The 56,791-nt window shown below is 53.4% G+C and carries 58 protein-coding genes and 1 tRNA gene (2 of these 59 only partly in view); 18 read left to right on the plus strand and 41 right to left on the minus strand.

Going from position 1 to position 56,791, the window contains the following annotated elements; genetic code table 11:
- The 4 genes from nuoC to lrhA all read right to left on the minus strand — a co-directional run.
- Positions 1–117 carry the 5' portion of an NADH-quinone oxidoreductase subunit C/D gene (gene nuoC, locus QNN88_RS04260; protein WP_414239099.1) on the minus strand. 1,686 nt of this gene lie to the left of the window's left edge, so 117 of the gene's 1,803 nt are visible here — the first part of the coding sequence; it begins with the start codon at positions 115–117; its stop codon lies off the left edge, out of view.
- 87 nt (positions 118–204) lie between these two features.
- Positions 205–867, minus strand: coding sequence for an NADH-quinone oxidoreductase subunit NuoB (nuoB, locus tag QNN88_RS04265; protein ID WP_003028075.1), 663 nt, complete (start codon positions 865–867; stop codon positions 205–207).
- A 15-nt stretch (positions 868–882) separates the two neighbouring features.
- On the minus strand, positions 883–1,326 hold the full coding sequence (gene nuoA, locus QNN88_RS04270; RefSeq protein WP_042317806.1) for an NADH-quinone oxidoreductase subunit NuoA: 444 nt from the start codon (positions 1,324–1,326) through the stop codon (positions 883–885).
- Positions 1,327–1,955: 629 nt separating this feature from the next.
- The gene (lrhA, locus tag QNN88_RS04275) at positions 1,956–2,894 is read right to left on the minus strand and encodes a transcriptional regulator LrhA (RefSeq protein WP_414239100.1); all 939 of its coding nucleotides are present in this window, start codon (positions 2,892–2,894) and stop codon (positions 1,956–1,958) included.
- Positions 2,895–3,821: 927 nt separating this feature from the next.
- Between lrhA and alaA the strand changes: the two genes are divergently transcribed.
- Complete coding sequence (gene alaA, locus QNN88_RS04280) at positions 3,822–5,039, plus strand: alanine transaminase AlaA (RefSeq protein WP_043000016.1); 1,218 nt, start codon at positions 3,822–3,824, stop codon at positions 5,037–5,039.
- A gap of 128 nt (positions 5,040–5,167) precedes the next feature.
- On the plus strand, positions 5,168–5,767 hold the full coding sequence (gene yfbR, locus QNN88_RS04285; RefSeq protein ID WP_414239101.1) for a 5'-deoxynucleotidase: 600 nt from the start codon (positions 5,168–5,170) through the stop codon (positions 5,765–5,767).
- Between the two features lie 43 nt (positions 5,768–5,810).
- Here yfbR and QNN88_RS04290 read toward each other — a convergent pair whose 3' ends face one another.
- The 4 genes from QNN88_RS04290 to yfbV form a co-directional block, all read right to left on the minus strand.
- Positions 5,811–7,643, minus strand: a complete 1,833-nt coding sequence (locus tag QNN88_RS04290) for an SLC13 family permease (protein ID WP_414239102.1) — start codon at positions 7,641–7,643, stop codon at positions 5,811–5,813.
- 76 nt (positions 7,644–7,719) lie between these two features.
- On the minus strand, positions 7,720–8,397 hold the full coding sequence (locus QNN88_RS04295; protein WP_414239103.1) for a sugar phosphatase: 678 nt from the start codon (positions 8,395–8,397) through the stop codon (positions 7,720–7,722).
- On the minus strand, positions 8,390–8,884 hold the full coding sequence (locus QNN88_RS04300; protein WP_336219413.1) for a YfbU family protein: 495 nt from the start codon (positions 8,882–8,884) through the stop codon (positions 8,390–8,392). The genes QNN88_RS04295 and QNN88_RS04300 overlap by 8 nt, the downstream gene beginning before the upstream one ends.
- Positions 8,885–8,967: 83 nt before the next feature.
- Positions 8,968–9,423: a terminus macrodomain insulation protein YfbV gene (gene yfbV / locus QNN88_RS04305; RefSeq protein WP_042317796.1), complete on the minus strand. Its 456-nt coding sequence runs from the start codon at positions 9,421–9,423 to the stop codon at positions 8,968–8,970.
- Positions 9,424–9,760: 337 nt separating this feature from the next.
- Between yfbV and ackA the strand changes: the two genes are divergently transcribed.
- From ackA to yfcC, 3 genes are all read left to right on the plus strand, one after another.
- Complete coding sequence (gene ackA / locus QNN88_RS04310) at positions 9,761–10,963, plus strand: acetate kinase (RefSeq protein WP_414239104.1); 1,203 nt, start codon at positions 9,761–9,763, stop codon at positions 10,961–10,963.
- A gap of 74 nt (positions 10,964–11,037) precedes the next feature.
- A complete protein-coding gene (gene pta / locus QNN88_RS04315) occupies positions 11,038–13,179 on the plus strand; it encodes a phosphate acetyltransferase (RefSeq protein WP_414239105.1) in 2,142 nt (713 codons plus the stop codon).
- A 186-nt stretch (positions 13,180–13,365) separates the two neighbouring features.
- Positions 13,366–14,886, plus strand: coding sequence for a putative basic amino acid antiporter YfcC (gene yfcC / locus QNN88_RS04320; protein ID WP_414239106.1), 1,521 nt, complete (start codon positions 13,366–13,368; stop codon positions 14,884–14,886).
- Positions 14,887–14,940: 54 nt separating this feature from the next.
- On the opposite strand, the gene yfcD is transcribed toward yfcC, so the two are convergent.
- Genes yfcD through yfcF form a run of 3 tightly spaced genes read right to left on the minus strand, consistent with a single transcriptional unit; the run spans position 14,941 to position 16,815 of the window.
- On the minus strand, positions 14,941–15,507 hold the full coding sequence (yfcD, locus tag QNN88_RS04325) for an NUDIX hydrolase YfcD (RefSeq protein WP_414239107.1): 567 nt from the start codon (positions 15,505–15,507) through the stop codon (positions 14,941–14,943).
- Between the two features lie 56 nt (positions 15,508–15,563).
- The gene (gene yfcE, locus QNN88_RS04330) at positions 15,564–16,115 is read right to left on the minus strand and encodes a phosphodiesterase (protein ID WP_414239108.1); all 552 of its coding nucleotides are present in this window, start codon (positions 16,113–16,115) and stop codon (positions 15,564–15,566) included.
- Positions 16,116–16,170: 55 nt separating this feature from the next.
- Positions 16,171–16,815, minus strand: a complete 645-nt coding sequence (gene yfcF, locus QNN88_RS04335) for a glutathione transferase (protein WP_414239109.1) — start codon at positions 16,813–16,815, stop codon at positions 16,171–16,173.
- 138 nt (positions 16,816–16,953) lie between these two features.
- Here yfcF and yfcG point away from each other — a divergent pair, with 138 nt between their 5' ends.
- The 4 genes from yfcG to QNN88_RS04355 all read left to right on the plus strand — a co-directional run bounded on the left by yfcG (position 16,954) and on the right by QNN88_RS04355 (position 19,504).
- A complete protein-coding gene (gene yfcG, locus QNN88_RS04340) occupies positions 16,954–17,601 on the plus strand; it encodes a GSH-dependent disulfide bond oxidoreductase (RefSeq protein WP_414239110.1) in 648 nt (215 codons plus the stop codon).
- Positions 17,602–17,654: 53 nt separating this feature from the next.
- Entirely contained in the window at positions 17,655–18,017 is a 363-nt protein-coding gene (folX, locus tag QNN88_RS04345) for a dihydroneopterin triphosphate 2'-epimerase (RefSeq protein WP_414239111.1), read from the plus strand.
- A 20-nt stretch (positions 18,018–18,037) separates the two neighbouring features.
- Positions 18,038–18,931, plus strand: a complete 894-nt coding sequence (locus QNN88_RS04350) for a TIGR01777 family oxidoreductase (RefSeq protein ID WP_414239112.1) — start codon at positions 18,038–18,040, stop codon at positions 18,929–18,931.
- A 69-nt stretch (positions 18,932–19,000) separates the two neighbouring features.
- Positions 19,001–19,504, plus strand: a complete 504-nt coding sequence (locus QNN88_RS04355) for a GNAT family N-acetyltransferase (RefSeq protein ID WP_414239113.1) — start codon at positions 19,001–19,003, stop codon at positions 19,502–19,504.
- Positions 19,505–19,533: 29 nt separating this feature from the next.
- Here QNN88_RS04355 and QNN88_RS04360 read toward each other — a convergent pair whose 3' ends face one another.
- From QNN88_RS04360 to pdxB, 16 genes are all read right to left on the minus strand, one after another.
- Positions 19,534–20,433, minus strand: coding sequence for an Rpn family recombination-promoting nuclease/putative transposase (locus QNN88_RS04360; RefSeq protein ID WP_414239114.1), 900 nt, complete (start codon positions 20,431–20,433; stop codon positions 19,534–19,536).
- A gap of 205 nt (positions 20,434–20,638) precedes the next feature.
- Positions 20,639–21,412, minus strand: a complete 774-nt coding sequence (hisP, locus tag QNN88_RS04365) for a histidine ABC transporter ATP-binding protein HisP (protein WP_414239115.1) — start codon at positions 21,410–21,412, stop codon at positions 20,639–20,641.
- Positions 21,413–21,425: 13 nt separating this feature from the next.
- A complete protein-coding gene (hisM, locus tag QNN88_RS04370; protein WP_414239116.1) occupies positions 21,426–22,133 on the minus strand; it encodes a histidine ABC transporter permease HisM in 708 nt (235 codons plus the stop codon).
- Positions 22,130–22,816: a histidine ABC transporter permease HisQ gene (locus QNN88_RS04375; protein ID WP_414239117.1), complete on the minus strand. Its 687-nt coding sequence runs from the start codon at positions 22,814–22,816 to the stop codon at positions 22,130–22,132. The genes hisM and QNN88_RS04375 overlap by 4 nt, the downstream gene beginning before the upstream one ends.
- A gap of 190 nt (positions 22,817–23,006) precedes the next feature.
- On the minus strand, positions 23,007–23,789 hold the full coding sequence (gene hisJ, locus QNN88_RS04380; RefSeq protein WP_046483076.1) for a histidine ABC transporter substrate-binding protein HisJ: 783 nt from the start codon (positions 23,787–23,789) through the stop codon (positions 23,007–23,009).
- Positions 23,790–24,037: 248 nt separating this feature from the next.
- Complete coding sequence (gene argT / locus QNN88_RS04385) at positions 24,038–24,820, minus strand: lysine/arginine/ornithine ABC transporter substrate-binding protein ArgT (protein WP_414239118.1); 783 nt, start codon at positions 24,818–24,820, stop codon at positions 24,038–24,040.
- Positions 24,821–25,108: 288 nt separating this feature from the next.
- Positions 25,109–25,678 (minus strand): UbiX family flavin prenyltransferase, encoded by a 570-nt coding sequence (locus QNN88_RS04390; RefSeq protein ID WP_414239119.1) that lies wholly within the window; start codon positions 25,676–25,678, stop codon positions 25,109–25,111.
- 93 nt (positions 25,679–25,771) lie between these two features.
- Positions 25,772–27,289: an amidophosphoribosyltransferase gene (gene purF / locus QNN88_RS04395; RefSeq protein WP_414239120.1), complete on the minus strand. Its 1,518-nt coding sequence runs from the start codon at positions 27,287–27,289 to the stop codon at positions 25,772–25,774.
- A gap of 33 nt (positions 27,290–27,322) precedes the next feature.
- A complete protein-coding gene (gene cvpA, locus QNN88_RS04400; RefSeq protein WP_414239121.1) occupies positions 27,323–27,811 on the minus strand; it encodes a colicin V production protein in 489 nt (162 codons plus the stop codon).
- A gap of 245 nt (positions 27,812–28,056) precedes the next feature.
- Positions 28,057–28,734: a cell division protein DedD gene (gene dedD / locus QNN88_RS04405; RefSeq protein WP_414239122.1), complete on the minus strand. Its 678-nt coding sequence runs from the start codon at positions 28,732–28,734 to the stop codon at positions 28,057–28,059.
- Complete coding sequence (gene folC, locus QNN88_RS04410) at positions 28,724–29,992, minus strand: bifunctional tetrahydrofolate synthase/dihydrofolate synthase (RefSeq protein WP_414239123.1); 1,269 nt, start codon at positions 29,990–29,992, stop codon at positions 28,724–28,726. Before folC ends, dedD begins: the two co-directional genes overlap by 11 nt.
- A gap of 69 nt (positions 29,993–30,061) precedes the next feature.
- Positions 30,062–30,976 (minus strand): acetyl-CoA carboxylase, carboxyltransferase subunit beta, encoded by a 915-nt coding sequence (accD, locus tag QNN88_RS04415; RefSeq protein ID WP_042317761.1) that lies wholly within the window; start codon positions 30,974–30,976, stop codon positions 30,062–30,064.
- A 153-nt stretch (positions 30,977–31,129) separates the two neighbouring features.
- Complete coding sequence (locus QNN88_RS04420; protein ID WP_102601249.1) at positions 31,130–31,789, minus strand: DedA family protein; 660 nt, start codon at positions 31,787–31,789, stop codon at positions 31,130–31,132.
- Between the two features lie 24 nt (positions 31,790–31,813).
- Positions 31,814–32,626: a tRNA pseudouridine(38-40) synthase TruA gene (truA, locus tag QNN88_RS04425; RefSeq protein ID WP_192477677.1), complete on the minus strand. Its 813-nt coding sequence runs from the start codon at positions 32,624–32,626 to the stop codon at positions 31,814–31,816.
- On the minus strand, positions 32,626–33,639 hold the full coding sequence (locus tag QNN88_RS04430; RefSeq protein ID WP_414239124.1) for an aspartate-semialdehyde dehydrogenase: 1,014 nt from the start codon (positions 33,637–33,639) through the stop codon (positions 32,626–32,628). Before QNN88_RS04430 ends, truA begins: the two co-directional genes overlap by 1 nt.
- Positions 33,640–33,705: 66 nt before the next feature.
- Positions 33,706–34,842 carry a 4-phosphoerythronate dehydrogenase PdxB gene (gene pdxB / locus QNN88_RS04435; protein ID WP_414239125.1) on the minus strand — a complete coding sequence of 379 codons (1,137 nt, stop codon included), beginning with the start codon at positions 34,840–34,842 and terminating at the stop codon, positions 33,706–33,708.
- Positions 34,843–34,945: 103 nt separating this feature from the next.
- Here pdxB and flk point away from each other — a divergent pair, with 103 nt between their 5' ends.
- Entirely contained in the window at positions 34,946–35,947 is a 1,002-nt protein-coding gene (gene flk, locus QNN88_RS04440) for a flagella biosynthesis regulator Flk (RefSeq protein WP_414239350.1), read from the plus strand.
- On the opposite strand, the gene QNN88_RS04445 is transcribed toward flk, so the two are convergent.
- Together QNN88_RS04445 and QNN88_RS04450 are read right to left on the minus strand one after the other, a co-directional pair.
- Positions 35,944–37,122, minus strand: a complete 1,179-nt coding sequence (locus tag QNN88_RS04445) for an MFS transporter (RefSeq protein WP_414239126.1) — start codon at positions 37,120–37,122, stop codon at positions 35,944–35,946. The genes flk and QNN88_RS04445 overlap by 4 nt on opposite strands.
- A gap of 176 nt (positions 37,123–37,298) precedes the next feature.
- On the minus strand, positions 37,299–37,670 hold the full coding sequence (locus tag QNN88_RS04450; RefSeq protein WP_414239351.1) for a hypothetical protein: 372 nt from the start codon (positions 37,668–37,670) through the stop codon (positions 37,299–37,301).
- Positions 37,671–37,841: 171 nt separating this feature from the next.
- Here QNN88_RS04450 and QNN88_RS04455 point away from each other — a divergent pair, with 171 nt between their 5' ends.
- Both QNN88_RS04455 and QNN88_RS04460 read left to right on the plus strand, forming a co-directional pair.
- A complete protein-coding gene (locus QNN88_RS04455) occupies positions 37,842–38,045 on the plus strand; it encodes a helix-turn-helix domain-containing protein (RefSeq protein WP_414239127.1) in 204 nt (67 codons plus the stop codon).
- Positions 38,046–38,272: 227 nt separating this feature from the next.
- Complete coding sequence (locus QNN88_RS04460; RefSeq protein ID WP_414239352.1) at positions 38,273–38,803, plus strand: YbjP/YqhG family protein; 531 nt, start codon at positions 38,273–38,275, stop codon at positions 38,801–38,803.
- 45 nt (positions 38,804–38,848) lie between these two features.
- Here the strand turns inward: QNN88_RS04460 and fabB are convergent, their stop codons facing one another.
- Positions 38,849–40,060, minus strand: coding sequence for a beta-ketoacyl-ACP synthase I (gene fabB / locus QNN88_RS04465; RefSeq protein ID WP_414239128.1), 1,212 nt, complete (start codon positions 40,058–40,060; stop codon positions 38,849–38,851).
- A 158-nt stretch (positions 40,061–40,218) separates the two neighbouring features.
- Between fabB and mnmC the strand changes: the two genes are divergently transcribed.
- On the plus strand, positions 40,219–42,231 hold the full coding sequence (gene mnmC, locus QNN88_RS04470; protein ID WP_414239129.1) for a bifunctional tRNA (5-methylaminomethyl-2-thiouridine)(34)-methyltransferase MnmD/FAD-dependent 5-carboxymethylaminomethyl-2-thiouridine(34) oxidoreductase MnmC: 2,013 nt from the start codon (positions 40,219–40,221) through the stop codon (positions 42,229–42,231).
- Between the two features lie 48 nt (positions 42,232–42,279).
- Here mnmC and QNN88_RS04475 read toward each other — a convergent pair whose 3' ends face one another.
- Genes QNN88_RS04475 through prmB form a run of 6 tightly spaced genes read right to left on the minus strand, consistent with a single transcriptional unit; the run spans position 42,280 to position 46,816 of the window.
- Positions 42,280–42,555 carry a YfcL family protein gene (locus QNN88_RS04475; protein ID WP_414239130.1) on the minus strand — a complete coding sequence of 92 codons (276 nt, stop codon included), beginning with the start codon at positions 42,553–42,555 and terminating at the stop codon, positions 42,280–42,282.
- A 31-nt stretch (positions 42,556–42,586) separates the two neighbouring features.
- The gene (locus tag QNN88_RS04480) at positions 42,587–43,135 is read right to left on the minus strand and encodes an elongation factor P hydroxylase (RefSeq protein ID WP_414239131.1); all 549 of its coding nucleotides are present in this window, start codon (positions 43,133–43,135) and stop codon (positions 42,587–42,589) included.
- Positions 43,135–43,944: a sulfite exporter TauE/SafE family protein gene (locus tag QNN88_RS04485; RefSeq protein ID WP_414239132.1), complete on the minus strand. Its 810-nt coding sequence runs from the start codon at positions 43,942–43,944 to the stop codon at positions 43,135–43,137. The genes QNN88_RS04480 and QNN88_RS04485 overlap by 1 nt, the downstream gene beginning before the upstream one ends.
- Positions 43,944–44,768 (minus strand): penicillin-insensitive murein endopeptidase, encoded by an 825-nt coding sequence (mepA, locus tag QNN88_RS04490; protein ID WP_414239133.1) that lies wholly within the window; start codon positions 44,766–44,768, stop codon positions 43,944–43,946. The genes QNN88_RS04485 and mepA overlap by 1 nt, the downstream gene beginning before the upstream one ends.
- A gap of 3 nt (positions 44,769–44,771) precedes the next feature.
- Entirely contained in the window at positions 44,772–45,857 is a 1,086-nt protein-coding gene (gene aroC, locus QNN88_RS04495; RefSeq protein WP_414239134.1) for a chorismate synthase, read from the minus strand.
- Between the two features lie 26 nt (positions 45,858–45,883).
- Complete coding sequence (prmB, locus tag QNN88_RS04500; protein ID WP_414239135.1) at positions 45,884–46,816, minus strand: 50S ribosomal protein L3 N(5)-glutamine methyltransferase; 933 nt, start codon at positions 46,814–46,816, stop codon at positions 45,884–45,886.
- 168 nt (positions 46,817–46,984) lie between these two features.
- Here prmB and smrB point away from each other — a divergent pair, with 168 nt between their 5' ends.
- Positions 46,985–47,536: an endonuclease SmrB gene (smrB, locus tag QNN88_RS04505; protein ID WP_042999963.1), complete on the plus strand. Its 552-nt coding sequence runs from the start codon at positions 46,985–46,987 to the stop codon at positions 47,534–47,536.
- Between the two features lie 221 nt (positions 47,537–47,757).
- Here smrB and sixA read toward each other — a convergent pair whose 3' ends face one another.
- The 4 genes from sixA to QNN88_RS04525 all read right to left on the minus strand — a co-directional run bounded on the left by sixA (position 47,758) and on the right by QNN88_RS04525 (position 52,369).
- The gene (sixA, locus tag QNN88_RS04510; RefSeq protein WP_130098109.1) at positions 47,758–48,243 is read right to left on the minus strand and encodes a phosphohistidine phosphatase SixA; all 486 of its coding nucleotides are present in this window, start codon (positions 48,241–48,243) and stop codon (positions 47,758–47,760) included.
- A gap of 191 nt (positions 48,244–48,434) precedes the next feature.
- Positions 48,435–50,594, minus strand: coding sequence for a fatty acid oxidation complex subunit alpha FadJ (gene fadJ / locus QNN88_RS04515; RefSeq protein ID WP_414239136.1), 2,160 nt, complete (start codon positions 50,592–50,594; stop codon positions 48,435–48,437).
- Positions 50,594–51,904, minus strand: a complete 1,311-nt coding sequence (gene fadI, locus QNN88_RS04520) for an acetyl-CoA C-acyltransferase FadI (RefSeq protein ID WP_414239137.1) — start codon at positions 51,902–51,904, stop codon at positions 50,594–50,596. The genes fadJ and fadI overlap by 1 nt, the downstream gene beginning before the upstream one ends.
- A 180-nt stretch (positions 51,905–52,084) precedes the next feature.
- Positions 52,085–52,369 carry a YfcZ/YiiS family protein gene (locus QNN88_RS04525; protein ID WP_042317736.1) on the minus strand — a complete coding sequence of 95 codons (285 nt, stop codon included), beginning with the start codon at positions 52,367–52,369 and terminating at the stop codon, positions 52,085–52,087.
- Between the two features lie 373 nt (positions 52,370–52,742).
- Here QNN88_RS04525 and fadL point away from each other — a divergent pair, with 373 nt between their 5' ends.
- Entirely contained in the window at positions 52,743–54,083 is a 1,341-nt protein-coding gene (gene fadL, locus QNN88_RS04530; protein WP_414239138.1) for a long-chain fatty acid transporter FadL, read from the plus strand.
- A gap of 65 nt (positions 54,084–54,148) precedes the next feature.
- Here fadL and mlaA read toward each other — a convergent pair whose 3' ends face one another.
- The gene (gene mlaA / locus QNN88_RS04535) at positions 54,149–54,904 is read right to left on the minus strand and encodes a phospholipid-binding lipoprotein MlaA (RefSeq protein ID WP_414239139.1); all 756 of its coding nucleotides are present in this window, start codon (positions 54,902–54,904) and stop codon (positions 54,149–54,151) included.
- Between the two features lie 291 nt (positions 54,905–55,195).
- Here mlaA and QNN88_RS04540 point away from each other — a divergent pair, with 291 nt between their 5' ends.
- The 3 genes from QNN88_RS04540 to QNN88_RS04550 form a co-directional block, all read left to right on the plus strand.
- A complete protein-coding gene (locus QNN88_RS04540; RefSeq protein ID WP_414239353.1) occupies positions 55,196–56,137 on the plus strand; it encodes a formate/nitrite transporter family protein in 942 nt (313 codons plus the stop codon).
- A gap of 76 nt (positions 56,138–56,213) precedes the next feature.
- Positions 56,214–56,288 (plus strand) — tRNA-Arg (locus tag QNN88_RS04545).
- A gap of 271 nt (positions 56,289–56,559) precedes the next feature.
- On the plus strand, positions 56,560–56,791 hold the 5' portion of the coding sequence (locus QNN88_RS04550; RefSeq protein WP_414239140.1) for a nucleoside deaminase. It continues 647 nt past the right edge of the window; only the first 232 of its 879 coding nucleotides appear in the window; its start codon is at positions 56,560–56,562; its stop codon lies beyond the right edge, outside the window.

Raw genomic sequence — 56,791 nt, forward strand, 5'->3', positions numbered from 1 at the left:
GGTAAAGGCATCCGGCCCAAAACGGTTGCGCAGTTCGCCGATGACCGGGTCATCAAGGTGATCCCGGGTTTGCCATGCGGCTTCTTGCGCGGTTAAGTCGGTCATATTGTTCACCATTGCAAATGGTCCGTGGTGACTGTCGACAGAGCTTCGCTGAATTATGTAGTGATGGGCGAAGAAAATGCTGCTGCCGACAGGCGCAAATTAAATCTCGTCTGGTGTACGCAGATTCGTTACTGCAATGCGTTCGCCGCGTTTACGCTCGCGCTCTGACTGCATGTTGGCGCGATAAACGCCCTGATCGCCAACCACCCAGGAGAGCGGACGGCGTTCTTTACCAATGGAATCCTGCAACAGCATTAACGCCTGCATGTATGCTTCCGGACGCGGCGGGCAACCCGGGATGTAAACATCCACAGGGATAAATTTATCAACGCCCTGCACGACCGAATAAATATCGTACATACCGCCCGAGTTGGCACAAGCGCCCATGGAAATGACCCATTTCGGCTCAAGCATCTGATCATAGAGACGCTGAATGACCGGCGCCATTTTGGTAAAGCAGGTCCCCGCTACCACCATCAGGTCGGCCTGACGCGGTGAAGCACGCAGGACTTCCGCGCCAAAACGCGCCACGTCATGCACGGCGGTGAACGAGGTCACCATCTCAACGTAGCAGCAGGAAAGGCCGAAGTTATAAGGCCAGATTGAGTTTTTGCGACCCCAGTTAACCATGTCATGCAGTTTGCCCATGAACACGTTCTTGTTAACTTCCTGTTCCAGGGGGTCAGTTACGATCTCCTGTTTTTGCAGGGGGTAACGGTCGTTCTCACCGTTAGGATCTATGCGGGTGAGCGTATAATCCATCTTAATGCCTCGCGGTTAGCGTTGACGATTAGCGATACTGTTCGTTTCCGGGTTCATACGCTCGCGGCGTGAACGCGCGGGCGTCCAGTCCAGCGCGCCGATACGCACCAGATAAACCAGACCTGCCAGTAACACAAAAATAAAAATTGCAGCTTCCACAAAGCCTACCCAACCGCTTTCGCGGATAGAGGTCGACCATGCGAACAGATACAGCGCTTCAACGTCGAAGATAACGAAGAACATGGCTACCAGATAAAACTTGGCAGACAGGCGTAAGCGGGCGGTGCCGACCGAGTCGATACCTGATTCAAACGGGGTGTTTTTTGACCTCGCGCGTGCGCGACCGCCTAAAAACCAACCGCCGATAAGCATCAGGCAGCACAGGCCAATGGCAACAATAAGAAAGATAGCGAATGCCCAGTGATGAGCGATGACTTCAGTGGATGTTGACATACTCATTGCTTACTCATCAAAAGTAGCGCCAAATTCTCTGCTCTTTTCGGCAGATGAACGCCACATCGATTCATGGGGAGGAATAAAAAAAACCTTACAACCGCTGCAAAAAACGTTTTAGACAGCCAATTGATGGGGTTTTTTACTCCTTTCTATAACCTTTTGTCAACTTTAACAAAAGTTTCCTCACATTAATTTACATGATAACAACACCCTTAACATTTAATGCGCTTTAGCACTGTGTCGATCGATTCACAGCCTAAAAGAGAGTGTTGTTGAATCGTGTCCGTTGTGAAGTAAGTAGAAAAAAACGCGCCTATTTTGACAGGAATTGATCCAAAAGCCTTCCCCTAAAAGGGAGTATTTTCTTGATCTGTGACACGCTTTTGTTAATTCACCCTAAAAAACAGCAACAATTTTGCTTGTTTTTTAACATGGTTTCACCGAAGCGCGAATTTTGCTTCTTTTTTACGCGATTTCCAGGCGTGTCGTCTACTCGCTGATTTATGAGGATTTTTACTCTTCCTCACCTGTCTGTTAAGGATATTAGTACAAAAAAAGAGCCACTGGATATTTTTCAATCACCAGCGGCTCTTTTTTACACATGCATTTTTTAACGGCTTTTCTGTGGCCCGCTACTCATAGTCTCCTTCGACCAGCACGGAATCATCTCCCCCTTCAGGGGTAATCGGACTGTACTGCCACGGATTCTGCCAGGTATTCATTGCCTGATAAATGACCTGCGCCAGATCGTTTTTCGACGCCGGGTCACGGCAGAGCAGGTATTCGGTATCCGGCAACGGCGGTAATCCATCAACCGTCCCCAGCACGCGCAGGTCCGGGCTCATCATTTCTACCGGGCGCGCCGTTACGCCAAGCCCCGCCTTAACGGCCGCACGCACCGCCGGCAGCGTTGAGGCGACATAGGCCAGACGCCAGGGAATGTTCGCGGCATTTAACGTAGCAAGAACCACATCGCGGAACGGGCTGGGATCATCCAGCAACACCAGCGGGACCGGTTCCCCCTTTTGCAGCACATACTCCGCAGCGCAGTACCAGTGTGTCGGCGAGGTACGCAGCGTCAGGCTCTCAAATGATCCGGGACGGTTGGTGGTGACGATGAGATCCACCTCTTGCGATTTCAGCATGTCGAGCATAAAAGCATTTCGCTTCACCCTGACATCCAGCGCTAGTTTCGGATAAACCGAACTAATGCGATTCAGAAGGAATGGCAGGATCGTATCGGCGGATTCATCAGAAGCCCCGATAGTTAATACTCCCTGAAGGTTGCTGAACATCAATGATGAGCAGGCCTCATCATTAAAACGCAGAATTTTTCGGGCATACCCCAGAAGCTGAATGCCGTGTTCAGTCAACAGTTTGTTACGACCGTGACGGGCGAAGAGTTCTTTACCCACGAGCTGCTCAAGGCGCTGCATCTGTTGGCTCACCGCAGACTGAGTACGACACACTGCTGCAGCCGCGGCTGCAAATGTATTCAGATCGGCAACAGCAACAAATGTTCTCAGCAGATCGAGGTCGAGGTTAATTATCGGACGATTTGCATTTATCATAATTTTTCACTTACTGGCGGCTCATACTGAGCTTGTTAATGCTGTGCATACAAAATCAAGCAATTCCCTTTGTAATGCGCTTCCTTAGCAGAGTCACCCGCTGGCAGCAGGTGAAAGTAAATAGGTATATCATGGGACTGGCGAAACACTACCCTCTTTCTTACGTAATAATACCTTATGTGATCTCACAGGTTATTTCGTTAAGAACGGGCTGACCTATTAAAGCGTATGCAGATTTCGCCATTGTCTGGACGTAAAAAGTGTAAATGTAAAAAATGCTACCGGGCATAAATCAACGAAAAATAAGCATACATGGCAATAAGTTAGCCACAAAACCCTACCCTGGGTATTAACAAATCATGCGACGACAGGCCATTTGATCACGTGTATCTTAACCTAAAACCTTTTTATTTATAAGCTTTAATACGAATAATCTGATGCAAAGTTTTGTTATGTTTATCAAATCAACTTGCTATTATTCGTGCCTTACGTAAAGCCTTTTTAATTATTAAATAATAATTAATGAGATTCGAGGTCATTCATAAATCCTGCTTAACATTAGATTTACACCGCCGGGGTTCCCGTACATCCCGATAACACGTCCAGTGATTAATCTTTCACTATTTACGAATTATTAAATGACGTTAGAATTCCCCCCGAAATTTCACGAGCGCAGAACCTTTTTTGGACAATAGAATCAGCCATCTACCGGCAACAAAATAGGTATATTATGCTAAAATAAAACGATAAATTTATTTTTATCCCTATAATCACAGTAAAAACCAGTCAATAACAGCAAAACATTCCCTCACCATTCTGCAAAATCTTCTTCTGCAAAGCCTTCAAAACGCACCGCCGGGGGAGTACATTGTTTCAAACTGACTTCCACGGCAGGAAGTGGTGATAACAGCATAAAGGTCAAGGTTCATGTCCCCCATTGAGAAATCCAGCAAATTAGATAATGTCTGTTATGACATTCGCGGTCCGGTGCTGAAAGAAGCGAAACGCCTTGAAGAAGAAGGCAATAAAGTTCTGAAGCTGAATATTGGTAACCCCGCCCCCTTTGGCTTTGACGCCCCCGATGAAATTCTGGTAGACGTCATCCGCAATCTGCCTACTGCGCAGGGTTATTCCGATTCGAAAGGCCTTTATTCCGCACGTAAAGCCATCATGCAACATTACCAGGCGCGTGGCATGCGTGATGTCACCGTCGAAGATATCTACATCGGTAATGGCGTTTCGGAGTTGATTGTGCAGGCGATGCAGGCATTGCTGAACAGCGGGGACGAAATGCTGGTGCCTGCACCGGATTATCCGCTCTGGACGGCGGCCGTCGCGCTCTCCGGCGGTAATGCAGTGCATTATCTGTGTGATGAATCGTCCGACTGGTTCCCGGACCTTGATGATATCCGCGCCAAAATCACGCCGCGCACCCGCGGGATCGTCATCATTAACCCGAACAACCCGACCGGTGCCGTCTATTCCAAAGAACTGCTGATGGAGATCGTCGAGATCGCGCGGCAGAATGACCTCATCATCTTTGCCGATGAGATCTACGATAAGATTCTTTATGACGACGCTGAGCACCATTCCATCGCCGCGATGGCGCCGGATCTCCTGACCGTTACCTTTAACGGCCTGTCCAAAACCTATCGTGTGGCCGGATTCCGTCAGGGCTGGATGGTGCTCAACGGGCCGAAAAAGCATGCAAAAGGTTATATCGAAGGGCTGGAGATGCTGGCATCAATGCGTCTTTGCGCCAACGTACCAGCACAGCATGCTATTCAGACGGCGCTGGGCGGTTACCAGAGTATCAGTGAATTCATTATGCCCGGCGGTCGTCTCTATGAGCAGCGCAACCGCGCCTGGGAATTGATCAACGATATTCCGGGTGTCTCCTGCGTGAAGCCGCGCGGTGCGCTGTATATGTTCCCGAAAATTGACGCGAAACGCTTCAATATTCATGACGACCAGAAAATGGTGCTCGATTTTCTGCTACAGGAAAAGGTCCTGCTGGTTCAGGGGACGGCCTTTAACTGGCCGTGGCCGGATCACGTACGTATCGTGACCCTGCCCCGCATCGATGACATCGAAATGTCGCTGAGCAAATTTGCGCGTTTCCTGTCGGGCTATCACCAGCTTTAACCCAAATGCATTGCAGGACAAAAACACCTATGGGTTTTGTCCTGCAACATGAAGTATGACGAGTATTTGCATCCGGCAGCCTTCTCTGCGCACAATGACCTCCAGGTTGTCATCATGAAAAGGTCACTATGAAGCAGAGCCATTTTTTTGCCCACCTCTCCCGCCTCAAACTCATTAACCGTTGGCCTTTAATGCGCAATGTGCGCACAGAAAACGTCTCTGAGCACAGTCTTCAGGTTGCGATGGTGGCCCACGCGCTTGCCGCGATCAAAAACCGCAAGTTTGCCGGTCAGGTGAATGCCGAGCGTATTGCGCTGCTGGCGATGTATCACGATGCATCAGAAGTGCTCACCGGAGATCTGCCCACGCCGGTGAAATATTTCAATTCACAAATCGCCCAGGAATATAAAGCTATTGAGAAAATCGCTCAGCAGAAACTGGTGGATATGGTGCCCGATGAGCTGCGGGATATTTTTGCGCCGCTGATTGATGAACACGCCTATAGCGAGGAAGAGAAATCAATCGTGAAACAAGCCGATGCGCTGTGCGCGTATCTGAAATGTCTGGAAGAGTTGTCGGCGGGGAATAACGAATTTCTGCTGGCAAAGGCACGACTGGAGAAAACGCTGGCGTCGCGCCGGAGCCCGGAGATGGATTACTTTATGGACGTCTTCGTCCCCAGTTTCCATTTATCTCTGGATGAGATCAGCCAGGATTCGCCGCTTTAATCGATTTGCCGGATGGACGTCAACGCCATCCGGCAATTTGGTATTAAAACGGGAACAACATCGGGATCATCACCACGCAGACCGCCATGACAATAATCGTGAACGGGACGCCAAGCTTGATAAAATCGCTAAAGCTGTAATTCCCCGGCCCTAATACCAGCGTATTAACCGGCGATGAAACCGGCGTCATAAAGGCTGCCGAGGCCGCCATCGCGATGACCATCGCAAACGGATAGGGAGAAACCCCCATCGACTTCGCTGCCGCCAGCGCAATCGGCGCCATTAACACTGCCGTCGCGGTATTCGAGATAAACAGACCAATGGTCGCGCACAGCGCAAACAGACAGCCCAGCATCATATACGGACCATAGCCGCCGCCCACGTCCATCAATCCTTTCACGACCAGATCCACACCACCGGTTTTTTGCAGCGCCAGCGCAAAAGGCATCATGCCGACGATCAAAATGATGCTGGGCCAGTGGATCGCTTTGTAAGCACTTTCGGCGTCAATGCAGCGAAATTTCCCCATCAGCAAACAGGCAATAATCGCGGCGACAGGATTAGGAATTTCGTCAGTCAGCATCAGCGCGACCATTAGCACCAGACAGAAAATCGCGTGTGGGGCCTGGCTGTGCGCCGGGGAAGCCTCGCTCACCTCTTCCGGCAGGTTCAGCGCGACAAAATCTCTCCCCTGTTTCGCCAGCATACCGATCAACTTCCAGTTACCGACGACCAGGATGATATCCCCCATCAGCAACGGTTCATCGGCAAGTGAGCCTTCGATCGCCACGCCGTCGCGTTTCAGGCCGACCACGTTCAGTCCGTAACGGGTACGAAAACCAATTTCCCGCACCGATTTGCCAATCAACTCTGATTCGGGGATCAGCGAGATTTCCGCCATTCCCACATCCAGCGCCTGGTCAGAGAAATATTCACCACGCAGCACCATCGGTTCCAGCAACTGCTCGCTACAAAATTCTCGGAGATCAACATCGGCGGCGGACATATCAATCAACAAAACGTCACGGGCGCGAAACTCAGACACCCCGTTTACGTTCACAATCACCCGCCGAAAACGCCGCCAGCGTTCGACGCCGATCACGTTGGCACCATAGCGCTCACGCAGTTTGAGATCGTCGAGGCGCTGACCAATCATCGGCGAACCCGGACGAATCGCCAGTCGACGCGCCCGCCCGGTCAGGCGATACTCTTTGATCAGATCGCGAAAGGTGCGGCGTTTCCAGCTATCTCGCTGCTGTTGCGGATCGTCGCCTTTAAGCATAAAACGCATAAACAACATATAGATAATACCCAGCACCAGCACGACGAGGCCGATAGGCGTCACGCTAAAGAAGCTGAAACCGGCATAGCCTTCACGCAGCAATTCACTGTTGACGACCAGGTTTGGCGGGGTGGCCACCAGCGTCATCATGCCGCTGATAAGCCCGGCGAAACTCAGCGGCATCATCAGGCGCGACGGTGACGTTTGCATACGCATCGAGACGCTGAGTACCACGGGGATAAAGATAGCGACGACACCGGTTGAACTCATAAACGCGCCCAGTCCGGCAACCGTCAACATCAGCAGGACCAGCATTTTGATTTCGCTACTGCCCGCCATTTTCACAAGCCAGGTGCCCATAACGGTCGCCACACCGGTTCGGACCAGCCCGTCGCCGATAATAAACAGCGCGGCAATCAACACCACGTTAGGGTCGCTGAAGCCCGAGAAGGCTTCGGTAATGCTCAATGTTCCGCTCAGAACAAAAGCAACGATGACTAACAGAGCTACCGCGTCCATACGCACTCTGCCTGTCGCAAACAAAATCACAGCAATCGCCAACAGCGAGAGAACCCAGATCAATTCACCGTTCACAACCTATCCTTGTCAGATGAGAAGATGGAATGATTCTGCCATAAAAAAGCCCCGACTTGCCGGGGCTAAATCATGTTCAGGTATTTCTTAATACGACCACATCACCGTTCGGTTGTTTGGTCACCGTAAGTTGCTCCAGACTGGTCAGGGCGAAATCGACCTCATCCAGACGTGGCGTCTCCGCCGGAGCATTCACCGCAATGACATGGCAGCCAGCGGCCAGTCCCGAGAGCACGCCCGCAGGGGCATCTTCCACTACCACACATTCTTGCGGCGCTAAGCCCAGCAACTGCGCGCCGAGCAGATAAGCATCCGGCTCCGGCTTGCCGCGTTTAACCCGCTCAGCGGTAACAAACACCTCCGGAGCGGGTAAACCGGCCACCTGATGACGTGCGCGTGCGACCGGCATTGACCCGGAGGTCACTATCGCCCACGGGATCCCGGTCTTGTTCAGATGGTTGAGCAGTGCCACCGCACCGGGCAGCGCAGTGATACCCGCCGTTTCTGTCGCTTCTATTTGTTCCAGACGCGTAAATTCAGCAACGATCTCCGCCTCAGGCTTGCCCGCCATAAAATGACGTAAAGAGGTGATCGCCTGCTTACCATGAACAAAACTTAATACTTCGTCATGCGTCAACCCAAACCGATCGGCCCAGTCGCACCATGCACGTTCTACTGCGGGTAAAGAGTCAACCAGCGTTCCATCCAGGTCAAACAGAAAGCCTTTGCACCGCACGTTCACCCCCTCAGGCATTGATGATTTGGTTAATTTCGTTGGCGCTCAAATGATACTGGCGCGGGCAGGCATGCCACACACTTAGCATCCGCTGATATTTTTCCCACATTGGGGTCTGCGCATTGAAGCCGTGCGTGCCGGCATCAAAATGGGTGTAGCGCCCTTCCACATTCACCATAAAGCGAACATAGCCGAGGTAGCGCGCTTCCGTTGCGGCATCAAAACCCAGGAAGGTCACACGACGCTCATCAATACTTTGCGCATCTTTCAGATTGGCCCAGGAGACGTGCAGCGCGTGATACATCTCCATAATGTCGATAACCGTACGGCAGGTTTCCTCTTTCAGCTCGCCAAATTCCCGATCCAGCTCACGCATTTGCAGGCCGTAACCGCGTTCAATAATCGTCTGCAGACGGCGATAACGCTCGGCGTTGGTCGGGTCGAGCATCGTCATCATTTTGTATTGGTTCGACAAAATAAGACGTTGAGCGTTAGTCATTTCCATTTGGGACTCCTGTATCACTCTACAACGGTGAAAAAAAAGAAGGCATCACTATGCCTTCTTTTATATGCGTAATCAGGGGTCAATTACAAATCATCAAGAAAAGTTTTATCGAGTTGTTTGAAGGCACGCTTAAGCGTGTCAGCAAGCGCCTGGTAATCCGGCTTCCCTTCAACCGGGGAGAGCGCTTGCCCGGCTTCCTGTAATTTGCCTCTGACTTCATAGAACCAGTTCAGGATAGAAGGCGGCAGCGGCGTGACGGAACGTTTCCCTAACCACCACAGCCCCTGCATCGGCAGGCTGAGCGCGAACAACGCGGTGGCGACGGCAGGCCCTAACTGGCCACCCAGCGCTATCTGCCAGCACAGGGTAAAGATAGCGATCGGTGGCATAAAGCGGATCGCGTAACGTGTCATCCGAATCACGCGGTTCTCAACAAAGACGGGTGCAAGGCGCTTTTCCATTGGCCACGTCTTTGAGTAATGTTGCCCCCGACGAAAAAGGCTAAAAAAATTTACGGAGCGATGATCCGGCGTCGACATGGCTTACCTCAACTTCACATATAAAAATTCAAATATTTGTGCAAAACAACAACTATGCGGGACAACGTTCAAAACATTTTGTCATTGATACCCACTATCGGGTATCCTGTAGCGGCCTGTAAAAGGCCTGTAGTCCAAAATCATTGAGTCGTCAAATTTACATATAGTATGCCATTGGCTGAAAAATACGCAAAATGGCATAGACTCAAAGGTATTTCTTCCATCATGTCAAAAAAGACAACAGGCATGATGTTAATCATAAATGTCAGCGTCACACTGCGCTACGCTTTATGGCTCCCTGACGTTTTTTAGCCACGTATCAATAATAGGTACTTCCATGTCGAGTAAGTTAGTACTGGTTCTGAACTGCGGTAGCTCCTCACTGAAATTTGCAATCATCGATGCAGTTAATGGTGAAGAGTACCTTTCTGGTTTAGCCGAATGTTTCCATCTCCCTGAAGCACGTATCAAATGGAAAATGGACGGCGGTAAACAAGAAGCGGCTTTAGGTGCAGGCGCCGCTCACAGTGAAGCGCTGAACTTTATCGTTAATACTATTCTGGCACAAAAACCAGAACTGTCTGCGCAGTTGACTGCAATCGGTCACCGTATCGTACACGGCGGCGAGAAGTATACCAGCTCCGTGGTTATCGATGACTCTGTTATTCAGGGCATCAAAGATTCTGCCTCTTTCGCACCGCTGCACAACCCGGCACACCTGATCGGGATCGCAGAAGCGCTGAAATCCTTCCCACAGTTGAAAGACAAAAACGTGGCTGTGTTCGACACCGCGTTCCACCAGACTATGCCGGAAGAGTCTTACCTCTATGCCCTGCCGTACAGCCTGTACAAAGAACACGGTGTTCGTCGTTATGGCGCGCACGGGACCAGCCACTTCTTCGTGACGCAGGAAGCGGCAAAAATGCTGAACAAACCGGTAGAAGAGCTGAACATCATCACTTGCCACCTGGGCAACGGGGGTTCTGTTTCTGCTATCCGTAACGGTAAATGTGTTGATACGTCTATGGGTCTGACCCCGCTGGAAGGTCTGGTGATGGGTACCCGTTCTGGTGACATCGACCCGGCGATCATTTTCCATCTGCACGACACGCTGGGCATGAGCGTTGATCAGATCAACAAAATGCTGACCAAAGAATCCGGCCTGCTGGGTCTGACTGAAGTCACCAGCGACTGCCGTTATGTTGAAGACAACTACGCCACCAAAGAAGACGCAAAACGTGCAATGGATGTCTACTGCCACCGTCTGGCGAAGTACATCGGTTCCTACACAGCGCTGATGGATGGTCGTCTGGACGCAGTTGTCTTCACCGGCGGTATCGGTGAGAACGCGGCCATGGTTCGCGAGCTGTCCCTGGGTAAACTGGGCGTACTGGGCTTTGAAGTTGATCACGAACGTAACCTGGCGGCGCGTTTCGGCAAATCCGGTTTCATCAACAAGGAAGGTACCCGTCCTGCGGTGGTGATCCCAACCAACGAAGAACTGGTTATCGCGCAAGACGCGAGCCGTCTGACTGCCTGATATCACACCGCCAGCTACGCTGGCGGTGCTGTTTTGTAACCCGCCCAACGGGCGGTAACGAAAGAGGATAAACCGTGTCCCGTATTATTATGCTGATCCCTACCGGAACCAGCGTCGGCCTGACCAGCGTCAGCCTCGGCGTCATCCGCGCTATGGAACGCAAAGGCGTTCGTCTGAGTGTCTTTAAACCCATCGCCCAGCCGCGCGCTGGTGGCGATGCGCCAGACCAGACCACTGCTATCGTGCGTGCCAACTCTTCTGTCACTGCGGCTGAACCGCTGAAGATGAGCCACGTTGAATCTCTGCTCTCCAGCAATCAGAAAGATGTGCTGATGGAAGAGATTATCGCGAACTACCACGCGAACACCAAAGACGCTGAAGTGGTGCTGGTTGAAGGCCTGGTCCCAACCCGTAAACACCAGTTCGCGCAGTCTCTGAACTACGAAATCGCGAAAACGCTGAATGCGGAAATCGTCTTCGTGATGTCTCAGGGCACCGATACGCCGGAACAACTGAACGAGCGTATTGAACTGACTCGCAGCAGCTTCGGCGGCGCGAAAAATACCAACATCACCGGCGTTATCGTTAACAAACTGAACGCTCCGGTTGATGATCAAGGCCGTACTCGCCCGGATCTGTCTGAAATTTTCGACGACTCTTCCAAAGCACAGATCGTAAAAGTCGACCCGGCTCAGCTTAGCGCCAGCAGCCCGCTGCCGGTTCTGGGCGCGGTGCCGTGGAGTTTTGATCTGATCGCGACCCGTGCTATCGACATGGCGCGTCACCTGAACGCCACTATTGTCAACGAAGGCGATATCAACACCCGTCGCGTGAAGTCCGTGACCTTCTGCGCACGTAGCATTCCGCACATGCTGGAACATTTCCGCGCCGGTTCCCTGCTGGTGACCTCCGCTGACCGTCCGGACGTGCTGGTTGCCGCCTGCCTGGCCGCGATGAACGGCGTAGAAATCGGCGCCCTGCTGCTGACCGGCGGCTATGAAATGGACGCGCGCATCTCTAAACTGTGCGAACGTGCTTTCGCAACCGGCCTGCCGGTGTTCATGGTGAATACCAACACCTGGCAGACCTCTCTGAGCCTGCAGAGCTTCAACCTGGAAGTACCGGTTGACGATCACGAGCGTATCGAGAAAGTTCAGGAATACGTGGCAAACTATATCAACGCTGACTGGATCGAGTCTCTGACCGCCACCTCTGAGCGCAGCCGTCGTCTGTCTCCTCCGGCATTCCGCTACCAGCTGACCGAGCTGGCGCGTAAAGCGGGCAAACGCGTTGTTCTGCCAGAAGGCGACGAACCGCGTACCGTTAAAGCGGCGGCTATCTGTGCAGAGCGCGGCATCGCGACCTGCGTGCTGCTGGGTAACCCGGACGAGATCACCCGCGTTGCGGCATCTCAGGGCGTTGAGCTGGGCGCTGGCATCGAAATCGTTGATCCGGAAGTGGTTCGCGAAAGCTACGTTGCCCGTCTGGTTGAACTGCGTAAGAGCAAAGGCATGACCGAAACCGTTGCCCGCGAACAGCTGGAAGACAACGTGGTTCTCGGTACTCTGATGCTGGAACAAGACGAAGTTGACGGTCTGGTGTCCGGTGCGGTTCACACCACCGCCAATACCATTCGTCCGCCGTTGCAGCTTATCAAAACTGCGCCGGGCAGTTCACTGGTGTCCTCCGTCTTCTTCATGCTGCTGCCGGAACAGGTTTACGTTTACGGCGACTGCGCGATTAACCCGGATCCGACAGCAGAACAGCTGGCTGAGATTGCTATCCAGTCTGCCGATTCGGCAATCGCCTTCGGTATCGAACCGCGCGTGGCGATGCTCTCTTACTCCACCGGTACCTCTGGTGCAGGTAGCGACGTAGAGAAAGTGCGTGAAGCAACCCGTCTGGCGCAGGAAAAACGTCCTGACCTGATGATCGACGGTCCGCTGCAGTACGATGCCGCCGTGATGGCTGACGTGGCAAAATCCAAAGCGCCGAACTCTCCGGTTGCGGGTCGCGCTACCGTGTTCATCTTCCCGGATCTGAACACCGGTAACACCACCTACAAAGCGGTACAGCGTTCTGCCGACCTGATCTCCATCGGGCCGATGCTGCAGGGTATGCGCAAGCCGGTGAACGACCTGTCCCGTGGCGCGCTGGTTGACGATATCGTCTACACCATCGCTCTGACCGCGATTCAGTCTTCACAGCAGCAGTAAAGTCTCTTCACTGGGCCCGGACGGGCCTGGTTTAAAGCCGGAAATCCCAATGATTTCCGGCTTTTTTATTGCCTCTATTCAGTAATGCAGGATCGGTTTTATTTGCTTAACTGCGCTGCATCAATGAATAACCATTCGCCTGTTTGCATACTTAGCCTCTTTGCTTTGCAACAGGGATAGTCCTTCATGTCTGCAGTAACCGAAACACAGCCAGCCAAAAAATGGGCCATGCCCGATACGCTGGTGATTATTTTCTTTGTCGCTATTTTAACCAGCTTTGCGACCTGGGTCGTCCCCGTCGGGATGTTCGACAGCCAGGAAGTGCAGTACCAGGTGGATGGTCAGACAAAAACCCGTAAAGTGGTCGACCCTCACTCTTTTCGCATTCTCACCAATGACGCGGGTGAAGCGCAGTATCATCCGGTTAAATTCTTCACTACCGGCGATGAAAGTCCGGGCCTGATGAACTTCCCGTTTGAAGGACTGACCTCCGGTTCTAAATTTGGTACCGCCGTCGGTATCATCATGTTTATGCTGGTGATTGGCGGCGCGTTTGGCATCGTTATGCGTACGGGAACCATTGATAACGGCATCCTGGCGCTGATCCGGCATACCAAAGGCAACGAGGTTCTGTTCATCCCGGTGCTGTTTATTCTCTTCTCGCTGGGCGGTGCGGTCTTCGGGATGGGAGAAGAGGCGGTCGCCTTTGCCATTATCATCGCGCCGCTGATGGTGCGACTGGGTTATGACAGCATTACCACTGTCCTTGTCACCTACATTGCAACGCAAATTGGCTTTGCCAGTTCGTGGATGAACCCTTTTTGCGTGGTGGTGGCGCAGGGCATTGCTGGCGTACCGGTTCTTTCCGGGTCCGGCCTGCGTATTGTGGTATGGGTTATTTCTACCCTGATTGGGCTGACCTTCACTCTGGCTTATGCCTCGCGGGTGAAAAAGAATCCGCTGTTATCCCGCGTGCATGAATCGGATCGTTTTTTTCGTGAACAACAGGATGAGGTCGTCGAACGTCGCTTTACGATCGGCGACTGGCTGGTGCTGCTGGTGCTGACCGGCGTGATGATCTGGGTGGTCTGGGGCGTTATCGTCAACGCGTGGTTCATTCCTGAAATAGCCAGCCAGTTCTTCACCATGGGCCTGGTGATTGGCATTATTGGCGTGGTTTTCCGGCTGAACGGCATGACGGTCAATATTATGGCGTCTTCGTTCACTGAAGGCGCACGCATGATGATTGCTCCCGCCCTGTTGGTGGGGTTTGCCAAAGGAATTTTATTGCTGGTCGGTAACGGTGAAGCGGGTGATGCCAGTGTACTGAATACACTGCTGCACAGCATTGCCAACGGCATCAGCGGTCTGGACAATGCCGTTGCTGCGTGGTTTATGCTGCTTTTCCAGGCCGTGTTTAACTTCTTTGTCACCTCCGGCTCAGGCCAGGCGGCACTGACCATGCCGCTGCTGGCACCGCTTGGCGATCTGGTCGGCGTTAACCGTCAGGTGACCGTGCTGGCCTTCCAGTTTGGCGATGGCTTCAGCCATATCATCTACCCGACCTCCGCGTCCTTAATGGCGACGTTAGGCGTCTGTCGGGTCGACTTCCGTAACTGGCTGAAAGTGGGCGCGACGCTGCTGGGCCTGCTGTTCATTATGTCCAGCGTGGTGGTGATTGGCGCACAAATAATGGGTTATCACTAAAAACCAAAAGGAGCCGCTTGCGGCTCCTTTTTACTGTTGAGTTCAGAAAGAACGTTACTCCGCCTCTTCCTGCTTCTCTTGCTGCGCCTCAGTTCGGGCGGCGTCGTTTTTAGCGTTACGGGTCATCCACAGCGCCAGCGCTTTTAGCGAGTCGGGCGTAAATTCGTCACAGCGGGCGGTAATTTCTTCTGGCGTCAGCCAGCACACTTCACTGACCTCTTCTTCCTGCAAGGCGAACGGGCCGTGTGAGACACAACTGAACAGCGCCCCCCAGACACGACAGTTCTTATCTTCAAAGTAGAACTGACCGTGTTCGGCAAACGGCACTCCGGCAATGCCTAACTCTTCTTCCGCTTCACGACGGGCAGACTCCAGCAGTTGTTCGTCGGCCTGCACAACGCCACCCGCAGTGGCATCTAACATTCCAGGTAAAAAGTCTTTTGTCTCGGTACGACGCTGCACCAGAATTTTGCCCATTCCGTCATGCACGACGATGTAGGTTGCGCGATGACGCAGGCACTGCGCTCGCATCTGTTCCCGGCTGGATTGTGCAATGACTTCGTTGTCTTCATTCACAATATCCACCCATTCCGTACTTGCCAAACGACGCTGTTCCACCATCAGGAAACCTTCTTTTTCTGGCGCTCTTACGGCGCATTTACATATGTGGGGGTAAATTACGAATTAATCGCGATCTGCGCAATGATACTTTGATCATTGAGTGCGATAACACTTAAAACATTATCGTCCAGCAGGCCATAACTTGCCTGGTAGCCACCTTTTGGAATACTCACTGAACCCGGGTTGAAGTGATAAATCTCGCCCCTTTTTTCTGCCACCGGCAGATGCGTATGCCCGTACACCAGGACGTCACTGGCACGCAGAACCGGCGGGTTATCTGGTCCAAAGAGATGGCCGTGAGTCAGAAATAGCCGCTGATTATCCAGTAGCACCTGCTGCCAGGGCGCAGTCACTGGAAACTGCAGCAACATCTGATCCACTTCGCTATCGCAGTTTCCCCGTACCGCAATAATCTGCGCCGCCAGCTCATTGAGCCTCTCTGCCACCTGAGCAGGCGCGTAGCCTTCGGGTAAGGCGTTTCGCGGCCCATGGTTAAGTACATCGCCCAGTATCACCAGCCACTGCGCACCGCTTTGGGAAAACAAGGTCAGCACGCGTTCTGTAGCAGGCAAGGACCCGTGAATGTCGGATGCAAACATCAGTTTCATCACATACTCCGTGTCAGCAAAAACCGCATTATGATACTGGATTATAGAGGTTTAATCAGCCTGAACGCTTCGCGGAAAGCGCAATATAACGCTGGACAGATGCGCGTTGCCACTGAAATGCTGCATATTCCGCCAGTCGCTCCGGGACCTCGTCGCCATTGAGAACCAGACGGTTAATCATCAGGGCTAAATCGGTATCGGCCAGACACCATTCTCCGAACAGATTCGGTAGGTCATGTGCCAGCAGATTCCCTGCTGTAGCGAACAGTTTTTCTGCACTGACTTTCCCCGCGTCACTGAGCGGCCCTTTTTTTACCCCACCAAAAACGACATCCGTTGGACGCTCTTCACGAATGGGCATTAAATCACTGCGCAACCAGGCCTGTATCTGCCGCGCACGGGCGCGTTTTTGTAGATCGTGAGGATAGATGCGCTCCCAGGTGGGCGGCGCAAAACGGTCTTCCAGATATTCGGCAATGGCGGAAGACTCGCTCAGCTCAAAGTCATCGATTTCCAGCAATGGCACCCGACGCGTCAGCGCATAGCCCTGCCAGCCTGGTTGTAGATGTTCGCCGCTGTCCAGGTCAATGGTTTTCAGGCTAAACGGCAGCCCCTTTTCCTGTAAAGCGACATACGCGGAGAGTACATAAGGTGAGAAATAATTCGCGTCTGACCAAAGCGTGATGTTGGGTTTACTCATAGCATCCTCGTCATTATTAGGCTTTTCTCCCAACATAGAGGGTCTTTCGCTCGCTGTCACCTGATGAAAACTCACACAGCACGACAGGCTTTCTATACTTGTGGTTGGCTTATCCGATAAACACGTTGTGGAGCTGAAATGATCGACCTCTATTACGCCCCGACCCCCAATGGGCACAAGATTACGATCTTCCTTGAGGAAGCTGCGCTGGACTACCGATTAATTAAGGTGGATATCAGTAAGGGTAACCAGTTTCGCCCCGATTTTCTGGTCATTTCGCCCAACAATAAAATTCCCGCTATTGTCGATCATGCCCCGGTCGATGGCGGCGCACCGCTTAGTCTGTTTGAATCGGGTGAAATTTTGCTGTATCTGGCGGAAAAAAGCGGCCTGTTGCTGAGCCGCGAATTACGTGAGCGGCATACCACGCTGCAATGGTTGTTCTGGCAGGTAGGAGGACTGGGGCCAATGCTTGGTCAGAACCACCATTTCAACCATTTTGCTCCGCAGGCCATTCCCTACGCTATTGAGCGCTACCAGGTAGAAACGCAGCGGCTGTATAACGTCCTCAATAAACGGCTGGAAACGTCGCCGTGGCTGGCTGGAGAACATTACAGCATTGCCGATATTGCCTGCTGGCCATGGGTAAATGCCTGGCAGCGTCAGCGTGTCGACCTTGACATGTTCCCTGCCGTAAAAAACTGGTTTGACCGCATTCGCCGTCGGCCCGCCACGGAACGCGCGATGTTGCAGGCGCATCAGGATCCTGCGCGTGCAAAAGGATAACATGGCGGGTTCTCGTGTATCATGCGAGAGTTCATACATGGAGGAGACCTGCAATGTCACATCAAGACGCGATAATTCGTATAAAAAACCTTCGCTTACGCACGTTCATCGGCATCAAAGAGGAAGAGATCAACAATCGACAGGATATTGTCATCAATGTGGCAATTCACTACCCGGCAGACAAAGCCCGCGTGAGTGAAGACATCAATGATGCGTTGAATTACCGCACGATCACTAAAAATATCATCCTGCACGTTGAGAACAACCGCTTCGCATTGTTAGAAAAATTAACTCAGGATGTGCTCGATATCGCACGCGAACACCACTGGGTCACTTATGCTGAAGTGGAAGTCGACAAACTACACGCGTTGCGTTATGCCGATTCCGTCTCCATGACGTTGAGCTGGCAGCGCTAACCGCCATCACGGGAGGCTGCATGAAGATACTGGTAACCGGAGGGACTGGCCTTATCGGAGGGCACCTGGTTCCGCGCCTGCAGGAACTGGGTCATGAGGTGACTGTACTGACTCGCCGCCCCGATGATGCCCGGAAAAAATTCAATAACCGGATCACCGTGTGGAGCACACTGGAAGATAAGCACAACCTCGACGGTATTGATGCGGTGATTAACCTGGCCGGTGAACCCATCGCAGACAAGCGCTGGACGACAGAGCAAAAAGATCGCCTTTGTCAGAGTCGCTGGCGCATCACCCAGAAACTGGCGGATCTGATTAACGCCGGTGAAACGCCGCCATCGGTCTTTATTTCAGGTTCTGCGACCGGTTATTACGGCGATCTGGGCGAAGTGGTCGTCACCGAGGAAGAGCCGCCGCATAACGAATTTACGCATAAACTTTGCGCACGCTGGGAGCAAATTGCCTGCGAGGCGCAAAGCGACAAAACGCGGGTTTGCCTGCTGCGTACCGGTGTAGTACTGGCACCAAAGGGCGGCATCCTCGGCAAAATGATCCCGCCGTTTCGTCTGGGTCTTGGCGGCCCTGGCGGTAATGGCCGCCAGTATCTGGCCTGGATCCACATTGATGATATGGTCAATGCGATTCTCTGGCTGCTGGATAACGACCTGCGCGGACCGTTCAACATGGTCTCGCCCTATCCGGTACGCAATGAACAGTTTGCTCATGCGCTGGGACATGCCCTGCAACGGCCAGCTATTCTTCGCGTACCCGCAACCGTGATTCGCCTGCTGATGGGGGAATCATCGGTGCTGGTGCTGGGTGGGCAGCGCGCCTTGCCAAAACGGCTGGAAGCCGCCGGATTTCCTTTCCGTTGGTATGACCTGGAAGAAGCGCTGGCGGATGTCGTTCGCTAACGTCTTCCCTGTTCACCCCCGCCATTCCGGTGGTAAGGTAGTCTCACTGGCTCCCGGAATGGCGATTTTATGGCACGACTCACAACCGAACGACTGACGCTTTCCCCGTTTCAACCCACCGACTGGCCTTTTTTCCTCGCGCTTCGTCAAAATCCAGAGATCATGCGATTTATGGGCAACCTCTGCCCCGAACGCGAAACGCGCCTGCTGTTTGCGCGTCGTCTTACCTCAAAACACACCTTCGTGATCCGCCAGCATAACGATGCTACGCCGCTGGGCGATATTGGTTTACAAATTAGCCATCATTTTCCGCAGGAAGCGGATATCGGCTATTGCGTGCTCCCCGCAGCCCAGGGGCGAGGTATTGCCAGCGAAGCCGTTCGCGCCGTCTGCGACTATGCTTTCCGGGATGCCGGCGTGAAAGCCATTAACGCCTGGGTGTTGGCCGAGAACCGGGGTTCCGTCCGTCTGCTGGAAAAGCTGGGATTTGTGCGTACGCAGGTACTGGAGAAAGCGTTTGAGGTCAACGGTATCCTCTATGATGACTGGGGATACCGTCTGGAGAGTGTGTGAGGCGAGCAGCCCGTCGACGTGAGAAAGTCTCAGGCGCGGATAGCGGTAAGCTCATCAACGGAAAGACCGGTTATCCTGGCAACGGTGTGGGCATCAATACCGTCCGCCAGCATCATACGTGCAATCCGCTGTGCTTCATCGCGTTTGCCCTGTTGAATACCCTGATCTAACCCCTGCTGACGCAATCTGTCGGCGATAGTCATTAGTCTCTCCTTGTGGTGGGGTGAACGCTGGGCAACCTCGGCAAGAAACTCACTAAAATGCGCGGCGTCACCGGTTTGTATCATATAATTAAACAGCGTTTTCAACTGGCTGTCATTAGCGTAACCCTTAACCAGCAGGGCAACTAATTGCTCCATCAAGCCCATTAAATCACGCTTGCGGATATGCTTTTGCATCAACTCCAGGAGCGCTATCCGTCGATGCTGCATAATTTCATCATCCGCCACAACCGTGATATCAACCAGAGGAAAGGCGGCGGTATAGAGCTGTCTTGCCGTGAAGGGATCGGCGAACTCGTCCAGCCAACACAACGAGAAGGGATAGGGCGTCACCGCGCCGTGATAAAATAGCATCGGAACCACCAATGGCAGTTTTTTATGTCCGGCATCGAGATGACGTTGCATGGCCCCCATGGCATAGCGCATCAGTCGGAATGCCATATGAGCATCGGGTGAACTTTGATGTTCAATCACCACATAGATAAAGCCCTCTCCTTCCGCCGTCTTTAACGACCAAAGCACATCGGAATAATACGCCCGGAGATTCTCTTCGATAAAGCTGCCTGACTCGAGTTTCAGCGAGTCCAGATCGCAAAGTTGTCGTAATGAAGCTGGCAGATGGAATTCCAGGAAATCTCTGGCAGTGTCCGGGTGGCACATGAACGTTTTAAACACCGCATCACGCACTGTAACCTTAGCTGTTGTCATGCCGTACCGTCATCCCTGTGAGCCGATGACATGACGTTATGCGCTTTGATCGTCTGCGACACCAACAGACGTTGCGCTTTGCGGTGATGATTCCAGGGTAAATACGCTGGTCTGCAATATTTTCAGTGCTTGCGGAAAGTTACTCGCAAAAAAGCCGGGAGGCTGTTGCCTTTCCCGGCTTACCTTAACGATACGCCTGAACCCGTTACTTCAGCGATCCTTTCAGGAACTGCTGCAGACGCGGGCTTTGTGGGTTACCGAAGAGTTGCTCCGGGTTGCCCTCTTCTTCGATTTTCCCCTGATGCAGGAAAATAACGTGGCTGGAGACATGGCGGGCGAACCCCATTTCATGCGTCACCACCACCATGGTTTTTCCCTCTTCAGCCAGTTGTTGCATGATACGCAGCACCTCGCCTACCAGCTCAGGATCCAGCGCCGAGGTCGGTTCATCAAAGAGCAACACCTCCGGTTCCATCGCCAGGGCGCGCGCAATCGACACACGCTGCTGCTGACCACCAGACAGATGCACCGGGTATTTCCCCTGAGCGCGCTCATCAATGCCGACTTTAGCCAGGTATTTGATCGCCCGCTCGCGTGCCTCCTGTTTGCTCAGGCCCAACACCTGAATCGGCGCTTCCATGACGTTTTCCAGCACCGTCATGTGGCTCCACAAGTTAAAGTGTTGAAACACCATCGTCAGGCGCGTACGCAGTAAGCGAAGCTGATTTTTATCCGCTACCTTCAGTTGACCGTCTTTATCCCGTACCAGATTGATGTTCTGGCCGTTGACCACAATCGACCCTTCGCTCGGTTTTTCGAGGAAATTTATGCAGCGCAAAAATGTACTTTTCCCGGAGCCGGATGAGCCAATAATGCTGATCACATCTCCGGCGTTGGCCTGCAGTGAAACCCCTTTCAGCACTTCGTGTTCGCCGTAGCGTTTGTGCAAATCGATAACGTTTAATTTATTCTCAGGCATCGTGTTACTCGAATTATTTAGAGGAAACATGCTGCAACCAGCGTCTTTCCGCACGGCGGAACAGGCTTATCAGGACATACGATATGATTAAGTACAGCACCGCGGCAATACCGAAAGCGGTAAAGGGCTGATAGGTCGCCGAGTTGATATCACGGGCAATTTTCAGCAGATCCGGAACCGTGGCGGTAAAGGCCAGCGCCGTGGAGTGCAGCATCAAAATGACCTCGTTGCTGTACGCGGGTAACGCGATACGTAGCGCCGAAGGCAGAATAATGCAACGATACATTTTGAACGAAGAGAAGCCATACGCACGCGCAGCCTCAATCTCACCGTGCGGAACCGAGCGGATGGCCCCGGCGAAAATCTCCGTGGTATACGCGCAGGTATTTAACGTTAGCGCCAGCACCGTACAGTTCAAGCCGCTACGGAAAAAGGCGTTAAGAAAATCGGTACCTTTAACAATCTCCAGCGTGTACATCCCTGAATAAAAGACCAATAGCTGAACGTAGAGCGGCGTGCCGCGGAAAATATACGTAAACAACCAGATGGGGAACTGGATGAATTTGTTGCTGGAGACACGACCAATCGCCAGAATCACGGCCAGAATGCCGCCCATTACCACGGAGGAGATCAGCAGCCACAGCGTGATTGCCACGCCCGTATAGCGGTAGCCGTCCGTCCACAACAGGGATTTCCAGTACTCCTGAATAATCTCAATCACAGGTCAGCCCTCTTCACACCGACGGAGTAGCGGCGCTCAAGGAACAGCAGCACACCATTGGAAACGGTCGTGAACACCAGATAGATAAGCCCGCAGACGATCGCAAAATAGAATGGCTCCCAGGTGCTTTTCCCGGCCAGTTGCGTGGCTTTGACCACATCTTCCAGCCCGAGCAGCGAAACAAGCGCCGTCGATTTGAGGATCACCTGCCAGTTGTTACCAATCCCCGGCAGCGCGTAGCGCATCATCGCCGGGAACATAATGCGGCGGAAAATTTGTGAAGAGGTAAAACCGAAAGCGGTAGCGGCTTCAATATGTCCTGTCGGAACCGCCATAAAAGCGCCACGAAAGGTTTCCGTAAAATAAGCCCCGTAGATAAAACCGAGCGTGATGATACCGGCAACCATCGGGTCAATATCGATCTGACTGATGCCCAGCGCATCGGTCACCGCATTGAGCGCAATCTGCAGACCATAAAAAATCAGCAGCATCAGCACCAGATCCGGCACCCCGCGAATGAGAGTGGTATAACCTTCGAAAATAAGCCCCGTCACCCGGTTTTGCGACAGCTTCGCTCCCGCTCCGACGAGGCCGATCAGAACGGCCAGCACCACGGAACTGAGAGCCAGTTCCAGCGTGACAATAGCGCCCTGTAAAATAACACCTGAAAACCCGTACAACATGCTGCCTGTCCTGTCGTAAGTGGTGAGTTAGAAGCCTCTTTTGACGTGATGACACATTTCCTTGATGCCGGATGGCGCTGCGCTTATCCGGCCTACAAGAATATTGTCGTATGCCGGATAAGGCGAAGCCGTCATCCGGCATAAAACCGATACATCATCACGTCCTGGGCTTTATCTGCACCCGCGGTAATTAGCCGCCGTAAACATCAAAATCAAAGTACTTTTTCGCCAGCTTCTCGTAAGTGCCGTCAGCGCGCATTTCTGCAAACGCTTTGTTCAGGGCTTCGCGCAGTTCGTTATCCTCTTTGCGCAACCCCATACCGGTTCCTACTCCGAACAATTTCTCGTCTTTCACAGACGGGCCGCCGAATTTGTAATCTTTGCCAACGGGTTGCTTCAGGAATCCTTCGCTTGCCGCCACTTCATCCTGGAATGCCGCATCGATACGCCCGGCCGTCAGGTCAGAGTAAATATTGTCCTGACCCTGATACGAAACGATCTCAATGCCTTTCGGCGCCCAGTGTTCGTTACCAAACGTCTCCTGGGTGGTGCCCTGCAATACACCGACGCGCTTGCCTTTCAGCGACTCAACGGTCGGCTGAATGTCAGACGCATTGGCTACCACCAGACGCGAGTCGGCTGCATAAAGCTTGTCGGTAAACGCGATTTCCTGCTGGCGCTTTTCGGTAATAGAAAGCGAGGACATGATCGCGTCGATTTTCTTCGCTTTTAACGAAGGGATCAGCGCATCCAGCGGGTTCTCAACGAAGGTACATTGTGTATTGATACGCTTACATAGCTCTTTTGCCAGATCGATATCAAAACCTACCAATTCACCCTGCGCATTTTTCGATTCGAACGGGGCGTAGGTTGGATCAGTACCAATACGAACTTTTTGCGGAATAGCAGCAAAAGCGGCGGTAGCACTGGAGAAAGCGAGAACCAGAGAAAGAGATAACACCAGTTTTTTCATAACTATCCTCAACAGACTGTCTTTTATAGGGGATTTTACAGGACCAGGTGCAGTTATCGTGCCACTAATCGGGTCGACAAGGCAAAACATTCTACCCTGTCGCCCGGTTTATTTTGCATGAAAAGCGCGTAACTATGCACTTCTGCCTTATTTGTCCGCAATCAATGCACAGCTACGGTGCATTTTTCCCGTGTTGCACCGCATTGGTTAACCCGGTCGGTGCACACAACTCCCCCGTTTTAAAGATCTCAGTCGCCGTAGACGTTAAAGTCGAAGTACTTTTTCGCCATCTTGTCGTAGGTGCCATCTTTGCGCAGATCGGCCAGCGCTTTATCAAAAGCGGCTTTCAGTTCGGCATCGTCTTTGCGTAAGCCAACCCCTGTCCCGTCGCCAAAGTACTTCTTATCTTTTACGGAAGGACCGGCAAAGGCATAGTCTTTGCCCGCAGGCTGTTTAAGGAAGCCTTCGCTGGCGGCAACTTCGTCCTGCAATGCCGCATCAAGACGACCGGCAGTTAAATCGGAATAAATCAGATCCTGATTGGCATAGGCCACCACATCCACGCCTTTGCTACGCCAGGTGTCATTGGCATACGCTTCCTGGGTAGAGCCCTGCAGCACGCCAACATGCTTACCTTTCAGCCCATCGAGTGTTGGTTGAATCGGCGAGCCTTTCGCCGCGATCAGACGTGAATCCGCCGCGTACAGCTTGTCGGAGAAGGCGATTTCCTGCTGACGCTTATCGGTAATCGAGAGCGAAGAGATAATGGCATCAATTTTCTTTGCTTTGAGCGACGGGATCAGCGCATCAAAATCACTGGCGACCCAGGTACATTTGACCTGCATACGCTTACACATCTCATTACCCAGATCGATATCAAAGCCGACGAAGTCGCCTTTGGCATCTTTTGACGAGAACGGTGCGTAGGTTGTATCCGTCCCAATGCGCACCGTTTGCGGCAGCGCTGCATAGCTGGATGCCGCAGCGGAAAGACCGATCAGCAATGACAGAGCGAGAATTGACTTCTTCATACATACCCCTCAAGTGGAATGACTTTATTATGTTTTACGTTGTGTTGTGTGTTTGCAGGCTTTTTCATGCAGGTCTTATGCCATTTTCGCGCCGCTCGGGATATTCGACGTTAAATATGTTAATAAAACGTTGCAATATTGTCCTGATGTTGAAGATAGCAGGTCTGACGGATGAACCGCAGCGTTTCAGATGGATTTAGCGAATTAAATGTTGAGGATATGATCGCGGTTACAAAATTGCCCTGAAACAGGGCAATTGATGCAAAAAGGCCCGCCGACGGGGCAATATTATGCTCCCTGCCAACGGGTAAAAAGATCCTGCGGGAGGGCGATATCAAACTGATCGAGGACGCGATTAACTGTCTGATTTATCACATCATCCAGTGTCTGAGGACGATGATAAAACGCCGGAACCGGCGGCATAATGACCGCGCCAATTTCCGCCGCCTGGGTCATTAAGCGCAAATGCCCCAGATGGAGCGGCGTTTCCCGAACGCACAGCACCAGCGGGCGGCGCTCTTTCAATACCACATCGGCAGCACGGGTTAACAGGCCATCAGTGTAGCTGTGCACGATACCGGAAAGGGTTTTGATGGAGCACGGAAGTATCACCATGCCGGCAGTCTGAAACGAGCCAGAAGAGATACTGGCGGCAATGTCACGCGCATCGTGTATGACGCTGGCGAGCGACTGAACATCGCGCAGCGAGAAATCGGTCTCCAGCGACAGCGTCTGGCGGGCGGCCTGGCTCATGATGAGATGCGTTTCAACATCCGGTACATCGCGCAACACCTGGAGCAGACGTACGCCATAAATGGCGCCGCTGGCACCACTAATCCCTACAATGAGTCGTTTCATGATTTATCGCCCTGGCTGACTTCTGGGCTGACTTTGCAGGATTTTGTGAGGAGTTGCAAGCGGGGGCGGGATAGGCCCCCGGACAGGTCAGGATTACCCTTCGTTATGCATCTCAAGGTTTTCGACTTCGTTTTGCAACTGAACCGCTTTGGCGTCGTCGTTACGCAGGGAATCGAGGAAATCGAGATACTGCTGATCGACATCCTTTGTGACATATACGCCGTTAAACACGGAACATTCAAACTGCTGAATATCCGGGTTCTCAGCACGCACAGCCTCAATCAGATCGTCAAGATCCTGGAAGATAAGACCATCTGCGCCGATGATCTGGCGAATCTCATCGACTTCGCGACCATGCGCAATCAATTCATTGGCCGTCGGCATATCGATACCGTACACGTTGGGGAAGCGAATCTCCGGTGCCGCAGAAGCGAGATAGACTTTTTTCGCCCCGGCCTCACGTGCCATCTCAATAATCTGCTCTGAGGTGGTGCCGCGTACAATGGAATCATCCACCAGCAGAACGTTCTTATCGCGGAACTCTGCGCGGTTGGCATTCAGTTTACGACGAACGGACTTACGGCGCAGCTGCTGGCCGGGCATGATAAACGTACGACCGACGTAGCGGTTTTTCACAAACCCCTGACGGTACGGCTTACCGAGGATACGGGCAATTTCCAGCGCGATATCGCAGGAGGTTTCCGGAATCGGAATGACCACATCGATATCCAGATCTTCCCACTCGCGAGCAATTTTTTCGCCAAGCCTGGTCCCCATATTCACACGGGCGCTGTAGACGGAAATCTTGTCGATGAAGGAATCCGGACGCGCGAAGTAAACATACTCGAACAGGCACGGATTACTGACCGGGTTTTCGGCACACTGACGGGTGAACAGTTGCCCTTTCTCCGTGATATAAACCGCTTCGCCCGACGCAACGTCACGCAGGAATTCAAAGCCCAGAGTATCCAGCGCGACGCTTTCAGACGCCACCATATATTCGGTACGACCGTCGCCGATATCACGTTTACCCAGCACCAGCGGACGAATACCGTTCGGATCGCGAAAGGCCACCATCCCGTGACCGATAATCATCGCCACGCAGGCATACGCGCCGCGAATCTGGCGGTTGGTCGCGGCAATCGCGGCAAAAATATTGTCTGCTTCCAGGGGATAGTGGCGGAAGTTATCCAGTTCGCTGGCGAAGATATTGAGCAGAATCTCAGAATCTGAGGTGGTATTGATGTGGCGGCGCTTCTCTTCAAACAGCTTTTTACGCAGTTCGTGGGCATTGGTCAGGTTGCCATTGTGGGCAAGCGTGATGCCATACGGGGAATTGACGTAGAAAGGTTGAGCTTCTGAGGCGCTGGAGCTGCCAGCCGTTGGGTAACGCACATGACCGATGCCCATGTTGCCCTGCATACGCTGCATGTGGCGTGCTTCAAATACATCGCTCACCAGACCGTTTGCTTTACGTAAACGGAAGCAGTTGTTTGCATCGATAGTGATGATGCCAGCGGCATCCTGACCACGGTGCTGAAGCACTGTTAAGGCGTCATAAATCGACTGGTTAACCGGCATAACACCGGCGATACCGACAATACCGCACATACGTCTTTTCCTCGTTAAGCTACAACCCAACGCTTATGCTCTGGGCAAGAAACTTGACGAGCTTTGCAGATAGTCAAAGAACCATCTGATGATGAAACTGAACTCTGGGATCAACACTGACTTACTCCAGTCTTCACTTTTCGACAGATCGGTAAAGGTGTCGAGAAAGAACAGAATGGCAGCCACAATCAACACGCCGCGCAGAGCCCCGAAACAGACACCCAGAACCCGGTCAGTACCTGACAGACCGGTTTTCTCGACCAGTTGCCCTACCACGTAGTTCACAATGGCGCCGACAATAAGCGTCGCGATAAACAGCACCGCGATGGCAATCCCGTTTCGAACCAGTTCGTCTTCAAAGCCCGAAAACCAGACAGACAGGTAAGTGTAGTAATGGCTGGCGACAAAGAAAGCACAACCCCATGTCACCAACGATAACGCTTCACGAACAAAGCCACGGATCAGGCTAACCAGACAGGAAAAACCAATCACCGCGATAATGGCGTAATCAATCCAGACCATATGTGTCCCACGATTTTACGCCCTGTCGTCCTGTTCGGGGCGCATTCTAACAGAAAAAGAAAACGTTTGCGTAGGGATTTCCTTCCCGCGCGTAAATAAAAATGGCGCTGAAAAAAACTTCAACGCCATACGGTTTTATGCCTCTTCGGGCATTGCCGGACGCGGTACAAACACCTTATCCGGCCTACAAACAACTCGGTGCCAGGCCCGATAAGACGCCAGCGTCATCATCAGGCAACCCTCACTTAGTTCGGGCTGTACCCCATCACCACTCCGCTTAATCCGGAGATTTGCTGCAGCTCGCCGAGCGAGCCTTTCAGCTTGTCGCGTGAGGCATCCGGCCCCACGAGAATACGGGTTATTTTACCCTGTACTGGCGTTGACGGTGAAGTATATACCCGGAACCCCGCACTACGAAGCTTACCTACGATCTCATTGACCTTGTCGGCATTTTTCAGTGCACCGAGCTGCACAACGTAGGCTTTACCCGTCGGCGCCGGTTTCTCTTCCACCGCCGGTTTTGGCGCAGGAGCAGGCGTTGCCTCTACAGGCGGCTGTGGCTTCGGTTGCGGCTTCGGTTTTTCAACCGGTTTCGGTTTGGGTTGTTCTACCGGCGCTGGCGTCGTCTCAATCTCAGGATTATTCGCTGAGGCATAGCGTGATGGATCCAGCGACGGTGCCGCCGCATCACCTGCCCGCACCTCTTCCGCCGCCCCTTCCGGCGGCTGGGTCGGTAATGCCTGTGTAGCCGCTGGCATCATATCCGGTTCATCGCGATCGCCCGGTTTCGGCACCAGCGGGATCGCCGCAAATTCATCCTGATAATGTTTTTTCTGCCCGTCGAGCAGCCCGGGCAGCACAATCACTCCCAGCGCGACCAGCACAATCGTGCCGACTAAACGATTCTGAAACTTACTCGCCACCGATTCTCCCCGCGTCCATCACTTCCATGACATGTGCTACCGTGTGAAATGATCCACACACCAGTACGGTATCTTCCGGTCTCGCGTCTGCCAGAGCAGCCTGCCATGCCAGCGCGACACTGTCATAGACACTGCCGTTACCAAGATGTTCCAGCAGTTGTTCTGCCGTCGCGCCCCGTGGGCCTTCCAGCGGTGCACAATACCAGTCGTCGACCACGCTTTTCAACCAGGCCAACGTTCCCGCAATATCCTTATCATGTAGCATACCGATAACGGCAAGAACACGCCCCTTTTTCGGCAACATTTTCAGCCGCCCGGTCAGATATTCCGCCGCATGGGGATTATGCGCCACATCAAGGATCACGCGCGGCGACTCGCTCACAATCTGGAAACGTCCCGGCAAAATCGCCCGGGCGATACCGTCGCGGATCGCCTGCTCACTGATGTTCAGACCACTGGCGCGCAATGCCGCCAGTGCGGTTGCCGCATTAGGTTGCGGAACCTGTGGCAGCGGTAAATCGGTCAATGTGCCGTGACGATCGCTAAAGGACCAGCCCGTCTCCGTTACCGTAAACTGCCAGTCCACACCGCGACGCTGTAACAGCGCGCCTTTTTCCTGCGCGACATCCGCAATGGTATAAGGCATTTCCGGTTCACCGACGATTGCCGGCTTTTCCGCACGGAAGATACCGGCCTTTTCGCGGCCAATGCTTTCGCGATCCGGCCCCAGCCAGTCGGTATGATCCAGCGCAATACTGGTGATCACAGCAACATCGGCATCGACGATGTTTGTCGCGTCCAGTCGTCCACCCAACCCGACTTCCAGAATCACCACATCCAGTTGCGCCTGCTTAAACAGCCACAGCGCGGACAGGGTTCCGTATTCAAAGTAGGTCAGCGAGATATCCCCACGCGCCGCTTCGATCTCGGCAAAGGATTCAGTGTGCACCGCTTCCGGCAGTTCATTGCCCTTCACGCGCACACGCTCGGTATAGCGCACCAGATGCGGCGAGCTGTAAACCCCGACGTTATACCCGGCCGCCGTCAGCACTGCTTCCAGCGTCCGGCAGGTGGTGCCTTTGCCATTGGTTCCGGCGACGGTGAACACCACGGGCGCAGGTTTCAGAACGCCCAGTCGCGCAGCCACCTGGCTTACGCGCTCAAGGCCCAGATCGATCGTTTTCGCGTGGAGGTTTTCCAGATAAGAAAGCCACGAGGCCAGGGGCGACGTGGCTTTAGGAATACGTTTGTTATTCATGATGCCCGTAAAATCGTTACGTTGAGAAAAGCAAAAGGGCAGCGCCTGTGGCCCTGCCCTTTTCAGTTATCAGGCCTCGGGTTCCTGATCCGGCACCGGCGGCACCACCACGCCTTCACGCGGGGTATCCGGATTTGGCGCCGGCAGATTCATCAGCTTCGCCAGAATGCTCGCCAGTTTCAGGCGCATCTCCGGACGGCGGACAATCATATCAATCGCGCCCTTTTCGATCAGAAACTCACTGCGCTGGAATCCCGGCGGCAGTTTCTCACGTACGGTTTGCTCAATTACGCGCGGACCCGCAAAGCCGATCAGCGCTTTCGGTTCAGCAATGTTGAGATCGCCGAGCATTGCGAAGCTTGCTGAGACACCGCCCATCGTTGGGTCGGTCAGCACGGAGATGTACGGCAGACCGCGCTCCTGCATTTTTGCCAGCGCCGCAGAGGTTTTCGCCATCTGCATCAGCGACATCAGCGCTTCCTGCATACGCGCGCCGCCGGAGGCGGAAAAGCACACCAGCGGGCAGTTATCTTCCAGCGCCTGCTCAACGGCACGCACAAAACGTGCGCCGACCACAGACCCCATTGAGCCGCCCATGAAAGCAAACTCAAATGCCGCTGCCACAACCGGCATGCCGTGAAGCGTACCTTTCATCACCACCAGCGCATCTTTTTCGCCGGTTTCCTTTTGCGCGGACGCCAGACGGTCTTTATATTTCTTGGAGTCACGGAACTTCAGCACGTCTTTCGGCTCAAGTTCGCTCCCCAGCTCCACCAGCGTTCCTTCATCTAACAGGCTATGCAGGCGGTTACGCGCCGACATACGCATGTGATGGTCACACTTCGGACAGACCTCAAGATTACGTTCCAGCTCAGCACGGTATAAAACCTGACCGCAGCTATCGCACTTAGTCCACACCCCTTCAGGAATGCTTGCCTTGCGGGTGGGAGTAATGTTGCTTTTAATTCGTTCAATCCAGCTCATTGATAACCTTTCTGCCTGAACCTGGTGTGTTCCAGTTTTGCCGTGGGGGCGCATAATGCCATTTTTGCCCCCAACAGACCATGAATGTTGCACATTAAAACATAACAGCCCGAAACTTTGGATAAAAAAGTGGTCGAACCGCCGAGTTAGTTTCTATTTTGTTACACGTGACGCAGCGCGTTTATGGCGAATGATTTCCACCACGCCCGGCAGGATCGATACCACAATAATCCCCACTATCAGCAACTTAAGGTTGTTCTGAATCATCGGAATGGTGCCGAAGAAGTAACCGGCATAGGTAAAGAGCAGAACCCACAGCAGCGCGCCTATCACGTTATACGCCGCAAAATGACGATACGACATATGTCCCATTCCCGCCACAAACGGCGCAAAGGTTCTGACGATCGGCACAAAACGGGCGAGAATGATGGTTTTTCCACCGTGTTTTTCGTAAAACTGGTGTGTTTTGTCCAGATAGCTGCGGCGGAAAATCTTTGAGTCCGGGTTACTGAATAACTTCTCGCCGAACAGTCGACCAATCGTGTAGTTCACCGCGTCGCCGACAATCGCGGCAATCAGCATCAACACCACCATCAGGTGCACATTAAGATCGTTTGTGCCAAGCGACGCCAGCGCCCCCGCCACAAACAGCAGGGAGTCCCCCGGCAGAAACGGCGTGACCACCAGTCCGGTTTCACAGAACAAAATCAGGAACAAAATTGCGTAAACCCAGACGCCGTACTCTGCGACCAGTTCCGCCAGGTGCACATCAATGTGCAGGATAAAATCGATGAGAAAGTAAATCAGGTCCATAGTTGCGCCTTTATACGACTCGAATTAGTCCGCCAGAAAGAGCGGGCCCATAGGCGGTTTTGGAAGGTCAAACCGGTCAGGGTAGTCCACCGCAACCAGATACAGTCCTTCGGCCTTCGCCGTTGCCGCCGCAAGCGTTCTGTCCTTTGCCGCTAACAGCTCTGCTATCCAGCTCTCCGGCTGGTTGTGGGCGCCTACTTCCATCAGGCTGCCAACAATGTTCCTGACCATATGATGTACAAAGGCATTCGCTTTGATATCGACCACCACATACGCCCCATGGCGCGACACCGTAATATGCATCACGTTGCGCCACGGCGTGCGGGACTGACACTGGACGGCGCGAAACGACGTAAAGTCATTCTCGCCAATCAGACACTGCGCCGCACGATGCATGCGTTCGGCGTCCAGCGGCTCGTAATAATGCGTCACACCTTTGCCTAACACCGCCGGACGTAACCGATGATTGTAGATGATGTAACGATATCGGCGAGCCGTGGCACTGAATCGCGCGTGAAAATCTTCCGGTACAGCTTTCACCCATCGCACCGCAATGTCACCAGGCAAATTCGCATTTACACCCAATGTCCATGCCGCATCTTTACGCAGCGCGGTGGTTTCAAAATGCACAACCTGTCCGGTGCCGTGCACACCGGCATCGGTGCGTCCGGCGCAAAAGACGTTAATCGGCTCATTGGCGACCTGAGAAAGCGCCTTTTCCAGCTTTTCCTGCACACTGCGGACTTCATTCTGACGCTGCCAGCCATAATATTTGCTACCGTCATACTCGATGCCCAGCGCAATTTTATACACCGGCGGTTGTTGCTGGTCAGACATCAGTACAGGTACTCCTGCACCAGTTTTTCCGCAATTTTCACCGCCATCAGCGCGCCGCCAAAGCGGACGTTATCCGCCACGGACCAGAACTGAACCTGTTCCGGCATGCCGTAATCGTTACGCACGCAGCCTACAGACAGATGCGCGCTGCCTGAAGCGTCGCCAACCTGAGTCGGGAAATCGCTTTCTTCTGACAGCACAATGTCTTCGCCGCGGGAAAAGGCATCGCGCGCCTCTTCGGCCGCCAGCGGACGCAGCGCTTCAAATGCCACCATCTGCGCGTGACCGTAAAACACCGGTGACTGTACGCAGTTTGCCGAGATCAACAACCCGTCATCTTGCATGATTTTGCGTACTTCATCGACGATCCGGCGTTCTTCACGCACGCTGCCTTCTCGATCCGGTAACAGCGGCAACATGTTGAACGCCAGCTGGCGACCAAAGAAATCATCTTCATCGATGGGGATCCCATTCAGCAGTTTCGCGCTCTGTCCGGCCAGCGCATCGACCGCTTTTTTACCCTGAGCGGATGCCGAAAGTAGACTGGTTACGGTGATGCGAGAAAGCCCCCCCTGATCGATAAGCGGTTTCAGCGCGGCCAGCAGTTGGCTGGTCAGGCTGTTCGGCACGGCGATCACGTTACGATTGCGATAGTCCGCCAGCACGAACGGATTCACTTCCGGCACCACCAGCGGAACGTCGGGTTCAAGCGCGAACAGACCGCTGGAATCAATGACCAGACAGCCCGCGTTTGTCGCCTCTTCAACCCAGGCCGCCGTGGCTTCAACGCCAGCAACAAAAAAAGCCAGTTGCGCCTGCGTCCAGTCAAATTCGGCCGCATCCTGCACAATCACTGATTTACCACCAAAGCGCAGATGTTCGCCCGCACTTTCATTACGTGCCAGCGCAAAAATTTCCCCAACCGGGAACTGACGTTCAGCCAGGGTTTCAAACAACGCTTCGCCAACGGCGCCCGTCGCGCCGAGGACGGCAATATTCCAGCCTTCAGACATGGTGGTTTACTCCAGAAAAGCATAAGCCTCCCTGGCGATTATTCGTCAGGGGGCATTAAGAAGACATTAACGTGTCGGGTGATGAACCGCGTTAAAACCCAGTTTACACAGTAACGCCGCCGCATCCGCGTCGTCGCACATCACATACAGTGAAGACCATTCACGACGCTCGAGGTAATTTTTGCGCAGTTTATCAAATTCACCCGGTATTCCGGCAACGTTGCGCAGCGGCGCATCGTCGCGGCGCACATCATACACCAAATGCACCAGTCTTTTCAGCGTCGGCTGATCCAACGGGCCATGCAGCGTAATGCGGCCAAATTCCGGGGCCGGCAGCAGGGTATCCAGCGCGACATGCTGCTCATGACCGATAAATGCGCTATATGCTTCAAAGACCTGTGTGGTGCCGCGCGCTTTGCCTTCCAGCGTGTAGCCCGCAATGTGCGCCGTGCCAATATCGATCGTGTTCAACAGATCGACATTCAGGTCCGGCTCGCCTTCCCAGACATCCAGAACCACACTCAGATCCTGTCCGGCATTAAGACGCGCCAGCAACGCGGCGTTATCCACCACGGCGCCACGACAGGCATTAATCAGAATAGAGCCCGGTTTCAGGCGGCTAATCAGCGCGTCATCGGCCAGATGCAGCGTTTTGTAAGGCCCTTCTTTAAACAGCGGCGTGTGGAAAGTCAGGATATCGGCTTCTTGTACCAGCGCATCAAGCGAACGGAAATCGCCCTCATCCCCGCGATCCGCACGGGGTGGATCGCATAACAGCGTGCGGATCCCCAGCGCTTCCAGTCGCGCCTGCAGGCGTCCACCGACGTTACCCACGCCGACAATCCCGACGGTACGGTCGCGTAACGCGAATCCGTCACGTTCTGCCAGCATCAGTAGCGCCGAGAAAACATATTCCACCACCGCAATGGCATTACAGCCGGGCGCCGCTGAAAATCCAATCCCCGCCTGCTTAAGCCAGGCATCGTCAACGTGGTCAGTGCCTGCGGTTGCTGTACCCACAAACTTGATGGCTTTCCCCTCCAGCAGCGACGCGTTCACTTTGGTGACCGAACGCACCATTAACGCATCGGCATCATCCAGCTCAGCGACAGGGATGGGACGTCCGGGAACCGCTTTGACTTCACCCAGACGACTAAATAATTCGCGGGCATAAGGCATATTTTCATCAACGAGAATTTTCACGTCTGTCGTACCTGTTTGAGAACGAGAGTTAACCGGGCAAGTGTGCCATAATCTGGCCGCCAGGCATACTTTGCTAAGATTGATGGTTTAAGGATAAGTGATGATGCAACCCATTTCCGGTACTCCCGCGCGCCCTCCCGGTGAAGGGCAACCTGCGGTTTCCACGGCGGGCGAACAACCGCTCTCCACGCAACAGCGGACCGTACTGGAACGCCTGATAACGCGCCTGATTTCACTGACGCAACAGCAAAGTGCGGAAGTGTGGGCCGGTATGAAGCACGATCTCGGCGTAAAAAGCGATACTCCGCTGCTGTCGCGTCATTTCCCTGCGGCGGAACAAAACCTCAGCCAGCGTCTCGGCGTGGCCCAGCAAAATCATGCCAATCGCCAGGTGCTTTCACAGTTGACAGAATTACTGAATCAGGGAAATAACCGCCAGGCGGTCAGCGATTTTATTCGTCAGCAGTACGGACAAACGGCGCTCAGCCAACTCAAACCGGAACAGCTTAAGAATGTGCTGACGCTTTTGCAGCAGGGACAGTTGTCGATCCCGCAGCCGCAGCAGCGCCCGGCGACCGATCGCCCACTACTGCCAGCCGAACACAATACGTTAAATCAACTGGTGACCAAACTGGCCGCCGCAACGGGGGAATCCAGCAAGCTGATCTGGCAATCGATGCTGGAACTTTCTGGTGTGAAAAGCGGTGAACTGATCCCGGCAAAACATTTCACCCATCTGGCGACCTGGCTGCAGGCGCGTCAAACCCTGAGTCTGCAACACGCCCCTACCCTGCAATCGCTACAGGTGGCGCTCAAGCAACCGCTGGAAGCCGATGAACTGATCAACCTGAAGGATTACGCCCAGCAGACCTGGCAAATTCAACCGCAGACGGTGCTGACCAATGCGCAAATGCAGGATCTCCTGAATCAGATCTTCCTGAAGCGCGTCGAGCGCGATCGGGAATTAAACGATCCGCGCCATATTCAGCCGATTTACAGTCCGTTTACGCCGGTTATCGAAACGCTGCGATCGTTTAGCGCGCGTCCCGGACTGCTGTTTATCGCCCTGCTGGTCGCGTTACTGATTTTCTGGCTGGTCATCTAGCGCCGGCGAAACGACAGTAACGTCACCACCATCCCCAGCACCGCTGAAATCGCACCGGCAAGAAACACGGATGGATAGCCACAGGACGTGGCAAGCAACCCCGCCAGCGGGCCAGTGACCGCGTAAGAGATATCCTGAAAGGCAGCATAGCCCCCCAGCGCTGTCCCACGAACCTGTGACGGTACGCGTTTCACCACTTCAACGCCCAGCGCCGGGAAGATCAGTGAACACCCCGCCCCGGTTAATGCTGCGCCAAGCAGCGCAAACCACGCCGTCGGCGCCAGCCAGAGCAAGACCAGCCCAATGGTCTCGATCAGCAGAGAAGCGATAGCCACCCTGACCCCACCAAAGCGGTCCGGCATCCAGCCAAACAGTACGCGCATGATCACAAAGGCTCCGCCAAACGCGGTCAGCGTAAAGCCGGCCATAGCCCAACCGTGGCTGGCAAAATAGAGAGAGATAAAGGTGCCGATCACGGCAAATCCCACGCCTTGCAGCGCGAGGCCCAGACCCGGCTTCCAGATAAGCCCCACGACGCTCCACAGCGAGGGACGTTCCCCCGCATGAGCCGGCACTTTACGCACCGTTCCGTTAAACGCCCATGCCAGCAGCGGTAACACCATTGTCGTACCCGCAAGACCCGCAAAGCCAAAATGGCTGTGGATCAACAGCCCCAGCGGCGCGCCTGCCGCCAGCGCGCCGTAAATCGCCATCCCGTTCCACGACATCACCTTGCCGGAACGTGCCGGCCCCACCAGACCCAGTCCCCAGGTCAGGGTTCCGGTCAGTAACTGGCTTTCACCAAAGCCGAGGATCAACCGTCCGACGATTAATAACGCGAACTTGATCGGTACAGAAACAGGTAAGAGTGCCGCCAGTAACCACGCGCCGCCCGCCAGCGCGCAGGCAAACATTCCCTGCAGAGCAGAACGCTTGGCGCCGTACTGATCGGCGAGTCGCCCGGCATAACCGCGCGTCAGGACGGTGGCCAGAAACTGAATCCCCACGGCGATACCGACCATCGTATTGCCATAGCCCAGTTCATGGTGAACAAAAAGAGGAATGACAGGTAGCGGCAGGCCGACCGTCATGTAGGTCAAAAAGACCGCAAATGCGATACGAAAAAGCGATGTGTTCGCTGCAGAGGTTTTTTCTTTATGGGTTACTGCTGTCATGCGTTACTCCAGAATGCAGAGTAAGGCGAGGAAATGCCACGCCCCCTCCACCTGACCGTCAGGATTAAGGTGCGTTGGATAACGTCAAACGCTTACGCATTATCCGGAAGATAATGATGGGCCTGAAGTCTGCCTGTGAGTGGCTAGCATTGTCAACCGCAAACCGTGCCGTGTGCTCAGTACCCGGAATTATTGTCGAATAGCGAAGGAAGAACCGCACCAATCCCTTTCGTGCCAAACAGATAAGTCACCTGCAGCTGTTCTGGCGTCAGGAGTCTGAACATCATATCCCAAATCTCTTTCGGCTCCGCTTCCCAGGCTGAGGCTTCATTTCGCACAGATGCCGGGTCGCTGTCTGCAACATAAGGACGCACATACACGGGGAGAATCGAAATATGGTCTTCCCATGCCTTCGATTTTCTGCGTTTGCGCTTAACGCCTTCTTGACCCGTATTCAGGATATTGAGCCGATTGCGAACAGCGGGAACGCTACCGGGAAAACCCGGCAGACCAATACATTCCTGTATCGTGAGCCATTCTTTAGACATCATTTCGTTCCTTTCCCCAGTGAAATAAAAATAACTTTTCTTTCTTGCGCGAAATTTCAGGATTATTCTGGCAATATTCAGCTGGCAAAAGAAAATCACCTTCTTTTGCCACAGAGATATAAAACCGTAAAAAATATCGGTGCCGATAACACATCAGCGCAGGATTGCAGAATGAGAGAAAAAAGCCAGGACTGGCATCGTATAGATATTAAAAGTGCACTTGAAAAAAGAGGTATTACGCTCAAGGATCTTTCGCGCACGGCAGGCTTATCACCAGACGCGCTGGAAACCACACCAGACGTAATTTGGCCGACCCGTTATATCAATATGCCGTCTGTTTCAGTTGCTGAATCGCCAGAGAATAATAAAAACTAATATTTCCTTTTTGTTTTATTCTTTGCAGAAATTAATAAATAAATTAGCGACACACATTATAGATACCAATAGCACTAAAGGTTACGCCTGACGAAGAAAATATTGTTAATACCTCTCGTAGTTTTTTACGCGTTCCACTAACAGAGGTTATTATGAGTTGGGATAAAACAGGCAGGACCCGGTTATCGGGCAGCAAAACCAACCTATATCCTTTACAGGAAAAAATGATGAAAACCTTCTTATTGTTGCCACTCATCCTGCTGCTTTGCAGTTGTTCTACCCCCTCTCAAGAGAGTGCAAAAGACGTTAAACAATTCTATCTCGCGTGGATGGCGGCATTTATCGATGAGCCAGATAAGCCTCACGATACCAGCAAGTTAATGCAACGCTATGTTGCTAAAGAGGTTATCGATCGTCTGACGTTGATTGACAGCTTCTATGAGCAAGAAATTATCGACTCAGACTACTTTATGTACGTGCAGGATTATGCCCCTGAGTGGATCCCACAGTTACAGGTTGGACAAGCACGTCCCTTCCTCGGTGGCGAAAAAGTGGACGTCCAGTTGGGTGGTCCTGACGACCAGCCCCCCATTCGTCTGGAAGTTTATACGCGCCGGGAGGGAAAACGCTGGAAAATCTATCGCGTCAGGGATGTCGGCAATCATTTTGAGCATCCCATTTACAGCGCCGGGGCCATTGCCCAGGCCCGGGCGTGGTCTGCGGAAATTGCGCCAGAATACGAACCGCTTAAAAAGTAAAAGGGAGCCATTTGGCTCCCTTTTACATCAATACCAGCCTTACGCTTACAGTTTACGCATTACCAGCGTGGCGTTAGTACCACCAAAACCGAAGCTGTTGGACATGACGGTGGTCAGTTCGCGATCGACAGTTTCGGTCACGATGTTCAGACCTGCCGCCTGCTCGTCCATCTCTTCGATGTTGATGCTTGGCGCGACAAAACCGTGTTCCAGCATCAGCAGAGAGTAGATCGCTTCCTGCACACCTGCTGCGCCCAGAGAGTGACCGGTCATCGCTTTAGTCGCGGAGATCGCCGGGCTCTTATCGCCAAATACTTCGCGAATCGCCCCCAGCTCTTTCACATCACCCACCGGCGTTGAAGTACCGTGGGAGTTCAGGTAGTCAATTGGCGTATCAACGCCATGCATCGCCATCTGCATGCAGCGCACAGCGCCTTCACCAGACGGAGCAACCATATCCGCGCCATCAGACGTCGCGCCGTAGCCCACGATTTCTGCGTAGATATGCGCGCCACGCGCCAGCGCGTGTTCCAGTTCTTCAACCACTACCATACCGCCGCCGCCTGCGATAACAAAACCATCGCGGTGCGCGTCATAGGTACGGGATGCTTTAGCAGGCTGGTCGTTATATTTGGTAGACAGCGCGCCCATTGCGTCGAACTCACAGGCCATTTCCCAGCCCAGCTCTTCGCCGCCGCCAGCAAATACGATGTCCTGTTTGCCCAGTTGGATCTGCTCGACCGCATTACCGATACAATGTGCGGAGGTGGCACACGCGGAGCTGATTGAGTAGTTTACGCCGTGAATTTTGAACGGCGTCGCGAGGCAGGCGGAAACCGCAGAGCCCATCGCTTTGGTGACCACATACGGGCCAACCGCTTTCAGGCCACGCGGGCTACGCATGGCATCAGCACCGAATACCTGCGCTTTCGACGAGCCACCGGAACCCGCAATCAGGCCAACGCGTGGGTTATTCTGATAAACTTCTTCGCTCAGACCAGCGTCTGCGATGGCTTCACGCATGGAGAGATAGGCATAAATAGAGGCATCGTTCATGAAACGCACCACTTTACGGTCGATCAAACCAGTGGTGTCCAGTTTGACGTTACCCCATACGTGGCTACGCATTCCTGCATCTTTAAACTCTTCAGAAAAAGTGATGCCTGAACGTCCTTCACGCAGAGATGCCAGGACTTCCTGCTGGTTATTACCGATGCTGGAAACAATGCCCAAGCCAGTAATCACTGCACGTTTCATTCAATACCTCTGTCAGTCGCACTATAATAAGTTTCGATTGGCACAATAGCGTACACTTGTACGCCGAACAAGTCCGATCAGCCAATTTGTACTGAAATTTGCGCCGCCTGGCACACATCGCTAAGATCGTGACACAGCCTGTCAGACGAGTAACTTACGTGAAACAATACGCTATACAACCCGCCAACCTCGAATTCAACGCTGAGGGTACACCTGTTTCCCGAGATTTTGACGACGTCTACTTTTCCAACGACAATGGTCTGGAAGAGACGCGCTATGTCTTCCTCGGCGGAAACCGGATCATAGAACGCTTCGCAGAGCATTCTCACCCGCTGTTTGTGGTTGCGGAAAGCGGATTCGGCACCGGCCTCAATTTTCTCACGCTCTGGCAGGCGTTCGCTGCATTTCGCGCCACTCAGACCGAGGCTACGCTACAAAGATTACATTTCATCAGTTTTGAAAAATTTCCGCTGAGCCGTGACGATCTCACCGCGGCGCATCAGCACTGGCCTGAGCTAGCTGAATTTAGCGGGCAACTTCAGGCCCAGTGGCCGTTGCCGCTGGCGGGTTGCCAGCGTCTGTTGTTGGATGAAGGGCGTGTCACGCTCGATCTCTGGTTTGGCGATATTAATGAACTCACCGATAAACTCGACGACAGCCTGAATCAAAAAGTCGATGCCTGGTTTCTCGACGGCTTCGCCCCGGCCAAAAACCCGGACATGTGGACGCCCACCCTCTTTAACGCGATGGCGCGACTGGCTCGTCCTGGCGGTACGCTGGCAACCTTTACGTCTGCCGGATTTGTTCGTCGCGGTTTACAGGAAGCCGGTTTTACGGTGCAGAAATGCAAAGGTTTTGGCCGCAAGCGCGAAATGCTGCGTGGCGTGATGGAACAGACTCTCGCCCTGCCAGCGTCAACGCCATGGTTTGCTCGTCAGGGAAGCGAAAAACGTGAAGTCGCCCTGATTGGCGGCGGGATCGCCAGCGCGCTGCTTTCGCTTTCGTTGTTACGCCGGGGCTGGCAGGTGACACTCTATTGTGCTGATGACACCCCCGCCCAGGGCGCATCCGGCAACCGTCAGGGAGCGCTTTATCCCCTGCTCAGCAAGCACGACACGGCGCTCACCGTGTTCTTCCCCGCGGCGTTTACCTTTGCCCGTCGCCTGTATGACGCCCTGCCAGTAGAATTTGATCATGACTGGTGCGGCGTTACGCAGTTTGGCTATGACGAAAAGAGCCAGCATAAGATCGAACAAATGCTGTCGCTGGCTTTGCCGCGCACGCTAGCAAGCGCGGTGGATGTCGCAGAGGCGCAAAAACTTACCGGGGTAGAAACTGGGCGCGGTGGCATAACCTATCCGCAAGGCGGTTGGCTGTGTCCGGCGCAACTGACTGCCGCCGTGCTAAAACTCGCGGAAAAGCAAGGATTGCGTTGCCACTATCAACACTCACTGGCGACACTTAACCGTTCAGCCTCCGGCTGGGATCTGCGCTTTACGCACGGCAGTCACGCTGAACATGCCGTGGTAGTGCTGGCCAACGGTCATCAGATTAACCAGTTTGCACAAATGCAGCCGTTACCCGTCTACGCTGTCGCCGGCCAGGTCAGTCATATTCCGACGACGCCAGCGCTTTCCGGGATCCGTCAGGTGCTGTGCTATGACGGTTATCTGACGCCGCAGAACCCGACGAACCAGCAGCACTGTATCGGCGCCAGCTACCATCGCGGCAGCGAAAAGACGCAGTATCGGGAAGACGATCAGCAGCAAAACAGGCAGCGCCTGATTGACTGTTTCCCGGCGGCGGAATGGGCCAAAGAAGTCGATGTGAGCAGCAAAGACGCTCGCTGCGGCGTGCGCTGTGCCACCCGCGATCATTTGCCGATGGTGGGAAACGTTCCGGATTACGCCGCAACGCTTACGCAGTACGCCGGGTTAGCCGACAACAAACCGGGAGCTACAAGTGCGCCAGTGTTTGACGATTTGTTTATGCTGGGCGCGCTGGGTTCCCGCGGGCTGTGTTCTACTCCCTTGTGCGCAGAAATTCTGGCCTCGCAAATGAGTAACGAACCGGTGCCGATGGATGCCGCCACGCTGGCTGCATTAAATCCAAATCGTTTATGGGTGCGGAAGTTGTTGAAAGGGAAAGAAGTTAAAACGCTGATGGAATAAACAGGCGAGCCATCCGGCAGGTTAACATGCCGGATGGCGGTGTCGTGATTAGTGCGTTGCTTTCTGGAATAACGCGTCCCACATCTCTTTGACTAACGCCTGATCGCGCGGTGACAACTCACCGGCACCGATGGCATTTTCCAGGCTGCGGGTGACGTTGGTATAGACGGCCTGAGCAGAATGGTCATCCGTTCCTTCCAGTTCTGCAACGGCTAATGTCAGGTGGCCACGCAAATACCCACTGGCAAATAGCTCATCATCGCTTGCATGCTCTACCATGTCGTCGATTAATGCCAGAATGCGTGATTCAAACTCCGCGATCATCTTCTTTCCTCATTGTAACGTGGCGCTGGCTTCAGTTGAGTGCTTCTGGCCACGGGAACTGTTCCGCCGTAAGTTCAGGCGTGTGATAATAATTCTGTAGTGCCTTGATGAAACGCGCCGGACGTTCGGGAATGCCCTTCTCCAGATACGTCATCACCTGCGCATGAACCCGACGCTGGAACACTACGCGGTCTGGTTCAAAATCGCCTTCCAGGTTGTCGCAACTGACGTTAAACGGATACCCCGCCGCCACGCAGAACAACCAGTCAAACGCCTGCGGTTTCACTTCCACATCTTCAAACTGGCTTTGCGTCGCCGCATCACGACCGTCCGGACAATACCAGTAGCCGAAATCAACCAGCTCGCGGCGCGCTTTTCCGGCAATACACCAGTGCGAAATCTCATGCAATGCGCTGGCGTAAAAGCCGTGCGCAAAAACAATCCGGTGATACGGAACCTCTGCATCAGCAGGAAGATAGATCGGTTCGTCGTCACCTTTAATCAGACGGGTATTAAAATCCTCGGCAAAGCAGCCGTTAAAAATATCAATCAACTGTTCGTAGCGGTGCGTACTGTTCATTAATTCATCCCCAGCCAGTGGAGAATCTCCTGTCCATGGTTATCATAAAGAAGTTTGATGCTCATCACCGCCGAAACAATGACGATCATAGGCCGAATCAGCTTCTGTCCTTTGCTCAGTACCAGTCGTGAACCCATCCGTGCCCCGAAAAATTGCCCAATCAGCATGACAAAGCCGGTAGCCCAAATGACTTTCCCACCGATGATGAACAGCAGCAGTCCGCCGATATTGGAAGTGGCATTCAGCACCTTAGCGTGGGCGGTCGATTTCGCGAGGTTATAACCGCACAGCATGACAAACGACAGCGCGTAAAAAGAGCCTGCCGCCGGGCCAAAGAAACCATCGTAGAAACCTACGCAGCCACCGGCCACCAGGGCAAACGGCAGACCGTACAGGCGACGCTGTCTGTCTTCCTCGCCCACTTTCGGCATCAGCAAAAAGTAGAGACCAATGCAGATCACCAGAACAGGCAGGATCTGTCGCAACACGTTTGACTGCACATGCTGCACCAGCAGTGCGCCACTCATCGAACCGATAAACGTCATCGCGATATTGAGTTTCTGGTCGGCGAGGTTCACCACTTTACGGCGAATAAAATAAATTGAAGAAGAGATCGAACCGCCACAGGCCTGAAGTTTATTGGTCGCCAGCGCCTGCGCGGGAGACAACCCTGCAGCCATCAGCGCGGGGATGGTCAACAGACCGCCTCCCCCCGCCAGTGAGTCGATAAATCCTGCCAGCATTGCCACAAAAAACAACACCAGCAACAACAGCGGAGAGACCATAAACAGGTCTGCAAAATTATCCATTAGAGTACATGCTCATCCAGCAGCGCCTGGCAGGAAGGCGGCAACGGAGGCGGTGTCTTCTTCTCAGGCTTTGTTGTTCCAGGTTTTGGCGGTTCAAACCAACTTTGTAGCTCAGCGCCACAGCCATCGCCCGGCGGAGGCAACGGCTGATCTTCGCACTCAAGGCTGTCGGCAGGACAGCGTAATCGTACGTGCATATGCGCACGATGCTGGAACCAGGGGCGCACTTTACGTAACCAGTCGCGATCGGTGCCGGCATCCAGGCAAAGCTGTTGTTTGATGGCAGGATTCACAAAAATACGCGTGACGTCGTTATCTTTCGCCGCCAGCTTAATCAGGCTGGAGATTTCCGGTTTCCACAGCGCTGGCACGACATGTTTACCATCACGGGCGACCAAATCCAGCGCCTGGGGACGCAACAGTTGCGCCTGAGTCCAGCGCGTTTTTGGCAACTGCAGGAAAATATCGACATCCAGACCGGTCTGATGGCTGGCATGTCCGCCGTTAAATCGACCACCAGCAGGCATGCCCATATCGCCAATCAGCACCGTTCCCAGCCCTAGATTGCTCACCTGCGTACTCAGCCGCTGAATAAACATCACCAGATCGGGATGACCGAAATAGCGGCGCTGATCGGTGCGCATCACCTGATAGTGCTCGGACTGCACGGGCAGTGTATCCGCTCCCACTATGCAGCCGTTCGAGAAGCCACCAATTGACTGCGCGCTGCCCGGCACGGGCTGGGTAATTTTCTGCCACGGCGTCGCCGCCAGGCTGGCCGTGCTGGCAAGAAGCGCCAGCAAAGCTATTGCGGTTTTTTTCATCTCTTACCAGCGTGGAATATCCGTTTTGACATCCGCATTTTGCGCCCGTTGACGTAACAGGTGATCCATCAGCACGATCGCCAGCATCGCTTCCGCGATCGGCACGGCGCGGATCCCCACGCACGGATCGTGACGACCTTTCGTGATCATCTCCACCTCTTCGCCAAAGCGGTTAATAGTGCGACCCGGAACGGTAATACTGGACGTCGGTTTCAGCGCCATGTGGGCCACGATTTGCTGGCCGCTGCTGATCCCGCCCAGAATACCGCCGGCGTGATTGCTCTGAAAGCCGTCTTTGGTGATTTCATCACGATTCTGACTGCCGCGTAGCGCTACAACCTCAAACCCGTCACCAATTTCGACGCCTTTCACCGCATTGATGCTCATCAGCGCGTGGGCGATATCGGCATCAAGTCGGTCAAACACGGGTTCACCCAGCCCTGCCGGCACGCCGCTGGCGACCACGGTCACTTTCGCGCCGATAGAATCGCCCTCTTTTTTCAGCGCACGCATCAGTTCATCCAGCGCATCGATTTTATCCGGATCCGGGCAGAAGAAAGGATTTTGCTCAACCTGCGACCAGTCTTTGATCGCCAGCGGAATGTCGCCCATCTGGGTCAGACAACCCTGGATGGTTACACCCAATTTTTCAGCGAGATATTTTTTAGCAATGGCGCCTGCCGCCACGCGCATCGCGGTTTCCCGCGCGGAAGAACGTCCGCCGCCACGATAATCGCGCAGGCCATATTTCTGCTCGTAGGTGTAATCCGCATGTCCCGGACGAAACACGTCCTTGATGGCGCTGTAGTCCTGTGAACGCTGATCGGTGTTTTCAATCAGCAGACCAATGCTGGTCCCCGTCGTGACGCCTTCAAACACGCCGGACAGGATTTTAACCTGATCCGGTTCGCGACGCTGCGTCGTGTAACGCGACGTGCCAGGGCGACGTCTGTCGAGATCGTGCTGCAGGTCAGCTTCCGTCAGAGGAATGCCCGGCGGTACACCGTCGACGATACAACCGAGCGCCAGCCCGTGCGATTCGCCGAAGGTGGTTACACGAAAGAGTTGTCCAATTGTATTTCCTGCCATTGCGGTCTCGTTGTTGTCGTTGTGATTTAATCTTTATAGAGGCTGAAGTGCTCGCGGGCGGCAATCAACTCGGCTTTGGTCAGCATAAAGACGCCATCGCCGCCATTGTCGAATTCCAGCCAGGTGAACGGCACATCCGGATATTGTTCCATCAGATGTACCATGCTGTTACCGACTTCACAAATCAGAATGCCGTTATCAGACAGGTAATCCGGCGCGTTGCCCAGAATGCGGCGGGTGAGTTTCAGGCCGTCAGTGCCGGACGCCAGACCCAGTTCCGGCTCATGACGATATTCATTCGGCAGATCGGACATATCTTCTGCATCAACGTACGGCGGGTTGGTTACGATCAGATCGTACTGAACTTTCGGCAGGTCCCGGAACAAATCGGAGCGAATCGGCGTGACGTGATGGATCAGACCGTGCTCTTCAATGTTGTGTTCAGTCACGGCCAGCGCGTCCGCTGAGATATCTACCGCGTCCACTTCCGCTTCCGGGAAGGCATAGGCGCAGGCAATCGCAATACAGCCGCTACCGGTACACATATCAAGGATAAGCTGAGGCGGCTCATTGACCAGACCCGCAAAGCGGTTGTTGATAAGTTCACCGATCGGAGAGCGCGGCACCAGCACGCGTTCATCAACATAAAATTCATGACCGCAGAACCAGGCTTTGTTGGTCAGATAAGCCACCGGAATACGTTCGTTCACGCGGCGGATCACGCGCTCAACAATACGGTGGCGTTCGCTGGAAGTCAGACGCGCGGTACGCATATCTTCCGGAATATCGAGCGGCAGATACAGCGAAGGCAGAACCAGTTGCACGGCTTCATCCCACGGGTTATCCGTACCGTGACCGTACCAGATATTCGCCGCACTAAAACGGCTAACCGCCCAGCGCAACATGTCCTGAATGGTATGCAGATCACTCACTGCTTCATCAACGAAAATTTTATCCACCTGTTCCTCCAGGGCACGCCCGCATTAATTTCGGCGGCTAGTTTGCCATGAAGACGGCGATAAATCAGCAATCACGCAGGGGTTGCGGGTGAAAATTGCGTTTTGAGCATTCGCATCCGCATCGAGTCGGGTAAACTAACGGACAATAAAAAAAGATGAGACCGCAGAATGAAAAAGAAAACATCGCTGAGCGAGGAGGACCAGGCGCTGTTCCGGCAGCTGATGACCGGCACCCGTCAGATTAAACAGGACACCATTGTTCATCGCCCGCTGCGTAAAAAGATAACCGAGGTGCCGGTTAAGCGGCTGCTTTCGGAGCAGGCCGATGCCAGCCATTATTTCTCTGATGAGTTCCAGCCGCTGCTGAATACGGAAGGCCCGGTCAAGTATGTCCGTCCTGACGTCAGCCATTTCGAGCTGAAGAAAATGCGCCGTGGCGATTACTCTCCAGAGCTGTTTCTCGATTTACACGGTCTGACGCAGCTTCAGGCAAAGCAGGAACTGGGCGCGCTGATTGCCGCCTGCCGCCGGGAACATGTTTTTTGCGCCTGCGTGATGCACGGTCACGGCAAACATGTACTGAAACAACAGACGCCGTTGTGGCTGGCGCAACATCCGCACGTCATGGCCTTCCATCAGGCACCGAAAGAGTATGGCGGCGACGCTGCGCTACTGGTGTTGATCGAAGTGGAAGAGTGGGCGCCGCCGGAACTGCCCTGAGCGCAGAAACAACAAGAGCCGCATCAGCGGCTCTTTAGCGTAGTGACAAACCTTATTCCGACCCCGGACAACCAGAGATCTCTTCATTAAAAACCAGGAAAATCAATTTATTGATTTTCAGTTGTTAACGACAAAGAAGGAAAAACCTCGTTTTTCTTCTTTGTCAGCTGTCTTAAGAGCCGCAGAGCCGCATCAGCGGCTCATTACAGGGAATACAGCGGTTAAATCGCTTTCGCCATTTTGAGGTTACACGGGCTCATCTGCCAGTTGAACACCCCTTTTCCGCTTTCATCCAGCGTCACACTGGCAATTGCGGAGGTGGTAAACATCGGCGGCGTTTCTCCTGGGCACAGCTCGGACACCAGGTAACCCACTAACGGAAGGTGGGAGATTACCAGCGCAGTGGCTACGCCTTCATTAGCCAGAGCCTGCAAATAGGCGCTGACCAGACCGACATCGCCGCAGGGAGTCAACTCCGGCAAAACATCCACGTCGCCTGGCAGGTTCATGCATCCCCCTACCACATCCAACGTTTGTTCGGCTCGCAGGAACGGGCTCACCAGAACACGTTCGATATCCACTTTTTGACCTTTCAGCCAGTTCGCCATAAGGCGGGATTCGTCACAACCGCAGGGGGTTAAGGGACGAACCGAATCACTGGCGGCATCGAGGGCCGCGTCGCCGTGACGCATGATAAAAACTTGCATATTGCACCGCTTTTGTTAACCAGAATCACACGCACCCAGCCAAAACCCCTCAGGGTTGCTGTAATGCAGTGGCCGGCATTGTGCCTTATCCGTTCGCTGAATGAAACGCTGTGTTTTACCTCAATGGCGTAAGTATAGTCAATCTGTGTTTACAATTTAACCAACTCACAGCCATTCAGTACGGATTTACCTTACATTTGACCTTGCGAATTCAGGTCAGTTGCATCTGTTTTCCAGAAACTTTCACCCCGCTCCGCCATCTGTAACAACGCATCGCACGGCGTAAACCGTGGACCATACAGCGAAGCCAGACGTTGCAATACCGCAACCACTTCACCCGCCCCGAGAGAATCCATATAACGGAACGGGCCACCGAGAAACGGAGGAAAACCAATACCAAACACCGCGCCGATGTCGCCATCGCGCACGCTACGAATCACCTGCTCATCGAAGCAGCGCGCCGCCTCATTGAGCATTAACATGACGCAACGTTCCGCAATCTGCGAAGCGGAGAGCCGGCTCTGCCCCTGAACGCCTATAAGCGTATAAATTGCAGGGTCGACCTGTTTTTTGCTTTTACGCCCTTTCGCCCCATAAAGATAGAAACCCCGACCATTTTTTCTGCCTTTGCGATCATCATTCAAAATTGATGAAACAACATTTGCAGGGGCGCTAAAACGCTCGCCATAAGCGGCTTCCAGTATTGGTATAATTTTAGTGCCTGTGTCGATTCCGACCTCATCCAAAAGTTGGATTGGCCCGACCGGAAAACCAAACTTTACCAGTGCGTTGTCGATCTGCTCGACCCGCTCACCTTCTGTCAGCAGGCGAATCGCTTCATTGATATACGGCGCAAGAATACGGTTTACATAGAACCCGGCCTTATCGCGCACCACAATTGGCGTTTTGCCCTGTTTTTTCGCCAGCTTAACCGTGGTGGCGATGGTTTGTTCCGACGTCGTGGCATGCGGAATCACCTCCACCAGCGGCATTTTTTCAACCGGGCTAAAGAAGTGCAGACCAATCACCTGCTGGGGTCTGGCCGCTTTGGCCGCAATGTCGCTAATCGGTAAAGATGACGTATTGGAGGCAAAAATAGTGTGAGATGCACAATTCTGCTCAACTTCGGCCACCATCTGTTGTTTTAACGACAGATCTTCAAATACCGCTTCAATTACCAGGTCGCGATGGGAAAAGCCGCGATAGTCGACCGAACCCGAAATCAGCGCCAGCTGTTTGTCACGTTCACTGGCTTTGATATGCCGGCGACGCACCTTCGTTTCAAGCTGTTCCCAGCTGTATTTCAGCGCGTGGTTGATTCCTTTGGAGTTAATGTCTTTGATGCGAACTGGCAAGCCACCTTTACAGGCTGTGACGTAAGCAATACCGCCGCCCATCAGCCCACCGCCTAAAACGCCGACGCTGTTAAGCGGCCCTGGCGGAACCTCGCTGCCTGGGTCCTTTTTCACCTCCGTACTGGCAAAAAAGATATGACGTAACGCTTGTGATTGCGGCGTCATCGCCAGCTCGCCAAACGCGTTCGCTTCCGCGTCGTATCCGCTGCTACTACCCTGCGCCAGCCCGGTTTCAATCACCTGTAAAATACGTTCTGTCGCCGGGTAATTTCCCTGGGTTTTCTGTTCTGTTTTCTTGTTCACCATGCGGAAAAGCAACGCCCGCCCGAGCGGCCCCGCCAGAATTCGTTCACGAACCGGAAGGGGGCGATGACCGGGGCGTTCTTTTTTCGCCCATTCCACGGCGGCGTCCAGCAGGATCGTCTGCGGGACCACCTCATCCACCAGTCCCGCTTTCAGCGCCTGCTTCGCGCGAAGTTGCTTGCCGGTGAGGATCATATCCAGCGCCGTGCTGATTCCCACTAACCGTGGTAAACGTTGGGTGCCGCCCGAACCCGGCAACAGCCCCAGTTGCACTTCCGGTAAACCGAGTACCGTTTTCGCATCATCTGTACAAACCCGTGCATGGCAGGCCAGCGCCAGTTCAAGGCCGCCCCCCAGACAAGCACCGTGAATGGCGGCCACCACCGGGATCGGCAGCACATTGATTTCGGCCATCAGTTGCTGCCCCTGTCGCGCCAGCGTTTCTGCTTCCTGGGCACTTTTGCAGCGGCCAATCATATTGATATCTGCCCCGGCAATGAAATTGTCCGCTTTTGCGGAAATGATGACGACGCCGCGAATCGCCTTGTTTTCACGGATCTGTTTAAGAATAACCCGTACCTGCGAGGCAAACTCCGCCTTCAGGGTATTCATTTTCTCTCCCGGAACGTCCACAGAGATAACCGCGACATTGTCCGGGCGCACGTTAAGCGTAAAAGCCGATGCCATTTCCATTATTCCGCCTCCAGAACCATTGCCGCGCCCAGTCCGCCTGCAGCACAGGCGGTGACCAGGCCAAAACCGCCGCCACGACGACGTAATTCGTGCAGGGTTTGCGTGATCATCCTCGCACCCGTCGCGGCAAAGGGATGTCCAAAGGCAATCGAACCGCCAAGTACGTTAAATTTGCTGTCATCCACTTCGCCGGTGGCATGGCTTCGGCCAAGCACGTCACGGGCAAAGCGCTCGCTGCCGAGTAGCTGAAGATTGGCCAGCGTCTGCGCGGCAAAGGCTTCGTGCATATCGAAAAGCGTCAGATCGGCCATCGTTAATCCTGCACGTTCCAGCGCCAGCGGCGTGGACCAGGCCGGCCCCAACAGCATATCCTGCCAGACATCAATGGCGGTAAAGGCATAGCTGCGTAGATAGCCAAGCGGAACCAGCCCTAACTCTTTGGCACGGGATTCCGTCATCAAAATGACCGCCGCCGCGCCGTCGGTCAGCGGTGTACTGTTGGCCGCCGTAACGCTGCCATGTTTGCGGTCAAATGCCGGACGCAGTCTGGCGTAATCTGCCAGCGTAGAGTTGCCGCGAATATTGTTATCTTCAGACAGGGGCTCTTTAAAAGGCGGCGTGTACGTGGTCATCACTTCATCGGCCAGTTTTCCCTCTGCCCACGCCAGGGCGGCCCGTTGGTGGGAGCGATGCGCCAGGGCGTCCTGTTGTTCACGGGTAATGCCATAGGTTTTCGCCATCTGCTCGGCGGTATCGCCCATTCGCAGGCCAGTGGAGTATTCCGCTACAGCAGGCGGGACGGGCAGCAGATCGCGCAAGCGCAGACGAGAAAAGAGTTTCAGACGCTGCCCCATCGTGCGGGCTTTGTTGACATCGACCAGCACCCGCGCCAGTTTTTTGCTGACGCCAATGGGCAGCACCGAAGACGAGTCAGCCCCACCGGCGATACCTGCACGAATGGTGCCGGCCATCAGGCTTTCTGCAACGTTGGCGACCGCCTGAAAACTGGTCGCACAGGCGCGACTGACGCTATAAGCATCGGTATGCACGTTCATGCCGGTCCCGAGCACAATTTCACGCGCAATGTTTGGCGCTTCCGGCATCTGTACGACCTGACCGAAAACCAGTTGTTCGATGACGTCGGCAGGGATTTCGCTACGCGCAAGCAGTTCCCCCACCACCATTTTGCCGAGATCGACGGCGGGAATGCCATGATAAGCCGTTGCCTGACGGGCAAAAGGCGTACGTAATCCGCTCACAATGGCGATGCGATCGCCCTGCCGGGTGACCAGCGGTAAAGCCTGACTCATAACACTCCCCTGTAAAAAATAAAATAAGTGGTCTGACCTGATCATAGTCTTAACCAATTTTTTACATTTAGCCAAGCGGAGCGCAAAGAAAGTGAGAGCTATGACACAGTGAATAATCACTGTCTGAAATGAAAATGCCCCGGGGAAAACTCACCGGGGCATTAATAAAACGAGGTGGGATTAACGCAGACCCAACTGGAAGATCAGGGTTTCGGCTTCGCAGGCGAAGACAAAATCGATATCCAGACGCACACCGTCAGACTCTTCAGTGAAAGTTGAGGTGATTTTGCACGGCTCAGATTCGACGCTACGGGCTTTTTCGGTCAGCGCGGCCAGCGTTTCTTCAGCCTCTGCGCGGTTAGCGAACACACGGCTGTATGATGCGGTGCAATCGGAGTTGTCCATGATGGTACCAACATCCATACAGCAGCAAACCGGGGTTTCATCAGCACTGCATTTACTCATTGTAGATTTCCTCTGTATTTTGCACTCAGGGTGCCAGATAAACGATGAGGATATTTTACGCTCCCCCCTATCACCTCTCCAGTTGTTAATTGAACGAAATGAGATAAGTGACCGAAATCACACTTAAAAATGATCTAAAACAAATTTCACCCAAAAGGATGAGTGCGCAACCTGGCAATTTTGCCAGCTGGATCGCGTTTTTAAGATCACAATTGAAAAAAGTTATAAACATACTTGCAACATCTCAGCTGGTCAGACCTATACTCACGCCACTGGTCTGATTTCTAAGTCGTACCGCAGACCCTACACTTCGCGCTCCTGTTACAGCATGTAACATAGTTTGTATAAAAATAAATCAATTGAGGTTATGGTCATGAGCCAGAAAACCCTGTTAACAAAGTCTGCTCTCGCAGTCGCAGTGGCAATTATCTCCACCCAGGCCTGGTCTGCAGGCTTTCAGTTAAACGAATTTTCTTCCTCTGGCCTCGGCCGGGCCTATTCGGGTGAAGGCGCTATCGCAGACGATGCAGGTAACGTCAGCCGTAACCCAGCGCTGATCACGATGTTCGATCGCCCGACGTTTTCTGCGGGTGCGGTCTATATCGATCCGGACGTCAACATCAGCGGACGCTCGCCGTCTGGCCGTAGCCTTGATGCCGATAACATCGCGCCAACGGCATGGGTGCCCAACGCGCACTTTGTTGCGCCCATTAACGATCAGTTCGGTTGGGGAGCATCCATTACCTCCAACTACGGTCTGGCGACGGAGTTTAACGATACCTACGCGGGCGGTTCTGTTGGCGGTACCACCGACCTCGAAACCATGAACCTTAACTTAAGCGGCGCCTATCGCTTAGATGACGCATGGAGCTTCGGTCTGGGTCTGAACGCCGTTTATGCACGTGCGAAAATCGAACGCTTCGCCGGCGACCTGGGTCAACTGGTCGCAGGCCAGGTCATGCAGTCTCCTGCCGGACAAACGCCGCAGGGTCAGCAACTGGCAGCCACCGCCAATGGCATCCCAGGCAATACAAAAATTGCCCACCTGAACGGTAACCAATGGGGCTTTGGCTGGAACGCCGGGATCCTGTATGAACTGGATAAGAACAATCGCTATGCGTTGACCTACCGTTCTGAAGTCAAAATTGACTTTAAAGGTAACTACAGCAGCGATCTGCCGCCAGCGATCAACAACTACAACCTGGGTATTCCGACCGCTACCGGCGGCGCGACTCAGTCAGGTTATCTGACGCTGAACTTGCCAGAAATGTGGGAAGTGTCCGGTTACAACCGCGTGGCGCCGCAATGGGCAATCCACTACAGCCTGGCTTATACCAGCTGGAGTCAGTTCCAGGAGCTGAAAGCGAAATCCACCGGCGGTGAGACACTGTTCCAGAAAGATGAAGGCTTTAAAGACGCCTACCGCATCGCGCTGGGGACGACCTATTATTATGATGATAACTGGACGTTCCGTACCGGTATCGCCTTCGATGATAGCCCGGTTCCGTCACAAAACCGTTCTATCTCGATTCCGGATCAGGACCGTTTCTGGCTGAGCGCGGGGACCACTTACGCCTTCAATAAAGATGCGTCTGTGGACGTTGGCGTCTCTTACATGCACGGCCAGAGCGTTAAGATTAACGAAGGTCCGTACCAGTTCGAGTCTGAAGGTAAAGCCTGGCTGTTCGGTACCAACTTCAACTACGCATTCTGATTTCTTGCAGGCAGATGTAAAAAAGGTGAGCTTTTTAGCTCACCTTTTTATTTGCTCAATCTGGCTTACTCGGAATCGATCTCTTTCAGTTCGTCCTGAATCGCCTGCGCGTTCGGGTTTTCCTGCGGCTTGAGCTTCCCGCCATTGGCGATAAAGTCATGGCGCTGGAAGTATGCTTCACGAACCAAAATATACGGATCGGAGGACTGACGCAGCAGACCATCGGAATCCAGCAACTGGGCGCGGGTTTCAATCCCTTCAATCGTCCATTTACCAATAGACATCGGCCAGGTCAGCCAGGAGAGTACCGGATAGAGCGTATCCGCCATATCGCCGCCATCATCACGGATTGTCCAACTCCCGTAAAACGGTAACTGCACGTAAGGACCATAGCCGACGCCATAGTGACCTAAGGTACTGCCGAAACGATGCGGCTCAACACGTTGCAGTTTCGGGTTCGCCATGCCAGCGACATCAATAAAGCCGCCCATCCCCAGGATCGTATTAAGGAAGAAACGGGTGAAATGCACCATCCCCTGATACGGATCGCCCTGCAGGAAATAGTTCACCATCACCGCCGGTTCTTCCAGGTTGCCGGTGAAGTTGCTCAGACCATTACGGGCAGGCTGCGGAACATAATCACGCCAGGCGACGGCCACCGGTCGAACGATATACGGATCCAACACATTAAAGTTGAAGTTGTACATGGTGCGGTTGAACCCTTCAAACGGGTCTGAACGCCCCTGCTGTTCTGTGCCGGAACTTGCACACCCCACCAGCAGTGTGGTTCCCAGCGCAAGCGCCGACAGGCGAAGCTTCATAAATGTCTCCCTGTTAATTATGGCTATCGCTGATTGCCATCCATGACGGAACACTACCGTATCCGCCTGTAAAGGTGTGAGCGATTGTAACAGTACGTCAAACGATGTCTATATCACCGAACACGCTGCTGTGATCATAGCCTGGTCACATCAGCATCGTCGCACTTCTATTCTAGCGGGATACATAAAAACAAACGTTACCATTTTTGCGTTTTCAGAGTATGTCCTCACGGGGGTCTGGCTAAAAGCCGCTACGCTTTATCTTGTTAGTGTGCATACCGGAGATGAATGATGGTCGATCATGAAAACGACAAGATAGATGAGCATAGCGACGAGCTTGCCGTCGAAAGTGATGAAAAACAGAGTGGGAAGAAAATAGAACTGGATGAAGATCGTCTCCCCTCACGGGCGATGGCGATTCACGAACATATCCGTCAGGACGGGGAAAAAGAGCTGGAGCGGGATGCGATGGCGCTGCTGTGGTCCGCTATTGCTGCCGGGCTTTCAATGGGTGCCTCGCTGCTGGCAAAAGGGATCTTTCACGTCGAACTGGAGGGAGTTCCTGGCAGTTTCTTGCTGGAGAATCTCGGCTATACCTTTGGCTTTATCATCGTCATTATGGCACGCCAGCAGTTGTTTACCGAAAATACCGTCACCGCCGTTCTGCCCGTCATGCAAAACCCAACCCCCGGTAATTTCGGTCTACTGATGCGCCTGTGGGGCGTTGTGCTACTGGGGAACGTGCTGGGTACCGGCATCGCGGCCTGGGCATTTGAATACATGCCTATCTTTAATGAAGAGACCCGTGATGCGTTCGTGAAAATCGGTATGGATGTGATGAAAAACAGCCCCACGGAGATGTTTGCTAACGCCATTATTTCCGGCTGGCTGATTGCCACTATGGTCTGGATGTTTCCGGCCGCTGGGGCGGCGAAGATCGTAGTCATCATTCTGATGACGTGGCTGATCGCACTGGGCGATACCACCCACATTGTGGTCGGGTCGGTCGAAATTCTCTATCTGGTATTTAACGGTACGCTGCACTGGAGCGACTTCTTCTGGCCGTTTGCCTTACCGACGCTAGCCGGAAACATTTGTGGCGGCACCTTTATCTTCGCTCTGATGAGCCATGCGCAAATCCGCAACGATATGAGCAACAAACGTAAAGAAGAAGCCAGAGTCGCAGCGCAAAAAAGAGACAACAAGCAAAAAAAAGAGGAAAAACAGGCCTGAATGGCGACGGTTTGAACAGTCAGGCGGCCGCTCACTTACCGGGACACACAAAAACCGGTATACTGAGCGCCGCTTCGTCCCCTTAGTTAAATGGATATAACGAGCCCCTCCTAAGGGCTAGTTGCAGGTTCGATTCCTGCAGGGGACACCATTTCAGTCGTTCCCGCCGTGTATTGACGATGGCAGACTTTTGCAAATCTGTTGTTCCATTCAGAGAATCCTGTTGTTCTCATCCCTGGTATCGCACTGGCGAACGGCTGTTTTATGTATGCGGGAATGTCCTTTTCAGATAAATAACCATTAACGAATACTTGCCTGAATAAAAATTTCTTTAGACGACTTCGAGATATATTCTTGTTCCTTGCCATTATTATAAAGCGGGTGTAATAATTCATCAAAACACGCCACGGAATAAACAACTTATGGATGATATTATTCAACTTGAATATTATATGCGTCATGCTATTTATGAGGCTGAAGAAAGTCTGCGCGAAGGAAATAAAGGATTTGGCGCGGTCATCATCAAAGAGGGTGAAATTATTGCCGCCGCGCATGATGGTGAGGAAACAGAATCAGACCCAACATCGCACGCGGAAATTAACGCTATTAAACTCGCTGGAAAAAAGATCGGCAAAGATTTATCCGGTTGTATTC

Source organism: Citrobacter sp. ANG330 (assembly GCF_047467925.1).
GTDB classification, from domain to species: Bacteria; Pseudomonadota; Gammaproteobacteria; order Enterobacterales; family Enterobacteriaceae; genus Citrobacter_A; species Citrobacter_A amalonaticus_G.

Bases quoted from the DNA above. Each gene is read 5' to 3' on its own strand.
- nuoB (WP_003028075.1), bottom strand. From the start codon at position 867: ATGGATTATACGCTCACCCGCATAGATCCTAACGGTGAGAACGACCGT.
- nuoA (WP_042317806.1), bottom strand. From the start codon at position 1,326: ATGAGTATGTCAACATCCACTGAAGTCATCGCTCATCACTGGGCATTC.
- lrhA (WP_414239100.1), bottom strand. From the start codon at position 2,894: ATGATAAATGCAAATCGTCCGATAATTAACCTCGACCTCGATCTGCTG.
- alaA (WP_043000016.1), top strand. From the start codon at position 3,822: ATGTCCCCCATTGAGAAATCCAGCAAATTAGATAATGTCTGTTATGAC.
- yfbR (WP_414239101.1), top strand. From the start codon at position 5,168: ATGAAGCAGAGCCATTTTTTTGCCCACCTCTCCCGCCTCAAACTCATT.
- QNN88_RS04295 (WP_414239103.1), bottom strand. From the start codon at position 8,397: ATGCCTGAGGGGGTGAACGTGCGGTGCAAAGGCTTTCTGTTTGACCTG.
- QNN88_RS04300 (WP_336219413.1), bottom strand. From the start codon at position 8,884: ATGGAAATGACTAACGCTCAACGTCTTATTTTGTCGAACCAATACAAA.
- yfbV (WP_042317796.1), bottom strand. From the start codon at position 9,423: ATGTCGACGCCGGATCATCGCTCCGTAAATTTTTTTAGCCTTTTTCGT.
- ackA (WP_414239104.1), top strand. From the start codon at position 9,761: ATGTCGAGTAAGTTAGTACTGGTTCTGAACTGCGGTAGCTCCTCACTG.
- yfcC (WP_414239106.1), top strand. From the start codon at position 13,366: ATGTCTGCAGTAACCGAAACACAGCCAGCCAAAAAATGGGCCATGCCC.
- yfcD (WP_414239107.1), bottom strand. From the start codon at position 15,507: ATGGTGGAACAGCGTCGTTTGGCAAGTACGGAATGGGTGGATATTGTG.
- yfcE (WP_414239108.1), bottom strand. From the start codon at position 16,115: ATGAAACTGATGTTTGCATCCGACATTCACGGGTCCTTGCCTGCTACA.
- yfcF (WP_414239109.1), bottom strand. From the start codon at position 16,815: ATGAGTAAACCCAACATCACGCTTTGGTCAGACGCGAATTATTTCTCA.
- yfcG (WP_414239110.1), top strand. From the start codon at position 16,954: ATGATCGACCTCTATTACGCCCCGACCCCCAATGGGCACAAGATTACG.
- folX (WP_414239111.1), top strand. From the start codon at position 17,655: ATGTCACATCAAGACGCGATAATTCGTATAAAAAACCTTCGCTTACGC.
- QNN88_RS04350 (WP_414239112.1), top strand. From the start codon at position 18,038: ATGAAGATACTGGTAACCGGAGGGACTGGCCTTATCGGAGGGCACCTG.
- QNN88_RS04355 (WP_414239113.1), top strand. From the start codon at position 19,001: ATGGCACGACTCACAACCGAACGACTGACGCTTTCCCCGTTTCAACCC.
- QNN88_RS04360 (WP_414239114.1), bottom strand. From the start codon at position 20,433: ATGACAACAGCTAAGGTTACAGTGCGTGATGCGGTGTTTAAAACGTTC.
- hisP (WP_414239115.1), bottom strand. From the start codon at position 21,412: ATGCCTGAGAATAAATTAAACGTTATCGATTTGCACAAACGCTACGGC.
- QNN88_RS04375 (WP_414239117.1), bottom strand. From the start codon at position 22,816: ATGTTGTACGGGTTTTCAGGTGTTATTTTACAGGGCGCTATTGTCACG.
- hisJ (WP_046483076.1), bottom strand. From the start codon at position 23,789: ATGAAAAAACTGGTGTTATCTCTTTCTCTGGTTCTCGCTTTCTCCAGT.
- argT (WP_414239118.1), bottom strand. From the start codon at position 24,820: ATGAAGAAGTCAATTCTCGCTCTGTCATTGCTGATCGGTCTTTCCGCT.
- QNN88_RS04390 (WP_414239119.1), bottom strand. From the start codon at position 25,678: ATGAAACGACTCATTGTAGGGATTAGTGGTGCCAGCGGCGCCATTTAT.
- purF (WP_414239120.1), bottom strand. From the start codon at position 27,289: ATGTGCGGTATTGTCGGTATCGCCGGTGTTATGCCGGTTAACCAGTCG.
- cvpA (WP_414239121.1), bottom strand. From the start codon at position 27,811: ATGGTCTGGATTGATTACGCCATTATCGCGGTGATTGGTTTTTCCTGT.
- folC (WP_414239123.1), bottom strand. From the start codon at position 29,992: ATGAATAACAAACGTATTCCTAAAGCCACGTCGCCCCTGGCCTCGTGG.
- accD (WP_042317761.1), bottom strand. From the start codon at position 30,976: ATGAGCTGGATTGAACGAATTAAAAGCAACATTACTCCCACCCGCAAG.
- QNN88_RS04420 (WP_102601249.1), bottom strand. From the start codon at position 31,789: ATGGACCTGATTTACTTTCTCATCGATTTTATCCTGCACATTGATGTG.
- truA (WP_192477677.1), bottom strand. From the start codon at position 32,626: ATGTCTGACCAGCAACAACCGCCGGTGTATAAAATTGCGCTGGGCATC.
- QNN88_RS04430 (WP_414239124.1), bottom strand. From the start codon at position 33,639: ATGTCTGAAGGCTGGAATATTGCCGTCCTCGGCGCGACGGGCGCCGTT.
- flk (WP_414239350.1), top strand. From the start codon at position 34,946: ATGCAACCCATTTCCGGTACTCCCGCGCGCCCTCCCGGTGAAGGGCAA.
- QNN88_RS04445 (WP_414239126.1), bottom strand. From the start codon at position 37,122: ATGACAGCAGTAACCCATAAAGAAAAAACCTCTGCAGCGAACACATCG.
- QNN88_RS04450 (WP_414239351.1), bottom strand. From the start codon at position 37,670: ATGTCTAAAGAATGGCTCACGATACAGGAATGTATTGGTCTGCCGGGT.
- QNN88_RS04455 (WP_414239127.1), top strand. From the start codon at position 37,842: ATGAGAGAAAAAAGCCAGGACTGGCATCGTATAGATATTAAAAGTGCA.
- QNN88_RS04460 (WP_414239352.1), top strand. From the start codon at position 38,273: ATGAAAACCTTCTTATTGTTGCCACTCATCCTGCTGCTTTGCAGTTGT.
- fabB (WP_414239128.1), bottom strand. From the start codon at position 40,060: ATGAAACGTGCAGTGATTACTGGCTTGGGCATTGTTTCCAGCATCGGT.
- QNN88_RS04475 (WP_414239130.1), bottom strand. From the start codon at position 42,555: ATGATCGCGGAGTTTGAATCACGCATTCTGGCATTAATCGACGACATG.
- QNN88_RS04480 (WP_414239131.1), bottom strand. From the start codon at position 43,135: ATGAACAGTACGCACCGCTACGAACAGTTGATTGATATTTTTAACGGC.
- QNN88_RS04485 (WP_414239132.1), bottom strand. From the start codon at position 43,944: ATGGATAATTTTGCAGACCTGTTTATGGTCTCTCCGCTGTTGTTGCTG.
- mepA (WP_414239133.1), bottom strand. From the start codon at position 44,768: ATGAAAAAAACCGCAATAGCTTTGCTGGCGCTTCTTGCCAGCACGGCC.
- aroC (WP_414239134.1), bottom strand. From the start codon at position 45,857: ATGGCAGGAAATACAATTGGACAACTCTTTCGTGTAACCACCTTCGGC.
- smrB (WP_042999963.1), top strand. From the start codon at position 46,985: ATGAAAAAGAAAACATCGCTGAGCGAGGAGGACCAGGCGCTGTTCCGG.
- sixA (WP_130098109.1), bottom strand. From the start codon at position 48,243: ATGCAAGTTTTTATCATGCGTCACGGCGACGCGGCCCTCGATGCCGCC.
- fadJ (WP_414239136.1), bottom strand. From the start codon at position 50,594: ATGGAAATGGCATCGGCTTTTACGCTTAACGTGCGCCCGGACAATGTC.
- fadI (WP_414239137.1), bottom strand. From the start codon at position 51,904: ATGAGTCAGGCTTTACCGCTGGTCACCCGGCAGGGCGATCGCATCGCC.
- QNN88_RS04525 (WP_042317736.1), bottom strand. From the start codon at position 52,369: ATGAGTAAATGCAGTGCTGATGAAACCCCGGTTTGCTGCTGTATGGAT.
- fadL (WP_414239138.1), top strand. From the start codon at position 52,743: ATGAGCCAGAAAACCCTGTTAACAAAGTCTGCTCTCGCAGTCGCAGTG.
- mlaA (WP_414239139.1), bottom strand. From the start codon at position 54,904: ATGAAGCTTCGCCTGTCGGCGCTTGCGCTGGGAACCACACTGCTGGTG.
- QNN88_RS04540 (WP_414239353.1), top strand. From the start codon at position 55,196: ATGGTCGATCATGAAAACGACAAGATAGATGAGCATAGCGACGAGCTT.